At 71.0% G+C, this 55570-nt stretch carries 54 protein-coding genes, 1 pseudogene and 1 riboswitch; of the genes and pseudogenes, 22 read left to right on the top strand and 33 right to left on the bottom strand.

From position 1 onward, the window contains the following. The 7 genes and pseudogenes from GA0115233_RS24895 to GA0115233_RS24865 all read right to left on the bottom strand — a co-directional run. A pseudogene (locus tag GA0115233_RS24895) lies at nucleotides 1–388 on the bottom strand (NAD-dependent epimerase/dehydratase family protein); the annotation flags it as partial. 8 nt (nucleotides 389–396) lie between these two features. Continuing rightward, nucleotides 397–1110: a nucleotidyltransferase family protein gene (locus GA0115233_RS24890; protein WP_093722521.1), complete on the bottom strand. Its 714-nt coding sequence runs from the start codon at nucleotides 1108–1110 to the stop codon at nucleotides 397–399. Nucleotides 1111–1147: 37 nt separating this feature from the next. Further along, nucleotides 1148–2149 carry a GDP-mannose 4,6-dehydratase gene (locus GA0115233_RS24885; RefSeq protein ID WP_093722520.1) on the bottom strand — a complete coding sequence of 334 codons (1002 nt, stop codon included), beginning with the start codon at nucleotides 2147–2149 and terminating at the stop codon, nucleotides 1148–1150. Between the two features lie 40 nt (nucleotides 2150–2189). Continuing rightward, complete coding sequence (locus GA0115233_RS24880; protein ID WP_093722519.1) at nucleotides 2190–3545, bottom strand: hypothetical protein; 1356 nt, start codon at nucleotides 3543–3545, stop codon at nucleotides 2190–2192. Next, nucleotides 3542–5044 (bottom strand): GT4 family glycosyltransferase PelF, encoded by a 1503-nt coding sequence (gene pelF, locus GA0115233_RS24875; RefSeq protein ID WP_255310335.1) that lies wholly within the window; start codon nucleotides 5042–5044, stop codon nucleotides 3542–3544. Before pelF ends, GA0115233_RS24880 begins: the two co-directional genes overlap by 4 nt. Before the next feature lie 83 nt (nucleotides 5045–5127). Beyond that, nucleotides 5128–7242: a hypothetical protein gene (locus GA0115233_RS24870; RefSeq protein WP_093722518.1), complete on the bottom strand. Its 2115-nt coding sequence runs from the start codon at nucleotides 7240–7242 to the stop codon at nucleotides 5128–5130. A gap of 385 nt (nucleotides 7243–7627) precedes the next feature. Continuing rightward, entirely contained in the window at nucleotides 7628–8155 is a 528-nt protein-coding gene (locus tag GA0115233_RS24865) for a hypothetical protein (RefSeq protein WP_093722517.1), read from the bottom strand. Between the two features lie 353 nt (nucleotides 8156–8508). On the opposite strand from GA0115233_RS24865, the gene GA0115233_RS24860 reads away from it, so the two are divergent. Continuing rightward, complete coding sequence (locus GA0115233_RS24860; RefSeq protein ID WP_093722516.1) at nucleotides 8509–10671, top strand: discoidin domain-containing protein; 2163 nt, start codon at nucleotides 8509–8511, stop codon at nucleotides 10669–10671. Nucleotides 10672–10726: 55 nt separating this feature from the next. Here the strand turns inward: GA0115233_RS24860 and GA0115233_RS24855 are convergent, their stop codons facing one another. After that, a complete protein-coding gene (locus GA0115233_RS24855; protein ID WP_093722515.1) occupies nucleotides 10727–12028 on the bottom strand; it encodes an ROK family protein in 1302 nt (433 codons plus the stop codon). Nucleotides 12029–12214: 186 nt separating this feature from the next. Between GA0115233_RS24855 and GA0115233_RS24850 the strand changes: the two genes are divergently transcribed. From GA0115233_RS24850 to GA0115233_RS24835, 4 genes are read left to right on the top strand one after another with little or no spacing between them, the layout of a single operon-like run. Next, the gene (locus GA0115233_RS24850; RefSeq protein ID WP_093722514.1) at nucleotides 12215–13534 is read left to right on the top strand and encodes an extracellular solute-binding protein; all 1320 of its coding nucleotides are present in this window, start codon (nucleotides 12215–12217) and stop codon (nucleotides 13532–13534) included. A gap of 17 nt (nucleotides 13535–13551) precedes the next feature. Continuing rightward, on the top strand, nucleotides 13552–14547 hold the full coding sequence (locus GA0115233_RS24845; RefSeq protein ID WP_093722526.1) for a carbohydrate ABC transporter permease: 996 nt from the start codon (nucleotides 13552–13554) through the stop codon (nucleotides 14545–14547). A 13-nt stretch (nucleotides 14548–14560) separates the two neighbouring features. After that, nucleotides 14561–15400, top strand: coding sequence for a carbohydrate ABC transporter permease (locus tag GA0115233_RS24840; protein WP_093722513.1), 840 nt, complete (start codon nucleotides 14561–14563; stop codon nucleotides 15398–15400). A 29-nt stretch (nucleotides 15401–15429) separates the two neighbouring features. Next, nucleotides 15430–16785, top strand: a complete 1356-nt coding sequence (locus tag GA0115233_RS24835) for a GH1 family beta-glucosidase (RefSeq protein WP_093722512.1) — start codon at nucleotides 15430–15432, stop codon at nucleotides 16783–16785. A 58-nt stretch (nucleotides 16786–16843) separates the two neighbouring features. Here the strand turns inward: GA0115233_RS24835 and GA0115233_RS24830 are convergent, their stop codons facing one another. Next, nucleotides 16844–17452, bottom strand: coding sequence for a lipoprotein (locus tag GA0115233_RS24830; RefSeq protein WP_093722511.1), 609 nt, complete (start codon nucleotides 17450–17452; stop codon nucleotides 16844–16846). A gap of 68 nt (nucleotides 17453–17520) precedes the next feature. Continuing rightward, nucleotides 17521–17862: a helix-turn-helix transcriptional regulator gene (locus GA0115233_RS24825; RefSeq protein WP_093722510.1), complete on the bottom strand. Its 342-nt coding sequence runs from the start codon at nucleotides 17860–17862 to the stop codon at nucleotides 17521–17523. A 142-nt stretch (nucleotides 17863–18004) separates the two neighbouring features. Here GA0115233_RS24825 and GA0115233_RS24820 point away from each other — a divergent pair, with 142 nt between their 5' ends. Continuing rightward, nucleotides 18005–18688 (top strand): ANTAR domain-containing protein, encoded by a 684-nt coding sequence (locus GA0115233_RS24820; protein ID WP_093722525.1) that lies wholly within the window; start codon nucleotides 18005–18007, stop codon nucleotides 18686–18688. Between the two features lie 46 nt (nucleotides 18689–18734). Here GA0115233_RS24820 and GA0115233_RS24815 read toward each other — a convergent pair whose 3' ends face one another. Then, nucleotides 18735–19841 carry an acyltransferase family protein gene (locus GA0115233_RS24815; RefSeq protein WP_255310337.1) on the bottom strand — a complete coding sequence of 369 codons (1107 nt, stop codon included), beginning with the start codon at nucleotides 19839–19841 and terminating at the stop codon, nucleotides 18735–18737. A 321-nt stretch (nucleotides 19842–20162) separates the two neighbouring features. On the opposite strand from GA0115233_RS24815, the gene GA0115233_RS24810 reads away from it, so the two are divergent. Next, on the top strand, nucleotides 20163–20615 hold the full coding sequence (locus tag GA0115233_RS24810) for a flavodoxin family protein (protein ID WP_093722508.1): 453 nt from the start codon (nucleotides 20163–20165) through the stop codon (nucleotides 20613–20615). Nucleotides 20616–20690: 75 nt separating this feature from the next. Here GA0115233_RS24810 and GA0115233_RS24805 read toward each other — a convergent pair whose 3' ends face one another. Continuing rightward, a complete protein-coding gene (locus GA0115233_RS24805; protein WP_093722507.1) occupies nucleotides 20691–22136 on the bottom strand; it encodes a glyceraldehyde-3-phosphate dehydrogenase in 1446 nt (481 codons plus the stop codon). A 121-nt stretch (nucleotides 22137–22257) separates the two neighbouring features. Then, nucleotides 22258–23082 (bottom strand): aldo/keto reductase, encoded by an 825-nt coding sequence (locus GA0115233_RS24800; RefSeq protein WP_093722506.1) that lies wholly within the window; start codon nucleotides 23080–23082, stop codon nucleotides 22258–22260. A 248-nt stretch (nucleotides 23083–23330) separates the two neighbouring features. On the opposite strand from GA0115233_RS24800, the gene GA0115233_RS24795 reads away from it, so the two are divergent. After that, nucleotides 23331–25352, top strand: coding sequence for a DUF1996 domain-containing protein (locus GA0115233_RS24795; protein WP_093722505.1), 2022 nt, complete (start codon nucleotides 23331–23333; stop codon nucleotides 25350–25352). A 68-nt stretch (nucleotides 25353–25420) separates the two neighbouring features. On the opposite strand, the gene GA0115233_RS24790 is transcribed toward GA0115233_RS24795, so the two are convergent. The 5 genes from GA0115233_RS24790 to GA0115233_RS24770 all read right to left on the bottom strand — a co-directional run bounded on the left by GA0115233_RS24790 (nucleotide 25421) and on the right by GA0115233_RS24770 (nucleotide 30648). Continuing rightward, entirely contained in the window at nucleotides 25421–26752 is a 1332-nt protein-coding gene (locus tag GA0115233_RS24790) for an LLM class flavin-dependent oxidoreductase (protein WP_093722504.1), read from the bottom strand. Nucleotides 26753–26795: 43 nt separating this feature from the next. After that, nucleotides 26796–27665, bottom strand: a complete 870-nt coding sequence (locus tag GA0115233_RS24785) for an ABC transporter permease (RefSeq protein WP_093722503.1) — start codon at nucleotides 27663–27665, stop codon at nucleotides 26796–26798. Continuing rightward, on the bottom strand, nucleotides 27662–28480 hold the full coding sequence (locus GA0115233_RS24780; protein ID WP_176711928.1) for an ABC transporter ATP-binding protein: 819 nt from the start codon (nucleotides 28478–28480) through the stop codon (nucleotides 27662–27664). Before GA0115233_RS24780 ends, GA0115233_RS24785 begins: the two co-directional genes overlap by 4 nt. A 5-nt stretch (nucleotides 28481–28485) precedes the next feature. After that, nucleotides 28486–29511: an ABC transporter substrate-binding protein gene (locus tag GA0115233_RS24775; protein WP_093722502.1), complete on the bottom strand. Its 1026-nt coding sequence runs from the start codon at nucleotides 29509–29511 to the stop codon at nucleotides 28486–28488. Between the two features lie 363 nt (nucleotides 29512–29874). After that, complete coding sequence (locus GA0115233_RS24770; protein WP_093722523.1) at nucleotides 29875–30648, bottom strand: sulfite exporter TauE/SafE family protein; 774 nt, start codon at nucleotides 30646–30648, stop codon at nucleotides 29875–29877. Nucleotides 30649–30861: 213 nt separating this feature from the next. Between GA0115233_RS24770 and GA0115233_RS24765 the strand changes: the two genes are divergently transcribed. Further along, nucleotides 30862–31695 (top strand): hypothetical protein, encoded by an 834-nt coding sequence (locus GA0115233_RS24765; protein WP_093722501.1) that lies wholly within the window; start codon nucleotides 30862–30864, stop codon nucleotides 31693–31695. A 21-nt stretch (nucleotides 31696–31716) separates the two neighbouring features. Here the strand turns inward: GA0115233_RS24765 and GA0115233_RS24760 are convergent, their stop codons facing one another. After that, nucleotides 31717–32337, bottom strand: coding sequence for an NADPH-dependent F420 reductase (locus GA0115233_RS24760; protein ID WP_093722500.1), 621 nt, complete (start codon nucleotides 32335–32337; stop codon nucleotides 31717–31719). Nucleotides 32338–32524: 187 nt separating this feature from the next. On the opposite strand from GA0115233_RS24760, the gene GA0115233_RS24755 reads away from it, so the two are divergent. Beyond that, a complete protein-coding gene (locus GA0115233_RS24755; protein ID WP_093722499.1) occupies nucleotides 32525–33052 on the top strand; it encodes a DUF2269 family protein in 528 nt (175 codons plus the stop codon). 47 nt (nucleotides 33053–33099) lie between these two features. Further along, entirely contained in the window at nucleotides 33100–34899 is a 1800-nt protein-coding gene (locus GA0115233_RS24750) for an alpha/beta hydrolase (RefSeq protein ID WP_218063537.1), read from the top strand. Between the two features lie 4 nt (nucleotides 34900–34903). Here the strand turns inward: GA0115233_RS24750 and GA0115233_RS24745 are convergent, their stop codons facing one another. Beyond that, on the bottom strand, nucleotides 34904–35485 hold the full coding sequence (locus tag GA0115233_RS24745) for a sugar O-acetyltransferase (protein ID WP_093722498.1): 582 nt from the start codon (nucleotides 35483–35485) through the stop codon (nucleotides 34904–34906). Nucleotides 35486–35551: 66 nt separating this feature from the next. Here GA0115233_RS24745 and GA0115233_RS24740 point away from each other — a divergent pair, with 66 nt between their 5' ends. Further along, nucleotides 35552–36445, top strand: coding sequence for a hypothetical protein (locus tag GA0115233_RS24740; protein WP_093722497.1), 894 nt, complete (start codon nucleotides 35552–35554; stop codon nucleotides 36443–36445). Here GA0115233_RS24740 and GA0115233_RS24735 read toward each other — a convergent pair. Continuing rightward, on the bottom strand, nucleotides 36415–37149 hold the full coding sequence (locus tag GA0115233_RS24735; RefSeq protein WP_093722496.1) for a D-Ala-D-Ala carboxypeptidase family metallohydrolase: 735 nt from the start codon (nucleotides 37147–37149) through the stop codon (nucleotides 36415–36417). The two genes, GA0115233_RS24740 and GA0115233_RS24735, sit on opposite strands and share 31 nt — an antisense overlap. Nucleotides 37150–37277: 128 nt before the next feature. On the opposite strand from GA0115233_RS24735, the gene GA0115233_RS24730 reads away from it, so the two are divergent. After that, nucleotides 37278–38513, top strand: a complete 1236-nt coding sequence (locus tag GA0115233_RS24730) for an MFS transporter (RefSeq protein WP_093722495.1) — start codon at nucleotides 37278–37280, stop codon at nucleotides 38511–38513. Between the two features lie 8 nt (nucleotides 38514–38521). Here GA0115233_RS24730 and GA0115233_RS24725 read toward each other — a convergent pair whose 3' ends face one another. Both GA0115233_RS24725 and GA0115233_RS24720 read right to left on the bottom strand, forming a co-directional pair. Continuing rightward, nucleotides 38522–39538, bottom strand: a complete 1017-nt coding sequence (locus tag GA0115233_RS24725; RefSeq protein WP_093722494.1) for a zinc-dependent alcohol dehydrogenase — start codon at nucleotides 39536–39538, stop codon at nucleotides 38522–38524. Further along, nucleotides 39531–39974: a tautomerase family protein gene (locus GA0115233_RS24720; protein WP_093722493.1), complete on the bottom strand. Its 444-nt coding sequence runs from the start codon at nucleotides 39972–39974 to the stop codon at nucleotides 39531–39533. Before GA0115233_RS24720 ends, GA0115233_RS24725 begins: the two co-directional genes overlap by 8 nt. Nucleotides 39975–40067: 93 nt before the next feature. On the opposite strand from GA0115233_RS24720, the gene GA0115233_RS24715 reads away from it, so the two are divergent. Continuing rightward, the gene (locus tag GA0115233_RS24715) at nucleotides 40068–40784 is read left to right on the top strand and encodes a Type 1 glutamine amidotransferase-like domain-containing protein (RefSeq protein WP_093722492.1); all 717 of its coding nucleotides are present in this window, start codon (nucleotides 40068–40070) and stop codon (nucleotides 40782–40784) included. Here GA0115233_RS24715 and GA0115233_RS24710 read toward each other — a convergent pair. After that, nucleotides 40770–41906, bottom strand: a complete 1137-nt coding sequence (locus GA0115233_RS24710; protein WP_093722491.1) for a threonine synthase — start codon at nucleotides 41904–41906, stop codon at nucleotides 40770–40772. The two genes, GA0115233_RS24715 and GA0115233_RS24710, sit on opposite strands and share 15 nt — an antisense overlap. Nucleotides 41907–41973: 67 nt before the next feature. After that, nucleotides 41974–42555 (bottom strand): TetR/AcrR family transcriptional regulator, encoded by a 582-nt coding sequence (locus tag GA0115233_RS24705; protein ID WP_093722490.1) that lies wholly within the window; start codon nucleotides 42553–42555, stop codon nucleotides 41974–41976. A 177-nt stretch (nucleotides 42556–42732) separates the two neighbouring features. On the opposite strand from GA0115233_RS24705, the gene GA0115233_RS24700 reads away from it, so the two are divergent. Continuing rightward, nucleotides 42733–43755 (top strand): aldo/keto reductase, encoded by a 1023-nt coding sequence (locus tag GA0115233_RS24700; RefSeq protein ID WP_093722489.1) that lies wholly within the window; start codon nucleotides 42733–42735, stop codon nucleotides 43753–43755. Nucleotides 43756–43886: 131 nt separating this feature from the next. Here the strand turns inward: GA0115233_RS24700 and GA0115233_RS24695 are convergent, their stop codons facing one another. From GA0115233_RS24695 to GA0115233_RS24670, 6 genes are all read right to left on the bottom strand, one after another. Further along, entirely contained in the window at nucleotides 43887–44180 is a 294-nt protein-coding gene (locus GA0115233_RS24695; RefSeq protein ID WP_093722488.1) for a hypothetical protein, read from the bottom strand. Continuing rightward, nucleotides 44173–45015 carry an energy-coupling factor ABC transporter ATP-binding protein gene (locus GA0115233_RS24690; protein ID WP_093722487.1) on the bottom strand — a complete coding sequence of 281 codons (843 nt, stop codon included), beginning with the start codon at nucleotides 45013–45015 and terminating at the stop codon, nucleotides 44173–44175. The genes GA0115233_RS24695 and GA0115233_RS24690 overlap by 8 nt, the downstream gene beginning before the upstream one ends. Next, nucleotides 45012–45761: a cobalt ECF transporter T component CbiQ gene (gene cbiQ / locus GA0115233_RS24685; protein WP_093722486.1), complete on the bottom strand. Its 750-nt coding sequence runs from the start codon at nucleotides 45759–45761 to the stop codon at nucleotides 45012–45014. Before cbiQ ends, GA0115233_RS24690 begins: the two co-directional genes overlap by 4 nt. 7 nt (nucleotides 45762–45768) lie before the next feature. Then, nucleotides 45769–46119 carry an energy-coupling factor ABC transporter substrate-binding protein gene (locus tag GA0115233_RS24680; protein WP_093722485.1) on the bottom strand — a complete coding sequence of 117 codons (351 nt, stop codon included), beginning with the start codon at nucleotides 46117–46119 and terminating at the stop codon, nucleotides 45769–45771. Then, nucleotides 46116–46823, bottom strand: coding sequence for an energy-coupling factor ABC transporter permease (locus GA0115233_RS24675; protein WP_093722484.1), 708 nt, complete (start codon nucleotides 46821–46823; stop codon nucleotides 46116–46118). The genes GA0115233_RS24680 and GA0115233_RS24675 overlap by 4 nt, the downstream gene beginning before the upstream one ends. Before the next feature lie 29 nt (nucleotides 46824–46852). Beyond that, a riboswitch (cobalamin riboswitch) is annotated at nucleotides 46853–47058 on the bottom strand. A gap of 72 nt (nucleotides 47059–47130) precedes the next feature. Continuing rightward, the gene (locus tag GA0115233_RS24670; RefSeq protein ID WP_093722483.1) at nucleotides 47131–48039 is read right to left on the bottom strand and encodes a LysR family transcriptional regulator; all 909 of its coding nucleotides are present in this window, start codon (nucleotides 48037–48039) and stop codon (nucleotides 47131–47133) included. A 395-nt stretch (nucleotides 48040–48434) separates the two neighbouring features. Between GA0115233_RS24670 and GA0115233_RS24665 the strand changes: the two genes are divergently transcribed. From GA0115233_RS24665 to GA0115233_RS24635, 7 genes are all read left to right on the top strand, one after another. Further along, a complete protein-coding gene (locus GA0115233_RS24665; RefSeq protein ID WP_093722482.1) occupies nucleotides 48435–49151 on the top strand; it encodes a FadR/GntR family transcriptional regulator in 717 nt (238 codons plus the stop codon). Further along, entirely contained in the window at nucleotides 49148–50539 is a 1392-nt protein-coding gene (locus GA0115233_RS24660) for a hypothetical protein (RefSeq protein ID WP_093722481.1), read from the top strand. Before GA0115233_RS24665 ends, GA0115233_RS24660 begins: the two co-directional genes overlap by 4 nt. Beyond that, entirely contained in the window at nucleotides 50536–52368 is a 1833-nt protein-coding gene (locus tag GA0115233_RS24655) for a GMC family oxidoreductase (RefSeq protein WP_093722480.1), read from the top strand. The genes GA0115233_RS24660 and GA0115233_RS24655 overlap by 4 nt, the downstream gene beginning before the upstream one ends. 76 nt (nucleotides 52369–52444) lie before the next feature. Continuing rightward, nucleotides 52445–52771 (top strand): hypothetical protein, encoded by a 327-nt coding sequence (locus GA0115233_RS24650; RefSeq protein WP_354432175.1) that lies wholly within the window; start codon nucleotides 52445–52447, stop codon nucleotides 52769–52771. 91 nt (nucleotides 52772–52862) lie between these two features. Continuing rightward, nucleotides 52863–53327, top strand: a complete 465-nt coding sequence (locus tag GA0115233_RS24645) for an SRPBCC family protein (protein ID WP_093722479.1) — start codon at nucleotides 52863–52865, stop codon at nucleotides 53325–53327. Next, nucleotides 53324–53662, top strand: a complete 339-nt coding sequence (locus GA0115233_RS24640; RefSeq protein WP_093722478.1) for an ArsR/SmtB family transcription factor — start codon at nucleotides 53324–53326, stop codon at nucleotides 53660–53662. The genes GA0115233_RS24645 and GA0115233_RS24640 overlap by 4 nt, the downstream gene beginning before the upstream one ends. Before the next feature lie 33 nt (nucleotides 53663–53695). Further along, nucleotides 53696–54136 (top strand): SRPBCC family protein, encoded by a 441-nt coding sequence (locus tag GA0115233_RS24635; protein WP_093722477.1) that lies wholly within the window; start codon nucleotides 53696–53698, stop codon nucleotides 54134–54136. A 61-nt stretch (nucleotides 54137–54197) separates the two neighbouring features. Here GA0115233_RS24635 and GA0115233_RS24630 read toward each other — a convergent pair whose 3' ends face one another. Then, on the bottom strand, nucleotides 54198–54962 hold the full coding sequence (locus GA0115233_RS24630; RefSeq protein WP_093722476.1) for a thioesterase II family protein: 765 nt from the start codon (nucleotides 54960–54962) through the stop codon (nucleotides 54198–54200). Nucleotides 54963–55005: 43 nt separating this feature from the next. Continuing rightward, a complete protein-coding gene (locus GA0115233_RS24625; RefSeq protein ID WP_093722475.1) occupies nucleotides 55006–55203 on the bottom strand; it encodes a ferredoxin in 198 nt (65 codons plus the stop codon). Nucleotides 55204–55570 lie beyond the last annotated feature (367 nt).

Below are 55570 nucleotides of genomic sequence, written 5' to 3'. Positions count from 1 at the left end.
GCCGACCGGGCCGGTCGGCGCCGACTCGGTGACCGCGACGCCGGGCGCGCCGGGCCCGTACTCGGCGGCGGAGCCCAGATGGACCCAGGCGGGCCGCCGGGGCCGCCGTTCGCAGCGCCGCGCAGAGCACGGCCGGGCCGCGGGTGTTGACCTCGGCGAGGGTGACGGGGTCGCCCGCGACGGCGCCGGCGCAGTTGACCACCGCGTCGGGCGCCGCCGACGCCAGGGTCTTCGCCAGGTGCTCGGGGTCGGCCGTGGCGAGGTCGACGTGGTGGTCGGCGTCGCGGGAGCGGCCGCCGCCGAGGACCCGCGCGCCCGGCAGGGCGCGCAGCCGCTCGACGACATGACCGCCCAGATAGCCGGTGAAGCCCAGGACGAGAATGCGCATGACGGGACTCAGGCTCCCTTGAGCAGCAGGTTCTTGCGGCTGGTGAACTCCGCGTTCGCCCGGTCGTAGTCGTCCGGGCGGCCGATGTCCAGCCAGTACCCGTCGAAGTCGTAGGCGTGCGGCGGGCGACCGGAGTTGAGCAGATCCAGGACCAACTCGTCGAAGCCGAGCGGCAGTCCGGGGGTGTAGTCGGCGAGCGTGTCCCGGGACAGGCCGTAGACGCCCATGGAGACCCGGCAGTCCATGCTCGGCTTCTCGGTGAAGGCGACCACCTTGCTGTCGTCGGTGGTCAGCACCCCGAAGTCGATGTGCACCTTGCGCTCGTACGTGGCGATGGTCAGCGGCGCGCCCGACTCGCGGTGCCGGCGCAGTACGTCGCCGTAGTCGAGGTCGGTGAGGATGTCGCCGTTCATCACCAGGAAGTGCTCCGGCAGCCGCTCGCGCAGCGACAGCAGCGGGCCCATCGTGCCGAGGGGGCTCTCCTCGGTGGCGTAGTCGACCTCCATGCCCCACTGCGAGCCGTCGCCGACGAAGGCGCGGATGATCTCCCCGAGGTGGCCGATGGCGAGGGTGCAGTGCGTGAAGCCGGAGGCCGAGAGCTGGCGCAGCACGATCTCCAGGATGGCGTGCTGGTCGCCGATGGGGACGAGCGGCTTGGGCAGGGCCGTGGTGTAGGGCCGCAGCCGGACGCCCTTGCCGCCCGCCAGGATCACTGCGTGCATGGGGACTGCTCCTTCATGGAACGTCGGTGTGGAGGGTTCAGATGTTGTAGATGCCGGTCTTGTAGCGGGCCAGGTTGGCGGGGTCGCGGAAGAACTCGACGGTGCGGGCGAGCCCTTCCTCCAGCGTGTGCGCGGGCTGCCAGCCGGTGGCCGCGGCGAGCCGGGAGGCGTCGGCGACCAGGCGCATCACCTCCGAGGCGGGCGGGCGCAGCCGCTCGGGGTCCTCGCGCACGTCGAGGGCGGTGTCCATCACCTTGCCGATCAGCGCGACCAGGTCGCCGACGGAGATCTCCCCGCCGGTCCCGGCGTTGAAGGTGCGGCCCACGACCTTCTCGGCGGGCGCGGTGCCCACCGCGAGGAAGGCCTGCGCGGTGTCCTTGACGTAGGTGAAGTCCCGGGTGGGCCGCAGGTCGCCGAGGGTGATCGTCCGCTGTCCCGCGGCGACCTGACCGATCACCGTGGGGATCACCGCGCGCATCGACTGCCGGGGGCCGAAGGTGTTGAACGGCCGCAGCGTCACCACGGGCGTCTCGAAGCTGGCGTGGTAGCTGTCGGCCAGCCGGTCCCCGCCCGCCTTCGAAGCGGCGTACGGCGACTGGGTGTTGATGGGGTGGTCCTCGGTGATCGGCACGGTCTGCGCGGTGCCGTAGGTCTCGCTGGTGGAGGTGTGCACCAGCCGGGGCGTGCCCAGGGCGCGCACGGCCTCCAGCACGTTGAGGGTGCCGGTCACGTTCGTGTCCACGTAACTGTGCGGCGCCTGGTAGGAGTACGGGATCGCGATCAGCGCGGCCAGGTGGTACGCGCAGTCGGCGCCCTCCAGCAGGGCGCGCACCGAGCCGGGGTCGCGGACGTCACCGAGGACGATCTCGACGTGCTCCAGCACGTCCGGGGCCAGGGTCTCCAGCCAGCCGAAGGAGGAGAACGAGTTGTACTGGGCCATGGCCCTCACCCGGTGCCCGGAGGCGACGAGGGCCTCGGTGAGGTGCGAGCCGATGAAGCCTTCGGCTCCGGTGACGGCGGCGAGCGGTGCGGAGGTCAACTCAGGGGTCCTTCCCGTTGGTTGGGTGAGCGGCGGTGGCTCAGACGTGCGGGGCGGGACGGCCCAGCGTCCACAGCGCGCAGAGCGCGAGACACAGGGCCGCGCCCCCGTAGGCGAGTGCGAGATGGTCCGGCGCGGTCGCGAAGGCGCAGGCCGCGGCGGTCAGACAGATCGCGGCCGGGGCCCAGGCGGTGCCGAACGCCTGGAGCAGCAGGGCCGTCCACAGCGCGGCCGCGAGCGGCAGCAGCGCCACCGGGTCGCTGCCGGTGAGCAGGGCGGCCGGCAGCAGCGGCAGCAAATAGGCGAGCAGGCACAGGCCGAGCACCCCGGCCGAGCGCCACAGGAACGCGGTGGGTGTGGCGGCGGCGCGCAGGGCACCGACGGACAGCCCCCGGTACCGGTAGAGCAGCCACTCGGCGGGGCCCATGGACAGGGTCAGCGCGATCACCGCGTACGGGTGCTCCCGGCCCTCCAGCATCACCATGACTCCGGCCGCCAGCCCAAACAGGCCGTACGGCAGCGACCGGTGCGCGGGCGGCGGGGGAGCGGCGGGGCCCGGCGGCGCGGTGAGCGCCTTGCGCAGGGCGTGTGCGGTGACGGCGAGGGTGGCGAGCAGGGCCAGCAGCGGCAGCCCGGCGCGCAGTTCGGCGGGCGGGTTCCACCAGGGCAGTGCGGCGGACCCGGCGATCAGCGGGGTGAGCGCGGCCAGCAGCAGCCACTCGGCACCGAGCACCAGCAGCACGCCAGCGGCGGCCAGATAGACCGCCTGCGCCAGGGCCACCAGGGTGACCGGACCGGCCTGTGCGGGCACCGCCGCGCAGGCCGTGGCGAGGACGGCGCCCAGGGGCGCCCCGACGGCCAGCGTACGGCCCGCCGCGCGCCGCCCGGCCGCCATCCGCGCGTGGGCCCGGTGCCCCAGGCCCTGCCCCCATGCCCAGGAGACCAGGCCCGCCACGACCAGCGGCGTGAGGTGCGCCGAGGCCTTCCACAGCGGGGCGGCCAGGAGGTAGGCGAGCCCCGGCAGCGCGAAAAGCAGCCCGCGCAGCAGACAGCGCACATGGTCCGGCCGCCAGGGGTCGGGCAGGGGCGCGGGCTCGGGGAAGGTGCGCGGGACCAGCTCGTAGAGGGCGGAGGCGAGCGAGAAGATGTCGCGGTGCCCGTACCGCTCCTTGACCACGGTGGCCGTCAGGCCCTCCGACTCCAGCAGCGCGGCCACCTCGTAGGGATGGACCGCGGGGCCGATGCGGTCGGCGAGTTCGGCCGCGAGGGTGTCGACCGCGGCGCGGTGCGTGCCGCGGTCCGGGAGCCGCAGGGCGAGGGTGGCGTCGTCGGCGAGCCGCAGCGCCAGGGTGTCGTGCTCCTGGCCGCCGGGCTCCAGGGCTATCGGGCCGCTCATATGGCGAGGCTCCTCGCCGGCTCGGGACGCCACACGGGCTCCGGCGCCGGCACCCCGCCCGTTCTCGGCAGTTCCTGGTAGATGTCGCGGAAGGTGTCGATGGTCCGGCGCAGGGTGAACTGCTCGATCACCCGCAGCCGCGCCCCCTCGCCCATCGCCGCCCGCCGCACCGGGTCGCCGAGCAGCTCCAGCGCGGCGGCGGCCATCGCGGCCGGGTCCCGCGGCGGCACCACGAGCCCCATGTCGCCGACGGCCTCGCGCACCCCGCCCACATCGGTGGACACGGTGGCCCGCCCGCACGACATCGCCTCGATCAGCGTGAACGGAAAGCCCTCGCTGATGCTGGAGAGCATCACGATCGTCCCCGCGGCATAGGCGTCCTTGATGTCGTCCACCCGTCCCTCGAACGTCACGGCGTCCGCGTGCCCCAGCTCGGCGGCCAGCGCCTCGCAGCGCTCCCGGTAGGCCTCGCCACCGCGCGGGGTGCCGCCGAACAACCGCAGCCGTACGTGGGGCAGTTGCGCGCGGACGAGGGCGAAGGCCCGGATGAGCGTCTCCAGGTCCTTGATCGGGTCGACCCGGCCGGCCCAGCTCATGGTGAGGGTCTCCGGTTCCGGCCCGGCGGGCGGGAAGGCCGCCGGGTCGACGCCGTTGTACACGGTCCGGATGGCCTCCGGCGCGGCCCCGCCCTGCTCCTCCCACAGCCGGTTGTAGCGGTTGCCCGGGGTGATCAGGGCCGCCCGGCGGTACGTTTCCTCGGCCAGCAGCCGGAAGAAGCCCAGCACGACGGCCTTCACCGGCCAGCGGTAGGGGGCGGTGCGGTAGCCGAGGTAGCGCTCGCGCAGATAGACGCCGTGCTCGGTGAGCAGCAGCGGAACGCCGTGCCGTTCCCGAGCGGCCAGGCCCGGCAGCACCGCGACACCGCCGCTCACCGCGTGGGTGACCCCGTCGGTGGGCAGCGGGGCGGTCAGCGGGCGCAGGGCGTGCTCCAGCAGCGCGGTGGCGGTGAGCGCGTCGTGCAGCGTGGGGCGGGCCTCGCGGACCTGGAGACCCGGGCGGTTCCACACGGAGGCCAGCACCGACACCGCACGGTCACCGCGCAGAAAAGGGCTGAGCGTGCCCTCCTCCGCGGCCCGCGCCATCGTGTACAGGCCAGGGGCGAAGTCGTCCTCGGCGCAGGGGTCCAGCAGCGCGGTCAGGAACCGCTCGTAGGCGCGGGCGAGTTGACGGCGGGCGCGGCCCTTGGGCGGCTCGCCTTCGGGCGGTGCGCCCCACATCGGTACGGACCGGACCCCGGTGACATGGGAGGGCAGCTCCCACACCACCGGCTCGTGGCCGGTTCCGGTGACGGCGATGACGTCGAAGGCCACGTCGGGCATGCCGGTGACGAGCTGGTCGCACCAGACGCTGACGCCTCCGTGGCTGTGCGGGTAGGTGCCTTCGGTGAGCAGAGTGACGCGCGTCGCGTCCGAGCGGCGCGCGCCGCGGGGATCGTGCATCGATGTGCTCCACGGCCGAGGTGAGAGTGGTCGTGCCGGTCCCGGCCGCACACGGGCGGCCGGGACCTCGGGTCGTGCGCGGCTCAGGCCGTCGAGGGCTCGCGGACCTCCGCCGGGACGCGCGTCTTCGGCGCCGGCTCCGGGACCGCGGCCGGGCCGGTGCCCGGGATCGCGGCGGGGACCGCGGAGGAGGGCAGGCCCAGGGTGAGCGGCGCCCCCGTGGACGGCGTCCACCCGGACCGGGCGCCCGCGTAGGCCTCGCCGAAGGCGGCGCCCGCCAGGGTGGTGCCGGTGGGCATGGTGGCGGCGACCGCGACCCCGTCCGGGGCCTCGACGGTGACCGTGTCACCGATCCGGTAGGCCGTGACCTGCCCGTCGTTCAGCGCGGCCCGCCAGTCGGCGCGGCGCTGGAGCTCGACGCCGATGTCCTTCATGCGCGGGTTCACCACGGGCGTGTCGGCGGTGAACAGGGCCGCGTAGGTGTCCAGGACGCCGTTGAGGACCGGGTAGGCGATACGGTCCTCGGCGAGGTTGGACTGGTGGATGAAGTGCGGGCGCGGGTCGCCGGCGAGGACGTGGCCGAGAGCGGTGCGGATCTCCAGCGGCACGATGTAGTCGGCGTAACCGGTGGCGGTGTCCAGCGGCTCGTCGAGGCAGGTGGAGGTCGCCGGGTTGTCCTCGCAGATGCCGCTGCCGCCCTGGGCGCGGGCGGTGTAGATCCAGTTGTACTCGTCGACCTGCTCGGCGGCCCGGCCCGCGTTGTAGAAGACGTTCATCGGGTAGCGCGGCACGGTGATGGACGGCCCGACCTGGCGCTGCTGCGGTTCGCGGGAGTTGTCCGAGGCGAGCCAGCTGATGTCGGTGTCCGCGAGGGCGAGAGCCAGGTTGGGGTTGTCGGCGGTCTGCTGCGGCAGCACCTTCATGCCCGAGTGCTCACCGGTGACCAACTCGTCGTTGTGCAGGGGCAGTCCGGACTGCTCGCCCCAGACCCGGTTGGTGGCGATCTCGTCGACGATGGCGTTCCGGCTGACCCAGCGCACACTGCCGTCGGCCTCGGTGGCACAGCGCCACGGCACCACGCTGGTGTCCTGCTCGCAGCCGAGGAAGGCGTGCGTGTAGGTGTGGTTGATCCAGCGGAACTCGTCGCGCTCGGCGATGAACTCGTCCGCGAGCGGGTCGGCGCCGCCGTTGTCCTGGCGGTGCTCGACGCTTCCGGCGCCGTTGTAGGCCATGTCCAGGGTGAAGTTCCGGCTCGCCTGCCAGTCGGCGGCGTAGGTGACGTCCTGGGGTGTCATCCGGATCGGGTCAGGTGTGCCCGCGCCGTCGGGACAGTCGACGTCACCGGGGGTGCAGTTCAGCTCGGTGTTCCAGCGGTCGTCGGCGGCGAAGACGTCGTCGACGTGGACGGAGAAGTAATTGCGGGAGGCGCCCAGGTGGATCCCGCCGGTCATCCACTCCACGATCCCGCGGGCCAGCAGCCGGAACTGCTGCTGGTACTGGTTGTACACAAACGTGACGACCAGTTCGCGCCGCCCGTCGTGCCGGTACTCGCCGACGAGGGAGCCGCGCTTGGTGGTCCCCGGTATCGCGGCGTCGACGTAGGTGGTGAAGTCGGCGCCCGTGACGGGCGTGGAGAGGTAGGCGTAACTCTCGCCGACGGTGGGGGAGTTGTCCTCGAAGGGGACCTCGTCCTGGAGGTAGCCGAAGGGACCGGCCTTCCCGGCCGCGGTGACCTTGGCCCGGACCCCGTCGACGCTTCCGGCGTACCCGCCCTCGATGGGGTACTTCAGCCCGGCCTCGGGGCGTGCGTAGGTGTAGGCGTCGACCTGCGGGACGTCGTAGGTGCGCTCGTAGTCGACCAGGGCCGCCATCTCGGGCGATCCGGCGGGGAACGGGTTGTCGCTGGGCAGTACGACCGCCTGGTACTTGGCCCGGGGCCGTCCGTCGACGGTGTCCGCGAGCAGATCGGCGTCGATCACCGGGCGGTCCGCCTCGGTGAGGTCGATCTCGGTGTACGGGGTTCCCGCCACGTCCAGTTCGGCGGCGATCGCGTCCGTCGACGGGCCGCCGTCGCTGACGACCAGGACCCGCAGATCGATGCGGGGCGTGGTGTCGGCGTGTGCCGCTCCGGCGGGCAGGCCGATCGCGGCGATGAGCGCGCCCGCTATCAGCGCGCTGGTGTGAAACTTCCGCTTCATGCGGTTTTGTCCCCTCCCCGGGCAGGGGTGGGCACAGCTCGCACTGAGCGGACACACCCCCTTGCGCGACGCCGTGCCCCCCTCAGTAGCCGGTCGTTCACGCATCCGTCGTGTCACATAGTGGAGTCTCTGTGTAGCTTTCGTGGTCATCTAGCGAAACATGACGGAAAAGCGTAGGTGTCCAACAGGTCGTGATCGACCCGGACTTGTCACGCCAAGGCCGGGCCGAGGGGGTGGTGCGGCCGGGGCGCGAAACGCTTTGTGTGCAGGTCGGGGGCCTGATGAAGGCACCGGCGGGCCGGGTCGGCCCGCCGGTGTTTCTTCCGGAGGTCTGGACCACGCGGGGAAGCAGGCCACAGACCGGTTTCAGGTCAGCCGCGGCTCGTCAGGCGCACAGCACCCGGGTCTCGGGGGTGTAGACCGGACCGCCGCTGACGCTCGTGCTGTCGCTGAACTCGGCGTAGAAGTAGGAGTAGAAGCCGATGTTGCCGTTGCAGCCGGAGTCCTCGGCGATCTGCAGGGTGAGGGTGACGGTGCGGCTCTGGCCGGGCGGGACGGTGGTGCCGTAGTTCGCGCCGAGGTTGGCCGGGCCGGTGCCGGCGCACGGCGTGGCGCCCGCGGCCGTGGCCAGCGAGCAGGAGGTGAAGCTGTACTTCAGGTCGGGGCGCTGCGTGGTGAGCCACGTCGGGTCGATGGTCTGGTAGACGAACCAGATGTCGTACGTGGCGTTGTTGGTGAGAGTCATCGACAGGTTCACCGTGCCGCCCGGCGTGGTCGTCGCGCTGTCGGTGCTGAACGACAGGGCGGCCGGGGCCGGTTCGGCGGCGCTCGCGGAGGGGGCCAGGCCGAACGCGGCGAGCAGCAGAGCCAGGACGGCGGTGAGACCGAGGCGTCTCATCAGAGGTGATCGCATGGCTCGGGAGGCTAGGGGCGCTTCGTCCCGATGTCTGCACCGCCTCGGGCAGGTCGACCGGAAGTGATCGTCGCGTGCAGGACCTGTGACGGCTGTGTGAAGTAGCCCTGGCTGTACGGACGTTGGGGGTGGCGCATCCCGCCCGTTCCGAACGCTATTGGCGCGTATGTGATGTCCCTCGGTTCACATGATCGATCGCTCCTCACTTAATGAAAGGTGAAAGAAAAGTCGTGACGGAGTTATTGACCCGATAGTTGAACGGCGGCAGGGTTCACCGGAGCGCGCGCTCCTTTCCGTTCACCTCACTCGTATCGAGGAGTTCAGCCATGCCCGCAGCAGGCCGACCCGCCGCGATGGCCCCACCCCCAAGACCGGCGCTCCATACCGTGGTTGTGACGGTCGTACTCGCCCTTGCCGCGGCCCTGCTCGCCGTTGTGCCCGCCGCCAGGGCCGAGGCCGCCCCGACCCTGCTCTCGCAGGGCAAGGACGCGACCGCCTCCAGCCAGGAGAACGCCGGCACCCCTGCCGCGGCGGCGGTCGACGGGGACAACGGCACCCGCTGGTCGAGCGAGTTCGCCGACCCGCAGTGGATCAGCGTCGACCTCGGCGCCCCCGCCCAGCTCAGCCGTGTCGAACTGAGCTGGGAGACCGCCCACGCGAGCGCCTACCGCATCGAGATCTCCCAGAACGGCGACGACTGGACCACGGCCTACTCCACCACCACCTCCGGCGGTGGCAACGAGACGCTGGACATCTCCGGCACCGCCCGGCACGTCCGCGTGTACGGCACCGCCCGCGCCACCGGATGGGGCTACTCGCTCTGGGAGTTCAAGGTCTACGGCACCCAGGGCGACGACCCCACCGTTCCCGGCGGCGGTGACCTCGGCCCGAACGTCCATGTGTTCGACCCGTCGACCCCCGGCATCCAGGCCGAGCTGGACGAGGTGTTCGAACAGCAGGAGGACGCCCAATTCGGCAACGGCCGGCACGCGTTGCTCTTCAAGCCGGGCACCTACAACAACCTCAACGCGCAGATCGGCTTCTACACCCAGATCGCCGGTCTCGGCCTGAAGCCCGACGACACCCTGATCAACGGTGACATCACCGTCGACGCGGGCTGGTTCAACGGCAATGCCACGCAGAACTTCTGGCGAGCGGCCGAGAACCTCGCGGTCAACCCCGTGAACGGCACCGACCGCTGGGCCGTCTCGCAGGCCGCCTCCTTCCGCCGTATGCACGTCAGGGGCGGGCTCAACCTCTCACCCACCGGCTACGGTTGGGCCAGCGGCGGCTACATCGCCGACTCCAAGATCGACGGCGAGGTCGGCAACTACTCGCAGCAGCAGTGGTACACCCGCGACAGCTCCATCGGAGGCTGGTCCAACTCGGTCTGGAACCAGGTTTTCTCGGGCACCACCGGCGCCCCGGCCACCGCCTTCCCGGAGCCGAAGTACACCACCCTGGAGCACACCCCGGTCTCCCGGGAGAAGCCGTTCCTCTACCTCGACGGCAACGACTACAAGGTGTTCGTGCCCGCGCTGCGCACCAACGCACGGGGCACCACGTGGGAGAACGGCACCCCGGCGGGCCGCTCCCTGCCGCTCAGTGACTTCTACGTGGTCAAGCCCGGCGCCACCGCGGCCACCATCAACCAGGCGCTGAGCCAGGGCCTGCACCTGCTGTTCACGCCCGGCGTGTACCACGTCGACCAGACCATCCAGGTCAACCGCCCCGACACGGTCGTCCTGGGCCTCGGCCTCGCCACGATCATCCCGGACAACGGGGTCACCGCGATGCGCGTCGCCGACGTCGACGGCGTCCGGCTGGCCGGCTTCCTGATCGACGCCGGTCCGGTCAACTCGCCCACCCTGCTGGAGGTCGGCCCGCAGAACGCGAGCGCGGACCACGCCGGCAACCCGACCACCGTGCAGGACGTGTACATCCGCATCGGCGGCGCGGGCCCCGGCAAGGCGACCACCAGCATGGTCATCAACAACGACGACACGATCATCGACCACACCTGGGTGTGGCGCGCCGACCACGGCGAGGGCGTCGGCTGGGAGACCAACCGTGCCGACTACGGCGTCCGGGTCAACGGCGACGACGTGCTGGCGACCGGACTGTTCGTCGAGCACTTCAACAAGTACGACGTCGAGTGGTACGGCGAGCGCGGCCGGACGATCTTCTTCCAGAACGAGAAGGCGTACGACGCGCCCAACCAGGCCGCCATCCAGAACGGCTCCACCAAGGGCTACGCGGCCTACCGGGTCGACGACTCCGTCAACACCCACGAGGGCTGGGGCCTGGGCAGCTACTGCTACTACAACGTCGACCCGAGCATCCGGCAGGACCACGGGTTCAAGGCGCCGGTGAAGCCGGGGGTGAAGTTCCACAGCCTGCTGGTGGTCTCCCTCGGCGGCAACGGCCACTACGAGCACGTCATCAACAACACGGGAGACTCCACGGAACCGGCGGGCAGCTCCACCGTCCCGTCCACCGTGACCAGCTTCCCGTAAACAGACACCTCCGGGCCCGGCGCGAGCACGCGCCGGGCCCGGAGGCCACCACGTCTCACTGCGCGGCGCGGTCCTGGAGGTTGGCCTGCCAGGCCGGATTCGGCTCCTTCGGCTCCGCCTCCACGGGCCGCCCGCCCCGGGCGAAGAAGTCCGCGAGCGGCAGGATCGCCGCGCCCACCGTCACCGCGTCCGGGCCCAGCGTGCCCAGGTCGATCCGGACGTGCCCGGCCGGGTACCGCAGCGAGTAGGCGGTCGCGTGGGCCCGTACGGAGTCCAGGAAGCGGCGGCCCAGCTGGAGCCCCGCCCAGCCGCCGACCAGGATGCGCTCGGGCTGGAAGAGGTTGATCAGGTCGGAGAAGCCCGCCCCCAGGTACTCGGCGGTCTCCTCCAGGATCGCCAGCGCCGTCCCGTCCGCCTCGCCCTCCGCCGGATAGGCGGCGGCGAGCATCGCGGTCAGCGCCGTCTCCTCGTCCACGTCCGCGGGCGGGTGCCCTCCCGCCTCCGCCCACCGCTCCAGCAGCGCCTCCGCGCCCGCGTACGCCTCCAGACAGCCCTGGGCGCCGCAGCGGCAGCGCCGCCCGCGTACCCGGACCGTCAGATGGCCCCACTCCACGGCCCGCCCCGGCCCCATGTCGGCGGAGACCACACAGGCGCCCACACCGGAGCCGAAGAGCACCACTGCCGCGCTCTGCGCGCCGCGTCCGGCGCCGAACCACATCTCCGCCTGGCCGAGCGTCTTGGCGCCGTTGTCGACGTAGTACGGCACGGTCTCCGGCAGCAGCCCCGACTCCCGCAGGTACCGCTCCAGCGGCACCGCGTCCCAGCCGATGGTCTGCCCGTGCACGATGGCGCCGTCCTCGGGCGTGCGCGCCACTATGCCCGGAACGCCGATGCCCACCCCGATCAGGTCCCGCGCCGCCGTCCCGGAGCGCTCCAGCACCTCGGCGATACCCTCGCGCAGGTGGCGCACGATGACATCGACGTCGTAGCGGTCCACGCGCCGTCCGCCGGTCGCCAGCGGCCGCTCCACCCGCGCCAGCTCGGTGAGCGCCAGGTCGAACAGCTCCACGCGCACCCGGGTCTCGCCCACGTCGATGCCGATCATGTACCCGCTGCGCGGGCTGACCCGCAGCAGGGTGCGCGGGCGGCCGCCGACCGAGTCGACGCTGCCGGCCTCCTCGACCAGCCCCTCCGCCATCAGTTCCGCGACGACATTGCTCACCGAGCCGGAGCTGAGCCCGGTGGCGGGCCCGAGTGTGAACCGGCTGAGCGGTCCGTCGAAGTACAGCCGTTGCAGCACTGCGGTGCGGTTCTCCCGCCGCAGGTCACGTACCGTACGGCCGCTGCGCACTGTCACCTCTGCTCCTCGTCTCGTCGCAATCCGCCGCGACCTACCTGGGTCGGGGCTCTTGACGCGATCTTAGCTTGACGCTTAACTCACGTCCTAAATTAAGCCGTGGGGGTACGGGACCGGCACGCGGGGCGCTGCTCCGGATCCCTCCGCGGACGACAGTCGCTCCTTCCCGGAAGGCCTACTGAAGTCATGCGCAGAAGCAGAGTCGCATCCATCGCAGCCGTAACCCTCTCGCTCGTCCTCGCCTCGGCTGCCTGCGGCGGCGGGTCGACCGGCTCGGAGGGCGGCTCCAACGAGCAGCCCAAGACCCTCACGTACTGGGCCTCCAACCAGGGCGCCAGCCTGGAGGTCGACAAGAAGGTCCTCCAGCCCGAGCTCGACAAGTTCGAGAAGGAGACCGGCATCAAGGTCAAGCTGGAGGTCGTGCCCTGGTCGGACCTGCTCAACCGTATCCTCACCGCCACCACCTCCGGCCAGGGTCCGGACGTGCTGAACATAGGCAACACCTGGAGCGCCTCCCTCCAGGCCACCGGCGCCCTGCTGCCGTGGGACGCGAAGAACTTCGAGGCCATCGGCGGCAAGGACCGCTTCGTGGACTCCGCGCTCGGCTCCACCGGCACCCAGGGACAGGACCCGGCCGCCGTCCCGCTGTACTCCATGGCCTACGCCCTCTACTACAACAAGAAGATGTTCGCCGACGCGGGCATCGAGAAGCCCCCGGCCACCTGGTCGGAGCTGACCGACGTCGGCGAGAAGCTCTCGAAGAACGGCAAGTGGGCGCTCGGCGCGGAGGGTTCGAACCTCTCCAACAACATCCACCAGGTGTTCGTCCTCGGCAAGCAGCACGGCGCCGACTTCTTCACCCCCGACGGCAAGGCCGACTTCACCTCCGACGGCGCGGTCGCCGCCGTGAAGCAGTACGTCGACTTCATGGCCAAGGACAAGATCATCGCCCCGGGCAACGCCGAGTACGCCCAGAACCAGTCACTGAGCGACTTCGCCAAGGACAAGACGGCGATGGTGCTCTGGCAGACCGCCTCGGCCACGTTCAAGTCCCTCGGCATGAACGAGGACGAGTGGGGAGTCGCCCCCGCCCCCGTCCAGTCCGGCACCCCCGGCACGGGCACGAACACCAACTCCATGGTCGCCGGCATCAACATGGCCGTCTTCAAGAACACCAAGAACATCGACGGCGCCAAGAAGTTCGTGAAGTTCATGACCAGCGACGAGGAGCAGAAGATCCTCAACAGCGCCTACGGCTCCATCCCGCCGGTCAAGTCCGCCCAGGAGGACCCCGCCTTCGACTCCCCGGCGCTCAAGGTCCTGCGCGACACCCTCGCCACCAGCGCCACCGCACTGCCCCAGGTCCCCGAGGAGTCGCAGTTCGAGACCGTCGTGGGCACCGCCGTGAAGGAACTGTTCGCCGACGCCGCCGCCGGACGCAAGGTCACCACCGAATCAGTGCGGGCCAAGCTGGAGAAGGCCGAGCAGCAGATGTCCACCTCGTGACGACGGACTCCACCACCATGACCACCACCGCTGCCTACGGCACGGTCGAGCGGACCGCTCAGAAGCAGGACCCCGGTGCGGCGCCCAAGAAGCGCCGCCCCGGGTGGCTGCGCCGCGTGTCCCTGCCGTACCTGCTCCTCCTGCCCGCCCTCCTCCTCGAACTCCTCGTCCACCTGGTGCCGATGGTCATCGGCATCGTGGTCAGCTTCCGGGAGCTCACCCAGTTCTACATCCGGGACTGGACCACCGCGCCCTGGAACGGCCTGGGCAACTACGAGATCGCCGTCGACTTCGACGCCCCCGTCGGCGAGGCCCTGCTCAAGTCGTTCTTCACGACCTGTCTGTTCACCGTGCTCTCGGTCGGCCTGTGCTGGCTGCTCGGCGCCGCCGCGGCGATCTTCCTCCAGGAGTCCTTCCGCGGCCGGGGCCTGCTGCGCACCATCTTCCTGGTCCCGTACGCGCTGCCCGTCTACGCCGCCGTCATCACCTGGGCGTTCATGTTCCAGCGCGACAACGGCCTGGTGAACCACGTCATCCACGACCAGCTCGGGCTGACCGATTCACCGCCCTTCTGGCTCATCGGCGACAACGCCTTCTTCACCCTGCTGATCGTCTCGGTGTGGAAGGGCTGGCCGTTCGCCTTCCTCATCATCATGGCCGGGCTGCAGAACATCCCGCGCGAGATGTACGAGGCCGCCGCCCTCGACGGCGCCGGGATCTGGCAGCAGATCCGCCGGATCACCATGCCGTCGCTGCGCCCGGTCAACCAGGTGCTCGTGCTGGTGCTGTTCCTGTGGACGTTCAACGACTTCAACACGCCGTTCGTGCTGTTCGGCAAGGCGGCGCCGGAGTCGGCGGACCTGATCTCGCTGCACATCTACCAGTCGTCGTTCCAGACCTGGAACTTCGGCACCGGCTCCGCCATGTCGGTGCTCCTCCTGCTGTTCCTGCTCCTGGTGACCGGCGTCTACCTCGCGCTCACCTCCCGCGGAAGGAAGGCCACCGATGGCTGAGCCCCGTTCACCGATGGCCGCCCCGCAGTCCTTCCTGTGGAGCCGGCGAATCTTCCTCACCCTGCTGACGGGCTTCGTACTGCTGCCCGTCTACGTGATGATCTCCAGCTCGCTGAAGCCCCTTGAGGACGTGTCGGGCAAGTTCACCTGGCTGCCCTCCGGGCTCACCGTCCGGCCGTACTTCGACATCTGGGAGACCGTCCCGCTCGCCGACTACTTCGTCAACTCGCTGATCGTGGCGGGCGCGGCGACCGTCTGCTCGGTGACCATCGCCGTCTTCGCGGCATACGCGGTCAGCCGCTACAACTTCCGCGGCAAGCGCGTCTTCACGGTCACCGTGCTGTCCACCCAGATGTTCCCGGGCATCCTGTTCCTGCTGCCGCTGTTCCTCATCTACGTCAACATCGGCAACGCCACCGGCATCGCCCTGTTCGGCTCCCGCGGCGGCCTGATCATCACGTATCTGACCTTCTCGCTGCCGTTCTCCATCTGGATGCTGATCGGGTACTTCGACTCGGTGCCCAGGGACCTGGACGAGGCGGCGAAGGTCGACGGCTGCGGGCCGCTCGGCGCGCTGTTCCGGGTCGTGGTGCCCGCCGCGATCCCCGGCATCGTCGCCGTCGCCGTCTACGCCTTCATGACCGCCTGGGGAGAAGTCCTCTTCGCCTCCGTCATGACCAACGACACCACCCGCACCCTGGCCGTCGGGCTCCAGGGCTACTCCACCCAGAACGACGTGTACTGGAACCAGATCATGGCCGCCTCACTCGTCGTCAGCCTGCCCGTCGTCGCCGGGTTCCTGCTGCTCCAGCGCTATCTCGTCGCCGGACTGACAGCGGGAGCAGTCAAGTGACCGTCCGCCCCGATCCCGAAAGGTTCTCTGTGCCCGAGCCGATAGACCTCGCCGCCTTCCCCGACGACTTCAGCTGGGGCACGGCCACCTCCGCCTACCAGATCGAGGGCGCCGCCACCGAGGACGGCCGGTCGCCGTCCATCTGGGATACCTTCTCCCACACCCCGGGGAAGATCGACAACGGCGACCACGGCGACGAGGCGTGCGACCACTACCACCGCTGGCCCGAGGACGTGGCGCTGATGTCCCGGCTGGGCGTCGACACCTACCGCATGTCCATCGCCTGGCCCCGCGTGGTCCCCGGCGGCGACGGGCCCGTCAACGCGGCCGGCCTGGACTTCTACGACCGGCTCGTGGACGCCCTCCTCGCGGCGGGCATCACCCCCAACATCACCCTCTACCACTGGGACCTGCCGCAGGTGCTCCAGGACCGCGGCGGCTGGACCGTGCGGGAGACCGCCGAGCACCTCGCCGCCTACGCCTCCGCCGTGGCCGGACGGCTCGGCGACCGCGTCACCCGCTGGGCCACCCTCAACGAGCCCCTGTGCTCGGCGTGGATCGGCCACCTGGAGGGCAGGATGGCCCCCGGCCTCACCGACCTCACCGCGGCGGTACGGGCCTCCTACCATCTGCTGCTCGGCCACGGCCTGGCCACCCAGGCCGTCCGCGCCGCCGTCCCCGGCGCCCAAATCGGCCTGGTCACCAACCACTCCACCGTCGAGGCGGCCTCCACCCGCCCCGAGGACCTCGCCGCCGCCACCCGCATGGACGGCCACAGCAACCGCTGGTGGCTGGACCCCGTCTACGGCCGCGGCTTCCCCGCCGACATGCGCGAGCTGTACGGCGTCGAACTCCCCGAGCGGCCCGGCGACCTGGAGACCATCGCGGCGCCCCTGGACTGGCACGGCCTGAACTACTACTTCCCGGTGACCGTCACCGACGACCCCGACGGCCCGGTGCCGTACGCCCGTGAGGTGCGGCTGCCCGACGTGCCGCGCACCGGCATGGACTGGCAGATCGACGCCGACGGCCTGGAGGCCCTGCTGCTGCGGCTCACCGAGGACTACGGGGTGGGCGAGCTGTACGTCACCGAGAACGGCTCCGCCTTCACCGACACGGTCGCCCCGGACGGCAGCGTGCACGACCCCGAGCGCACCCGGTACCTGGAGCAGCACATCGCCGCCTGCGCCCGAGCCCTGCGCAAGGGTGCCCCGCTGGCCGGGTACTACGCCTGGTCCCTGCTGGACAACTTCGAGTGGGCCTACGGCTACGACAAGCGCTTCGGCCTGGTCCACGTCGACTACGCCACCCAGCGGCGCACCCTGAAGTCCAGCGGCATGCGCTACGCGGACATCATCCGCGTCCACCGCCAGTCCCGCGGCTGAACCGGCCCGGCCCGGCGTCCTCCACCCGAGCGGGGGAGCGCGCCGGGCCTGGCTGTTCCTACTCGGCCCTGCTCGTGTGCAGGGTCTTCCTGGCCAGTTCCAGCGCCGGGAGCATGGCCCTGTGCTCCCCGGAGTCCAGGCCGCCGAGGTGCAGGACGACCGGCCCCTCGTTGGTGGTCACGGCGAGGGCGCGTTCCTGCTTGGCCTCGTCCAGGAGCTCGCTCGTATAGGTGTAGGTGACCTCGGCGCCGTCGAGCCCGTTCGCCGTGAAGGAGCCGTACTTCTCCTTGCTCACCCCGTCCTGACCGGCCACGAACGACTCCAGGACGCCACGGGCGTCGGTGTCACCGGGCTTCCCGGTCCAGGCCCGCAGGAAGCCGATGTTCCCGGCCGGCTTGGCGTCGATCTCGCAGACGAGGGTGACCGGTCCCTGGCGCATGACGAAGTCGGGGTCGCTGGTGTCGACGGCCTCGGCCTTCCAGTCCTCGGCGATGTCGAAGGTGACCGGCAGCTCGCACGCGGAGCTTTTGCCCCCGATCGTCCGGCCGCTTTCGGCCACCTCGGCGTCGCTCTTCACGGCGCCTTTCGCGTCGCCGTCCTCGGCCTCGGCCGAGCACCCCGTCACCAGCGCGACCAGCACAGCCGCGCACACCGCCCGACGGCTCACGTCGTTCTCCCCTCACCCGTTCGGCGGCACAGAGTAACCGAGGGCAGGGGGAGAGCGATCAAGCGGTGCTACTCGCCGATGCTGGATGCCGGAGCCTCCTTGACCCGCGCGGCGTCGTCCTGGGCGAGGAGCGACAGCAGCGAGGCGATGGTCAGCCCGGCTTCCGCCGGGTGGCGAAGGATCTTGCCGGGTTCGATCCGGTAGGTGTTGGTGCGCCCTGCCCGTGTGTGGGACAGGTATCCGGCGCTTTCCAGGTCGGCGATGATCTTCTGCACGGCACGCTCGGTGAGTCTGCAGCGTGCGGCGATGTCACGGATCCGCGCGTTGCGGTCGTCGGCGATGGCGGCCAGGACACGGGCGTGGTTCGTCAGGAACGTCCACCCCGTGTGCGGCTCGTATAGTCCCTCCATGGGTCGATTCTACGGTTGATCGTTCGCGTATTCCAAGACACGTAACAAAAACATGAAGAAGATTTCGTGTATCTCTTGACGGGTGATTGCTGATGCGGTGACGCTGGAGGCAGTCCTGAAGGGGTGACCGATGGAGGCGGTCATGACGGAGGCGGCATCCACAGTGCGGTCGTCGTGCGCAGCGGACATCGGTGTCCAGCCCGACGGAGACCGGATGACGGTGATCGTGCGGGGGGAACTGGACCTTGAGGGGGCCCCCGAACTGGAACGCGTGTTGCGCGCCGCCCTCGGGCGGTCGGTGCGGGGCGTGGACCTGGACCTCAGCGGAGTGGAGTTCTGGGACTGCTCCGCGCTGAACATCTTGCTCGGACTGCGCGAGCGCGCCCTCCGTGACGGGAAGGCGCTGCTCGTCAGGTCGGCCGGCCCCGTGGCCGAACGACTGCTCAACCTGACCGGCACCTACTCCCTGTTCGCCCCTGCGGACGAGGACGACGAATCAGTACCTTCCGCTCCGGACGAGATCGAGGACGAGAGCATGCTGCAAGACCTGCGGATCGAGGTTGTCCAGCTACGACGGGCCATGCAGACCCGTCCCACCATCGACCTGGCGCGGGGCATTCTGATGGCGTCCTTCGGCCTGCGCCCGGAGGACGCCTGGGAGGTGCTGGTCATGGCCTCCCAGAACACCAACACCAAGCTCCACAACCTCGCCAGTGACCTGGTGGGCACGGTGAGCGGCGAGGCGCTGAACGAGTCGGTGCAGAAGCAGCTGTCGGCGGCGGTGGCCAAGGTCACCAGCGAGCGGGCCGAGATGTGCGCGAACTGATGAGGGCGACCGCCCGGCCGCAGGGGGCCGGGCGGTCGGCCGTGGGTCAGCGGGCCCGCGCCTCGGCCACCGGATCGGGCCGGAACGCCCACGCCATCCTCGGCTCCATGACCCCCCGGAAGACCCGCCGCACCGGTGCCGTGCACAGCACCGTCACCATGACACCCGCGACGAGCGTCACGACGATCTCCCCGAGCGGCTCGTGCGTCCAGTCCAGGTGGGACCAGTGGTACTTGTTGGCGGCCTGGATGACGAATCCGTGCAGCAGATAGCCGTACAGGGTGCCCGCGCCCAGGGACGTGAACCAGGTGCGGCGGCCCGGTACGAGCGCCAGGAAGCACGCCACCAGGACCGTCGAGCAGCCGAACAGGACCAGCGTCATCAGCGGGCCGTACCAGGCGGGCGCCGCCAGGTCCTCGGCGGTGGTGCGGTGGAAGAACCACGCGTAGTTCATCCGGGGCACCGCCCAGTACGCGACCACGGTCGCGCCGAGGAGCGCCGGCACCGCCGCCCGCCGCACCGCGGGGCGGCGCACCAGCGCGAAGTGCTCGGGCTTCAGCAGCAGACCGAGGACGAAGTAGGGCAGGAACTGCAGGGCGCGCTGGAGGTCGAGGTCCTTGCCGATGCTCGGGGTCAGTGTCGCCAGCATCGCGATGGCCAGGGCCAGGGGGAGCGGCCAGCGGACGATCCGCCAGACGGGTGTCGTCAGCCGCCAGATGAACAGAGCGGCCAGGAACCAGGTCAGATACAGCGGGTCCAGCAGGCTGATGTCGCGCCCGGGTTCGTTGTCCGTCCAGCGTGTGAAGTAGGTGTAGGCCACCTCGAACACGACATAGGGGACGGCGACTCCGGTCAGCAGCCGCTTCAGCCGGCTCGGCGTGGCGTCGAAGGTCCGTGAGAAGTAGCCGGAGATCACGATGAACGCCGGCATGTGGAACGCGTACACCAGCATGTACAGCGCGGTGACCGCCCGGCTCTCGTCCCTGAGGGGTTCCCACGCGTGGCCGATCGCCACCAGGACGATGGCCAAGTACTTGGCGTTGTCGAAGAACGCGTCGCGTTCCTTGACCGACCGGGCAGTCTGCGCGGGCGCGGAGGCGGTGCCGTCGTGTGCGCCGGGCGGCGGTGCCTTCGGCTGTCCGAGTGTGCGCAGCGCGAGCGTTTGCTGATCGAGACCTTCTCGATGGAACCCGGACAGAGCGGAACACCTCTTACTGGAGTTGGCTGTATGACCCATGTGCCGACTCGGGTCACCGTAGTCACGCATCCTCAGCCGCGTAAACCCGAACGGTCCTGATGTGACCGCCGTATCTCCCGTGGCCGGTTCGCGCGGGGCGGGTACCACGTATCGCGGCTTCTGAACACACCGCACGTCGGCGGAGAATCAGCAGGGAAACGCCAGATGTCGGGCGCAAACGGACGTAATGGCTCCCGACTTGCAGGAGTGCGGGGAGCGGGGGCAGGGTTCGGTCGTGTGGCAACTCTGCTGATCGTGCACCACACGCCCTCGCCGAACTGTCAGGCGCTGTTCGAAGCCGTGCTCTCCGGGGCGACCGCCCCCGAGATCGAGGGCGTCTCGGTGGTACGCCGGGCGGCGCTGGCCGCGACGGTGTCCGACGTCCTCGACGCCGATGCCTTCCTTCTCGGCACCCCGGCCAACCTCGGCTATATGTCCGGTGCCCTGAAGCACTTCTTCGACACCGTCTACTACCCCTGCCTGGACGCCACCCGCGGACGGCCCTTCGGCTACTACGTGCACGGCGGCAGCGACGTCACCGGCGCGCTCCGCTCCATCGAGACGGTCACCACGGGACTGGGCTGGCGCCGCGCGGCGGAACCCGTGACCGTGACCGGCGAACCGGGCAAGGCGGACATCGAGGCGTGCTGGGAGCTGGGGGCCACGCTGGCCGCCGGACTGATGGACTGACGGGGGAGCCCCGTAAACGCCTCACGGCGGTGCCGGAGAACCGGCACCGCCGTGAGCGGGATCAGGTGAGCGGGATCAGACCGCGGTCGCGGGGTACGTCGGGTACTCCACGCCCGAGACGTGCTGGACGACCCGGATGACCTGGCAGGAGTAGCCGAACTCGTTGTCGTACCAGAGGTAGAGGATCGCGTTGTCGCCGTCCACCTTGGTGGCGCCCGCGTCGACGATCGAGGCGTGCCGCGAGCCGACGAAGTCCATGGAGACGGCGTCGGGGGCGGTGGTGAAGTCGATCTGGCGCTTCAGCGGCGAGTGCAGCGAGACGTCGCGCAGGTAGTCGAGGACCTCCTCGCGGGTGGTCTCCCGGGCCAGGCGCAGGTTCAGGATGGCGATCGAGACGTCCGGGACGGGGACGCGGATCGAGCTGCCGGTGATCGGGGCCTTGAGGTCCGGCAGCGCCTTGGCCACGGCCGACGCGGCACCGGTCTCGGTGATCACCATGTTCAGCGGCGCGCTGCGGCCCCGGCGGTCCGCCTTGTGGTAATTGTCCAGAAGGTTCTGGTCGTTGGTGAACGAGTGGACCGTCTCCACGTGGCCGCGCAGCACGCCGTACTCGTCGTCCATCGCCTTCAGCGGCGGGACGATCGCGTTGGTGGTGCAGGAGGCGCAGGACAGGATCTGCTCGTCCGGCTTGATCGTGTCGTGGTTGACGCCGTGCACGATGTTCGGGACGTCGCCCTTGCCGGGCGCGGTCAGCACGACCTTGTCGATACCCGGGCGCAGGTGCTGCGAGAGGCCCTCGCGGTCCCGCCACTTGCCGGTGTTGTCGATGAGGATGGCGTCCTTGATGCCGTACTCGGTGTAGTCCACCTCGGACGGGTCGCTCGCGTAGATCACCTTGATCGCGTTGCCGTTGGCGAGGATCGTGGAGGACTCCTCGTCCACGGTGATCGTGCCCTGGAACTGGCCGTGGATGGAGTCGCGGCGCAGCAGTGAGGCGCGCTTGACCAGGTCCTGCTCGCCACCGCCCCGCACGACGATGGCACGCAGTCGCAGGCCGTTGCCCGAGCCCGCCTTCTCGATCAGCAGCCGCGCCACCAGGCGGCCGATGCGGCCGAAGCCGTACAGCACGACGTCGCGGCCGCCATCGCGCTCGATCTTGTTGGCGCCGGTGGCCCCGGCGACCGCCTCCGCGGTGAACTCGGCCACCGACAGACCGCGGTCGTCGGTCTTGTACGTGGCGGCCAGCATGCCGATGTCGATCTGGGACGGGCCGAGGTCGAGGGTGGTGAGCGCCTGAAGGAAGGGCAGCGTCTCGGTGACCGACAGTTCCTCGCCCGCGATCTGCCGTGCGAACCGGTGCGTCTTCAGGATGCTGACCACCGACTTGTTCACCAAGGAGCGGCTGTGCAGCAGGACCGTCACGTCCCGCTCCCGGTGCAGCTTCCCGATGATCGGGATCATCGACTCCGCGATCTCCTCGCGGTTCTTCCAGTTGGTGAACGAGTCGTCGTTGACAGTCACAGGAGTCTCTTTCGAGCTAGAGGGTGCTCATATGCTAACCCGCCTGTTCGAGGGGTCGGCACGGGGGTCCCTCCGCCCGCGCGGGCGGCCACGCGCGGGGGCGTGGCCGCCCAACTCCGGCTCAGTTGAGGGTGTCCGGGTCCGGGCCGGTGCGCAGGCCGCGGTCCAGGGCGGCGATCGCGGCCATCTCCTCCTCGGAGAGTGTGAAATCGAACACGTCGAGGTTCTCCCGAATGCGCTGCGGGGTCACCGACTTGGGGATCACGACGTTGCCGAGCTGCAGGTGCCAGCGCAGCACGACCTGGGCGGGGGACTTCCCGTGCCGCCCGGCGATCGTGACGATCGCCTCGTCCTTCAGTACCGCGCCCTGGGCCAGCGGGCTCCACGCCTCGGTGGCGATGCCCAGCTCGGCGTGGAGGGCGCGCAGTTCGGCCTGCTGGAGGCCGGGATGCAGCTCGATCTGGTTGACGGCCGGCACGATCGAGGCGCCGTCGGTCAGGCGCCGCAGATGGTCGGGCTGGAAGTTGGACACCCCGGCGGCCCGGACCCTGCCGTCGGCCACCAGGCGCTCGATCGCCTTCCAGGACTCGCGGTACAGGTCGCGGGCCGGGGTCGGCCAGTGGATGAGGTACAGGTCGACGTAGTCCAGGCCCAGGGCGGCCAGGCTGGCGTCGAACGCCCTGAGGGTGGCGTCGTGGCCCTGGTCGGCGTTCCACAGCTTGGTCGTGACGAACAGGTCCTCGCGGGCGATCCCGGAGTCGGCCAGCGCCTTGCCGGTACCCGCCTCGTTGCCGTAGATCGCGGCGGTGTCGACGGATCGGTAACCGGCCCGGAGGGCCTCGGTGACGGCGGCGGTGGTCTCGGCGTCAGGGACCTGGAAGACGCCGAAGCCGAGCTGGGGGATCTCGACGCCGTTGTTGAGGGTGACGGTGGGGACCGTGGTCATGGTGGTGCTTCCTCGGGGGGTGGGAGATGCTTGATTGCGCCTGGCGCTTATAGGCGACAACAATAGTTGCTTACGCGGGCTAAATGCAAGTGGGGGTGTTCTGGGAGGGGAGATCGACCGGGATGTCCCGGTTCTCTGAAAGGTTGATAAGAAATTGGGGCGCGGTTGAACGCGGTGGGCCCGTGATGCGTATGGGGGCGAGGGATTTGTATGTCCGCTCGCTCGCCCCCGAACGTAGGAGTACTGCCTTGACACGCAATACGCGCAGGCGCCCGACCGGCCCACGACGCGCGACCTTTGCCGCTTTCGCGCTGATCCTGGGTGGCGGCGGGCTGATGGCCACCAATATCTACGCCTCCGCCACCGGAGGCGGTGAAGCCGCCCAGAAGGCGGGGGCCACCATCGACTGCCCCGATGTGGGTGCCGAGTTGACCCAGGTCCCGGACGAGTCCAGAGCCGAGGTCGACAAGGAACTCGCCGCCCTGGACGGCCAGATAGCAGAGGCGTACCAGCAACTCCAGGCAGCCACGCAGGAACAGAAGCAGGACTCCGGCTTCACCGACAGCTCCATCATGAAGCCGCTGGAGGAGAAGCGCGTCGCCACCATCGAGAACATCGCGGTGGCGATCGGCAACGCGGGCGAGCGCCCCGACGGCCTCGAAGCGCTGGCGGGCTGTGAACTGACCGTCCAGGAGCAGCCGCAGGCCGGCCAGGCCGGAAACGGCCCCGTGGCCGAGGACTTCGTCGACATCAACAGCGTCGAGCCCAATGTGCAGGAGCCGCCCGCCGGACAGAACGCCTCCACCGGCACCTTCACCACCAGCTGCGGTGTCAACGAGAACGGCCTGTTCAACTCGGACAACATCATCGTCGCGCCGGGTGTCACCAACGCCGCCCACCACTTCCACGACTACATCGGCAACCAGGCCAACGACGCCTTCGCCAGCGACGAGGACCTGGCCAACGCCGACACCAGCTGCGAGAACCAGGGCGACAAGTCCACCTACTACTGGCCCGTGCTGCGTCTGCAGAACGGCACCCAGGAGAAGGACGCCAACTCGCCCGGCGGCGGCATCGAGGGCAACGCCGGTGAGATCATCACGGCCAAGGAGGTCACGCTGACCTTCCAGGGCAGCCCCCAGAGCGACGTGACGGCCATGCCGCGCCTGCTGCGCATCATCACCGGCGACGCCAAGGCGTTCGTCAACGGCCCCGCCAACGCCAACGCCTCCTGGAGCTGCACCGGCTTCGAGGACCGGCAGCTGAAGGACAAGTACCCGCTGTGCCCCCAGGGCAGTGACGTGGTGCGCACCTTCAAGTTCCAGAGCTGCTGGGACGGCCGCAACATCGACAGCGCCAACCACCGCACCCACGTGGCGTTCGCCGCCGCCGACGGTTCCTGCCCCGGCGGCTTCAAGGCCATCCCGCAGCTGGTCCAGCGCATCGTCTACGACGTGGACGCGCCGAGCCTCGACGACGGCGGCCAGACGACCCCGCTGTTCGCCGTGGACTCCTTCCCCGAGCAGCTGCACAAGCCGGTCACGGACCACGGTGACTTCATCAACGTCTTCGACGAGGCGCTGATGAACGAGATGGTCAAGTGCATCAACGAGGGCCGCCAGTGCGACGCCGGCGCCCTGCCGGAGCAGCCCCAGCAGCCGGGCGACGGCAACGGCGGTAACGACGACGGTGGCCAGAACGGCGGCGACGAGGGCAACAACGGCGGTAACGACAACGGCGGTCAGGACGGCGGTCAGAACAACGACGGCGGCCAGAACGACGGCGGTCAGAACAACGACGGCGGCCAGAACGACGGCGGTCAGGACGGCGGTCAGAACAACGACGGCGGCCAGAACGACGGCGGTCAGAACAACGACGGCGGTCAGAACAACGGCGGCGGTCAGGACGGCGGTCAGAACAACGACGGCGGCCAGAACAACGGTGGTCAGACGGAGCCCGCGACCGAGGCCCCGGCGGACGACCAGCCGACCGACGACGCCACCGTCGACCAGCCGAAGATCGGCGGCACCCCGTCCGCGACCCGCGACGCCGAGGAGACCCCGGCCGAGGAGGTCGGTGAGCCCACTGCCTCGCCGACCCAGTCGCAGGCTCCGGTCGGCGCCGACCAGTCGCAGAACAACAACACCGGCACGCAGACGGTGGGCGGCAGCCTCGCCGACACCGGTGCCAAGCTGTGGCCCGCGGCCGCCGGTGCGGTTCTCGTCCTGTGCGGCATCGTGCTGCTGCGCCAGATGAGGCGCCGCGCCTGAGCAGGACCCACTGAAACACAGGTCGGCCTCCCGTCACGGACGGGAGGCCGACCTGTGTGCTGCGGGACCTACGCCGAGGTCAGCCGGTTGGCGGGGCGGCGAAGGCCGTAGTGCTCGCGCAGGGTGCGGCCGGTGTACTCGGTGCGGAACAGGCCGCGCTGCTGGAGGATCGGCACCACGTGGTCGACGAAGTTCTCCAGGCCGCCCGGCAGATGGGGCGGCATGATGTTGAAGCCGTCGGCGCCGCCCTCGGTGAACCACTCCTCCAGGTGGTCGGCCACCTGCTCGGGCGTACCGGCGAACACATGGTGGCCGCGTCCGGCACCGAGGCGGGCGATCAGCTCGCGCAGGGTGAGGTTGTCCCGTCGGGCCAGCTCGGCGACGAGCGTGAAGCGGCTCTTGTTGCCGTTGATGTCCCGTTCCTCGGGCAGTTCGGGCAGCGGCCCGTCCAGCGGCAGCCCCGTCAGATCGGTGCCGAGCATCCCGGAGAGCTGGGCGAGCCCGTACTCGGGGACCTGAAGTTCTGTCAGCTCCTGTTCCAGGGCGCGTGCCTCGGCCTCGGAGGAGCCGATGACCGGCGCGATACCGGGCAGGACGAGCAACTGGTCCTCGGTGCGGTCGTAGCGGGCCAGCCGGGACTTGAGGTCCTTGTAGAAGGCCTGGGCGTCCGCGAGGGTCTGCTGGGCGGTGAAGACGGCCTCGGCGTACTGGGCGGCGAACTCCTTGCCGTTCTCCGACGAACCGGCCTGCACCAGCAGGGGATACCCCTGCGGGGAGCGCGGCACGTTCAGCGGACCCTGAACGCCGAAGTACTCACCCCGGTGCTCGATCTCGCGCACCTTGTCGGTGTCGGCGTACACCCCGCGCTCCCGGTCGAGCAGGATCGCGTCGTCCTCCCAGCTGTCCCACAGCTTGGTGGCCACCTCGACGAACTCCCGGGCCCGCTCGTAGCGCAGCCGGTGTTCCAGGTGGGTGTCCTGGCCGAAGTTGCGGGCCTCCTGCACGGTGCCGGAGGTGACGATGTTCCAGCCCGCCCGGCCCTCGCTGATGTGGTCGAGGGAGGCGAACTTGCGGGCGGTGTGGAAGGGCTCGTTGAAGGTGGTGGAGACGGTGGCGATCAGTCCGATCCGCTCGGTGACCGCCGCCAGCGCGGACAGCAGGGTCAGCGGCTCGAAGCCGCCGAGCGCGTTGTGGCGCGCGTTGCCCCACAGGGCGAGGCCGTCGGCCAGGAACACCGAGTCCAGCAGGCCGCGTTCGGCGGTCTGCGCGAGCTGTTGGAAGTAGCGCCGGTCGACGATTCGGTCGGGCTCGGTGCGAGGGTGCCGCCAGGCGGCGTCGTGGTGTCCGGCGTTCAGCAGGAAGGCGTTGAGGTGGAGCTGACGGGGGCGGGACGCGGTCATGGAGTTCCTCTGGAGCTGTGACGAAGGGGATGGAAGAGGGTGGTCAGGCGCCGGTGGGCACGCGCCAGGAGCTGAGGCGGCGTTCCACGCTCACCAGGAGCTGGTTGAAGGCGACACCGATCGCGGAGATCGTGATGATGCCCGCGTACATCTGCGGGATCGCGAAGTTGTACTGAGAGGCGTTGATCAGATAGCCCAGGCCCGCCTTGGCGCCGATCATCTCGGCGGCGACCAGCACCAGGATCGACACCGCTCCGGCCAGCCGGATACCGGTGAACATCACCGGCACCGAGGCCGGCAGGATGACCTTCTGGAACAGCCGGGGCGCGGACAGGTCCATCGACCGGGCGAGCTTGAGCAGGGTCGGATCGACGTTGCGGACCGCGCTGATCGTGTTGAGCAGGATCGGCCAGGTGCACGCGTACACCACGATGGAGATCTTCGAGGTCTCGCCGATCCCCAGTAGGAGCACGAACACCGGCAGCAGGGCCAGCGCCGCGGTGTTGCGGAACACCTCAAGCAGCGGTCCCAGCAGGTCGGCGACCGGCCGGTACCAGCCGATCAGCAGCCCCAGCGGTACGGCGACGGCCACCGCGATCCCGAAGCCGCTGAACGAACGGACCAGACTGGCCTGTGTGTTGTCGGCGAGCTGACCGTCCTCGGCCAGCCCCCACCAGGCCTCGGCGACCTCGCTGAACGGTGGCAGGAAGGTCCGGTCGACCAGGCCGAGCCGTGGCGCGCTCTCCCACAGGAGCAGCAGCGCCGCGATGGCAGCGGACTTGGTCACCACGGTCAGCAGCAACCGTCCCGCCCGGCGGGCCCGGCCGGTGGACACCGGCGTGGGTTCGGGGGCCTTGACGACCAGGGCTTCCCGGACCGCCTCGGCCGGTGTCTCGGTAGTGGTGGTGCTCATACGGCTGCCGCCTCCTTCTCCAACTGCTGGGCCCTGGCCACCTCGTCGTGCAGCAGCGACCAGATCTCGTGCCGGTGCCGCGCGAACTCGGGGCTGGAGCGCAGGTCGTCCGTCGCCGTACGGGAACCGAGCGAGACCGGCACGATCCGCTTGATGCGGCCCGGCCTGGACGTCATGACGGCGACGCGCTGCCCCAGGTAGACGGCCTCGTCGATGCCGTGGGTGATGAACACGACGGTCTTGCCGGTGCGCTGCCACACGCTGAGCAGCTCGTCCTGGAGCGACTCCCGCGTCTGCGCGTCGAGCGCCGCGAACGGCTCGTCCATCAGCAGCACTTGGGGGTCGTAGGCGAGACTGCGGGCGATGGCGACGCGCTGGCGCATTCCGCCGGACAGTTCGTGCGGATGCCGGTCCTCGAACCCGGTCAGGCCCACCAGGTCCAGGAACTCCCGTGCCCGGGCGGCCCGTTGGCGCCGCGGGACCCCGGTGGCCTCCAGGCCGAACTCGACGTTGCCCTGCGCGGTGCGCCAGGGCAGCAGCGCGTACTGCTGGAAGACGATGCCCCGGTCCAGGCCGGGCCCGGTGACCGGCGTACCGTCGAGCAGAATGCGGCCCGAGGTGGGCTGTGTCAGACCCCCGAGCAGATCCAGCAGGGTCGACTTCCCGCATCCGCTGGGGCCGACGAGGACCACGAACTCCCCGTCCGCGATCTCCAGGTCGATACCGTCGAGGGCGGTGAACCGGCTGCTCTGCCGCTTCCCCGAGCGGTCCTTGACGGTGAATTCCTTCCGTACGTTCTCGAAGACGATCGTCATGGCAGTCAGCTCCGGCCGGTCGCGTCGTTGAATTCGTTGGTGTAGAGGTCCGCCAGGGTGACCCGGCCCTTGTCGATGTCGCCGCGCTCGGACAGCCAGTCGATCCAGAGCTTGAACTCCTTGTCGGTGATCCGGCCCGCCTTCTCGCCGACGCCGAAGGAACGCCAGTACTTCAGGGACTCGGTGTCCTCGTTGCGCTCGCGCCGCTTCACGATGTCCGTCATCCGGGCGATGACCTCCTCGTGCGGAGTGGAGCGCGACCACTCGATCGCCTTGCCGACGGCGGTGACGAAGGTGCGGACGGTCTCGGGGTTCTGCTCGATGAAGCGCTCCGTCATCACGTACGTGCCGGCGCTGAACGCGCCGAGCAGCTCGTAGTCGGTGAACAGCGGCCGGATGCCGCCGGTGGCCAGCGCCTTGTCGCGCAGCACGCCGCTGAGGACGGCCACGTCGATCTGCTTCTGGCGCAGTGACTGCTCGGTGTTGACCGGGGGCACCACCAGCGGTTCGACCTTGTCGATGTCGGACGGGGAGAGCCCCTCGCGCTGCAGGTGGATGTCGAGCATGGCCTCGGCGTGGGCGCCGAGGGTGTTCATCCCGACCTTTTTGCCGATCAGGTCCCGCGCCGAGCGGATCGGGCTGTCCTCAAGGACGTAGTAGCCGCTGTAGGCGTCCTTGTCCGAGCCGTAGTAGCTGATGACCGCCTTGATGGGGGCGTTGTTCGCGGCGAGTTTGACCACCGCGCCGTTGAAGGCGCCGCCGAAGTCGACCTGGCCGGTCGCCGCGGACTGGATGTCCTGCGGACCGCTGATCGTATTGCCGACCCACTCCAGCTTGACGTCCTCCAAGTAGCCGAGATCCTCGGCGAGTTCGGGCAGCGTCACCTGGCCCGCCCAGCCCTGGTACTTGAGCGTCTTCGTCCCGCCCTTCCCGGCACTGGCACCGGACGCGGCCGTGCCGCAGCTGACGGCCACTGCCGAGAGACCGAGCAGAGTGAGGAACTGTCGTCGGGTCGATGCCGTGGTGGCCATGAAGAGGTCCTGTTCACAGAAGCGGGGCGGGGAAGTACGGACGTCGAGCGGCGCGGGGCATGCCGAAGGAGGGCATGCTCCGTGGAGCTCTACGGGTGTGAGGTCACCGGCGTCGTCCGGAGCGCCGGGCAGGAAGGGAGCGAGGAGGAACCGCGCCGGTCAGCGGCGGCGACAGCCGGTGGCACACAGGGCGCTGCACTGACGTCGCGGTTCGACGATCAGGCGCGCGGCGGGGGTCTCGTTCTTGCTCACGGACATGACACTCGCAGCGAAATCCGGCCAGGTCAACGCCGCGAGAGGCCTCGAAGCATTTCTCCACAGTGGGACATGCGCACGAAGCGCGGAGTTCACAGTTCCGGGGTTTCAGCGCACCGACTGCACGGCGTAGAGCGCCCCGACAGCGAGGGCCAGGGAGCCGAGCAGGAGCCGCAACGCCGTCTCGGGCACGCGGGGTTGGAGCCGCGCCCCGAGGTAGCCGCCGATGAGTCCGCCCAGTCCGCAGGCGATTCCCAGGCCCCAGTCGGGGGCGACGGTGCCGGACTCGGCGAGCGAGAGCAGGGCGAAGGCCGTGGCACCGGCCACGGAGGTGACGAAGGTGGCGGCGAGGGCGGCGGGTGCCACCTTGGTGACCGGCATGCCCCGGCCGACCAGGATCGGGCCGAGGATCGACCCGCCACCGATGCCGTAGATGCCGCCGACGACACCGACGGCCAGGGCCAGCGAGCTCAGGGCCCGAGGGGACGGTTCCGTGCCCGAGGTGCGTTCGGCGGGGCGGAGGGTGCGCAGGACGAGCCATGCGCCGAGCGGCATCAGCAGGGCCGCCACCAGCACTCGGAAGACCGTGGCGCCGGGCAGGGCGAAGACCCGGATCACGGCACCGATCAGCACACCGGGCAGGGTTCCGGCCACCAGGCGCCGGGTCAGCGAGCCGCGCAGGAGGCCCGCCCTGCCGTACCGCAGCAGGGCACCGGGACCGGCGACCACGTTGTAGAGGAGGTTGGTGGGGGTGACCGCCGGGCTGGGCACGCCGAGGACGCTGAGCTGCACGGGCAGCAGGAAGACGGCGCCCGACACTCCGACGGGTGCGGTCACCACCGCGATGAGCAGGCCCGCGGCCAGCCCGGTCGCCCAGTTCACCAGGTCCACAGGCGCGACCCTACGTCCCCGGCACGCGGCGCACTCCCAGGGGTCGGTGAAGGACCGACGGGCGAGTCCTGCCAGGAGGGGACCGAGGTGCTGCACTCGAACGTGCGTTCAGGCGGCGGGATCGGGGTGGACCCCTCCGACGAGCACACCCACATGCCCCCTCCTACGCTCGAAGAGTCAGCGCGCCCGTCGACAGGAGCCCCCGTGGACATCGACACGGTCGCCGATGAGCTGTACGCGCTGCGGCCGGAGGAGTTCACCGCGGCGCGCAACGCCCGTACGGCCGAGGCCCGCACCGCCGGGGACCGCGCGCTCGCGGACCGGATCGGCAAGCTGCGCCGCCCCAGCCTCGCGGCCTGGGTGAGCAACCTCCTGGTCCGGGAACGCCCCGAGGAGACCGAGGCCCTGCTCCGGCTCGGCGAGGCCCTCCGCCGGGCCCACCGGGATCTGGACGGCGCCCGGCTGCGCGAACTGACCGGACAGCAGCGGACGTTGATCAGGGCGGTCACCCGTGAGGCGAGGGAACTGGCCGCGCAGGCGGGCCATCCGGTCGGCGACGACGTCGGCCGCGAGGTCGAGGGCACCCTGCACGCCGTACTGGCCGATGCCGATGCGGCGGCGGAATGGGCCACCGGGCGGCTGGTGAAGCCGCTGGAGGGGACGGTCGGATTTCCCGACGTGAGCCCGAGCGCGACCGTCCGCAAACCCGCGCCCCGTCCCGGAAAGCGTGAAGACGCCGCGGAAGCGGCCCGGCTCCGGAAGGACGCCGAGGCGGCCCGGCGCGAGCTGCGGGCACGGGAGAAGGAGGCCTCCGCGGCCGAGAAGGAGGCGGCGGAGCAGCGTCGGCGCGCCGAGCAACTCAAGGAACGTGTCGCTGAGTTGACCGAGGAGCTGAGCCGCGCCAAGGCCGAGCAGCGGGAGGCGGCCGAGGAGGAGCGCCGGGCGCGGGAGGAACTGCGGGCGGCGGAACGGCGGGTGCGGGAGGCCGGACGCCGGGCGGAGAAGGCCGCCACCCGGCTGGCGGAGCGTCAGGGGTGAACGGCTTCCCCGCGCCCCGGCCTACGCCTTGGCGACCACCTGGATGTTGAACGTGTGCGAGCCCAGCCCGTTCGCGATGCCCATGAACAGGAAGGCGAAGTGCTCCTGCCCCCGGGCGCTCGTGATGCCGCCGATGTCAAGCTGGGACTCCGGGGGCCAGCCGAGGTCGGTGAGCAGCTCGCCTGTCGCCCGCTTGGCCTCCGCGTCGTCGCCCGAGAGGAAGACGGTGCTCGGTCCGGCCAGGCCCTGCGGGGAGGTCATCGCCGTGGCGTCCATGGTGCACAGCGTCTTGACGACGGGGGTGTCGGGGAAGGCCGCCTGGATCTGCTCCCCGAGGCTGCTGTTGGGGTGCGACAGCTCGCTGTAGTCGTCGGACATACCCACGCCCACGTCGATCAGCAGAGTGCCGGCCAGGGCGGGGGCGCCGATGGAGCGCAGCAGCTCGACGGAGACGTTCCCCGGGGTGGCGTTCACCAGGACCTCCGCGTGTGCGGCGGTCTCGTCCAGGCCCGCCACGGGAAGCCCGAGGTCCTTGCGCTCGTCCGGGTGGCGGGAGCCGAGGAGTACGTCGTGTCCCGCGGCCTCCCACCCGTGGGCCAGTGCGCGGGCGACATTGCCGGTGCCAAGAAGTCCTATACGCATGCCATGACGCTAACCGTGGCGGCCGTCGCGCCCATCGGGCCGCGGGCCCAGGTCCCGGGGCACCAAAGTCGTAGTCCCCTGGTCCGCGGGTAGCAGACTCCGGCCGGGTGCGTACGCCGCCGCGAGTACACGAGGTTGCTCCCGCCGTCAGACGTCCTGCGGGCGTCCGCTCGCCAGTCTGGACCGCATGAAACTCAGCCGCCCCGCACGCCGGGCCACTCTCGTCGTCCATGTCGTCGCCTCCGCCTCCTGGCTCGGGCTCACGCTCGGTCTGCTCGCCCTGGGCACGACCGCGGCGAGCACCGGCTCGCCGGTGACGGTGGAGGCATCGGTACGGGCCATGAAGCTGTTCGCCGACTGGCTCCTGCTCCCCGTGGCGTTCCTGACCCTCCTCAGCGGACTGCTGCTCGCCCTGGGCACGCAGTGGGGGCTGGCCCGGCACCGCTGGGTCTGCACCAAGTTCTGGCTCACCCTGGTCACCACGGCCGCCACCGCCTTCGCGCTGCGCCCCGGCGTGAACGAGGCGGTCAGCGCCGTTTCGGCGGGCGGACCCCTGCCCGACGCGGGTGAGGTGCTGTTCGGCCCGATCGTGTCCCTGACCGCGTACGTCTTCATGACCGTGATCTCGATCCTCAAGCCCTGGGGCCAGACCCGCCGCGGACGGAGGCTGCGCGCCGCCGCCGCGGGCCGTGACCGCGTCCGCCAGGCGGCCTGACTGGCGGCGCCACCACCTCCGGGGGACGATTTGACCCGGAGGACGCCATGAGCGACCAGCCTTCGCAGCCCCCACCGACAGCGCAGCCCGCGCAGGACGAGCCCGCGCAGGGCGAACCCGCGCAGGGCGAACCCGCGCAGGCCGAGCCCACGCAGGGCGAACCCGCGCAGGCCGAGCCCACGCAGGGCGAACCCGCGCAGGACGAGCCCACGCCACCACCGGCCCGATGGCGTGGGCAGCTGCGTGTCACGCTCCCCGGCTGCTGGGGCGCGCTCCTGCTGGCCTGCCTGTCCTTCACCCCGTCGCTCCTCCCGCGCGGAGGCGTGCTGCAAGGCCTCATCTGCGGCATCTCCGCGGCCATCGGCTACGGCCTCGGCGTCCTCGCCGCCGTCGTCTGGCGCGCCTTCGCCGACCGTGACCCGCGTCCGCCGCGCCGCTGGTCGTGGCCGGTGTTCTGGATCGGCGGGACGGTCCTGTTCGGCGTCGCGTTCGGGCTCGGCCAGTACTGGCAGCACGAGATCCGTGACCTCATGGGCGTACGGGAGTACAACGTCCTCCAGGCGGTCCTCTCACCCCTGATCGCCCTGCTGGTCCTCGCCCTGCTCCTGCTCCTCGGACGCGGCGTGCGCGCTGTGTACCGCTGGGTGTCGCGTCAGCTGATGCGCTGGATCGGCGAGCGGGCCGCCAAGGCGGTGGGCTGGCTCCTCGTGGCGGCCACGTCCTGGCTGCTGATCAGCGGACTCCTCCTGGAAGGCCTGGTCGGCGCCGCCAACGAGGCCTTCTCGCTGCGGGACACCGAGACCCCGGAGGGCATCCGGCAGCCCACCACCAGCACCCGCTCGGGCGGCCCCGGCTCCCTGGTCCCCTGGGACTCCCTGGGCCGGGAAGGACGGGTCTTCATCGGCTCGGGCCCCTCCGCCGCCGACATCACCCGCTTCAGCGGCGAACCCGCGCGGGAACCGGTGCGCGCCTACGCCGGCCTGGACACGGCCGACGACACCGAGGAGCGCGCCGCGCGCGCCGTCGCCGACCTGCGCCGTGCCGGAGGCTTCGAGCGCGCGAACCTCCTGGTGGCCACCACCACGGGCAGCGGCTGGGTCGACCCGGCCAACGTGGACACCTTCGAGTACCTCACCGGCGGCGACTCCGCGGCCGTCGCGCTGCAGTACTCGTTCCTGCCGTCCTGGCTGTCCTATCTGGTCGACCAGTCCAAGGCGCGCGCGGCGGGCCGCGAACTGTTCGACGCCGTCTACGACACCTGGTCCAAGCTGCCCGCCGACGAACGCCCCCGGCTCTACGTCACCGGCGAGAGCCTCGGCTCCTTCGGCGGTGAGACGGCCTTCAGCGGCGAGTACGACCTCAGCAACCGCACCTCCGGCACCCTCTTCTCGGGCCCGCCCAACTTCAACACCCTCTACCGGGAGTTCACCGACCACCGGCAGTCCGGCACCCCGGAGGTGCAGCCCGTCTTCAAGGACGGCAGGACCGTGCGCTTCGCCAGCAACGCCCGCGAGCCGATCCCGCCGACGGACGAACCCTGGGACAGCAACCGGGTCCTGTACCTGCTGCACGCCTCCGATCCGATCGTGTGGTGGGGCCCGCACCTGATCCTCGACGAGCCGGACTGGATCGGCGAGGCGCCCGGCCGTGACGTACTGGAGGACATGTTCTGGGTGCCGTTCGTGACCTTCTGGCAGGTCACCGCCGACCTGCCGTTCGCCACCGAGGTCCCGTCCGGGCACGGCCACCGGTACCGCGGCGAGTACGTGGACGCCTGGAACGCCGTACTGCGCCCGCCCGACGTAACGGAGACGGATCTCGCCCGCCTCCGGGAGATCATCGGGTAGCGCCTCACAGGGTGCGGACGACGCGGGCGGGACTGCCGACGGCGACCACACCGGCCGGCACGTCCTTCGTCACCACCGAACCGGCACCGATCACCGAGTCGTCGCCGATCCTGACCCCGGGCAGCACGATGGCCCCGCCGCCGAGCCACACATTGTCACCGATGCCGATCGGCCGCGCCGCCTCCAGCTTGTCGCGCCGGGGCTGGGGCTCCAACGGATGTGTGGGGGTGAGGAGTTGGACGTTGGGACCGATCTGGCAGTCCTCGCCGATGGTGATCGCGGCGACGTCCAGCGCGGTGAGGTTGAAGTTGACGAACGTGCGCGCGCCGATGGTGATGTTGCTGCCGTAGTCGACGAACAACGGCGGCCGCACGTGCGCCTGTTCCCCCAGGGAGCCGAGCAGCTCGGCGAGGATCTCGTGGGCCTTGCCGGGGTCCTCGGGGTAGGCGGCCAGGAAGCGGGCCGAGAGTCGCGCGGCTCGCTGCTGCCGGTGCGCGATCTCGGGGTCGTCGGCGATGTAGAGATCACCGGCCCGCATGCGTTCGAGGTTGGTCCGAGGATCGTCCGCGAAGTAATCCGTCGCCATGTGTACGACCGTACTCTTCGCGCCTTGGCTTGACCTTGCCGCAACGGCAACGTTTCTACTGGCCGCATGCGAAGGGGAACGTGGTTGCTGAGGAAGGCGGTGCGCTGGTCGTCGGCGGCGCTGGTGCCGGGGGAACTGGTGCTGATCGTGTGCGTGGCCGGGGGAGTGACGGTCCCACCGGTGGCGCGGACGGTGACCCGGTCGGCGGCGCTGCTCCTGCTGATCGCGGCGGGCGCCCTGCTGTTCCTCGACCACCGCCGCCATCGCGGCGGCGGGCTGGACCGTCGTACGGCCCTCCGCGCGGCGATCGCCGACACCGTTCCGGCACCCGTGCGCAGACTGGCCGCCCACGAGGTGTTCCTCTCCACCAGCTTCCTGCGCTGGACGACCCGCCGCGGCCCGCACGGAGTGCGCGAAGGGGATACGGCGGTCCCGTACGCACCCGGTCAGTCGGCGACGATGTTCGGCTTCTTCTTCGTCTGCGTCGTGGAGACCGTGGCCCTGGCCTTTCTGATCCCCTGGCCGGTGGTGCACGCGGTGACGCTGGTCCTCGACATCTGGGGCTGCTACTTCGTCCTCGCCCTGCACGCCTCCTGCGTGGTCCGCCCGCATGTCATCGGCCCCGACGGCTCGCTGCGGCTGCGTTACGGCGCCCTCCTGGACATCCGGGTCCCGGCCGACCGCATCGCGTCCGTCCGCCTGGACCGCAGGTTCCCGGAGGGCAAGCTCGGCGCCGTGGACGCCGACGGCGTGGCGGATCTCGCCGTGGCGGGCCAGACCACGGTCACGGTCGAACTCACCGAGCCCGTCACGTACGTCCGCGCCCTGGGCAAGCCTGCCGAGGCCCGTGTCCTCCGCTTCTACGCGGAGGACGCGGGCGGCGCGGTGGCGGCGCTGAGGGAGGTCCTGAGGGAGGCCCAACAGCGCCGTCAGATGCCGCAGTTGGGGGCGGACCAGTAGGGGGACGGGTCGAAGGCGACGTGAGTGTGGTCGTTGTGGCCGGGGTAGCCCGGGCCGAGGATCTCCGAGAATCCGTGCGTCCGGGCCTGCTGGGCGAGCCGGCAGAAGGACGGGGAACCGGTGAGGTCGGCGGCGTCGCCGTACAGGTGGCGGCTGGTGGCCGACCCGCCGACGGCTCGGTTGCAGGCGTAGGAGCGGAAGCCGCTGGAGACGTTGATCGGGACGTCACCGAGGGCGTGCCGCATGGCCTCCAGCTTCCACATCGTCTTCAGCGCGTTGGCCTTGGCGGTCGCGGCCGACACGGCTCCGCCGGACCAGTCGGAGTTGCAGCGGTTGAGCTCGCCGTAGCTGAAGTGGGCCGGGGTGCAGTCCGGGTCCTGGAGGGCGTAGATCTTGCTGAAGGTCTGCGGCCCCGCGACCCCGTCCGCCGACAGTCCGTACGCGGCCTGGAACTTCTTCACGGCGGCGGCCGTGCGGGCGCCGTACTGGCCGTCGTAGGAGAGCCGTTCACCCGAGGTGACCCAGCCCGCCACCCGGATCTGCAACTGCGTGACATCGCTGCCGGAGGAGCCCTGGGACAGGGTGCGGCTCCAGGTGTAGCACTCGTCGGCGTGCGCGGTACCGGCGGTGGCGCCGACCCCGAACGCCAGACCTGCCGTGATCATGACAAAAGAGAGGATCGAACGTGCCGTCCGTCTGAACATTCGGTCTCCAGTCCGTCGATTGCCCTTGAATGCAGTCAGACTGAAGGCCCGCGCTACGCGCGTCAACAGAGCGCCTGTGGCGGACTGGTGAAGGTCCGTCCGCCGGACGCCCTGTTACCATCCCGACCGTGCCCCGCCTGACGGACGTCCCCGGCTACCCCCTCTTCTGGACCGCCTCGGCCGTGTCGGCGTTCGGGGTGCAGATATCGGGGCTCGCCCTGCAGATCCTCACGGCGGTGACGCTGAGCGCCTCGGCAACCGAGGTGGGGGTGGTGAGCGCCGCACGGTGGCTGCCGTATCTGCTCTTCGGGCTGCTCGCCGGGGTGCTCGTGGACCGGTACCGGCGCAAACCGATGATGGTCGGTACGGATCTGGCGCGGGCGGTGGTGCTGGCGGCCGTACCGCTCCTGTACGCACTTGATCAGCTCGGCATCGCCGCGCTGTGCCTCCTTGTCTTCGCGGTGGGGCTGCTGAGCCTGCTGTTCGAGGCGGCCGGCCAGTCGTACGTCCCGCAGCTGGTGCCGAAGGAGCTGCTCAACGCGGGGTACGCGCGGACCGAGCAGGCCAGTGCGGTGGCCGGGTCGACCGGGCCGCTGATCGCCGGGGTGCTGATCAAGTACGTGGGCGCGCCACTGGCGGTACTGGTCGACGCGCTCACCTATCTCGTCTCCGGGCTGTTGCTCGCCGCCGTCAAGGCGCCGGACCCCGAGCCGGAGCGCGCGGAGCGCAGAGGGGTGGGGCGAGAGCTGCGCGAAGGGGTCGCCTGGGTGTACCGGCACCGGGTCCTGGCGCCTGTCGCCCTCACCTCGCACGCGATGCTGCTGTTCAACACCGTGGTCAGCACCGTGTTCGTGGTCTTCGCGCTGCGGGAGCTGCGGATCGGTGACTTCGGTCTCGGTGTGACCTACGCCTGTGCGGGGGTGGGCGCGGTGCTCGGGGGTGCGGTGTCGGGGCGGGTGCTGGCTCGGTTCGACGTGGGTGTCACGTTGATCGTGTTCAGGGTGGTGGCGGCTGGGGGCTGGCTGCCCGTCGTCCTGGCCGACGAGGGCAGTTGGGCGGTTCCCGCTGTGGCGCTGGCCTTCTTCCTGGTGTCCATGGCCATCGGGGTCGAGAGTCCGGTGGAGATGAGTTACCGCCAGCAGGTCACACCGGAGGGGCTGCGGGGGCGGATGAACGCCACGATCCGGTCCTTCAACTGGGGGATGGTGGCGGTGGGTGCGCCGCTCGGGGGAGTGCTCGCCGATCAGGTGGGCTATCGGTTCGCCCTGTGGGTCGGGCTGACGGGGGCCTTGGCGCAGGCGGGGGCGCTGGCGGTGTCGCGGGTGCGGGAGGCGCGGGGCGCTGACGCGGCTGCCGGTGCGTGAGGGCGTGATCAGGTCTCGGAGCGGACGAAGACCGGCTTGAGGAGTTTGCGCGGCAGGGCGTTCGGTAGATCCTCCCAGTCGATGACGTCGGAGACCACCTTCTCCGGGTTGACCTTGCCGGACGCGGCGAGGGCGAGCGCGTCGGGGATGTGGGCGCGGACGTTGTCGCGGGCGATGCGCAGGGTGACGCCCGTGAGGTACATGTCGAGCAGGGGCAGTTCGCCGGGCCGGAAGTGGTTGCCCGCGCTTTCACAGATCCCTTCCGGGGAGAGGCACCTGACGGCCAGGGCGAGTTGGTCGACGCGTCCGGTCGCCTCGACGGCGATGTCGAAGCCGTCCTTGTGCGCGGCCGGTTCGATGGCCTCGGCGGTGATCGCGCCGAAGTCCTCGGCGAGCGCCCGGTGTTGCGGGTCGGGGTCGACGTAGAGAACGTCCGAGGCGCCCAGTGCGCGGGCGATGTCGCACACGTACAGGCCGATACTGCCCCGGGCGACGACCAGCACCCGCGCTCCGGGGCGCGACGTGAGGTGCGGAGCGACCAGGCGCCAGGCGAGGGACCAGTTGTCGCTGGCGGAGGCCATGGCGACGGGGTCGAGACCGGCGGGGAGCTTGACGAGCATGGCGTCGGCGTACGGGACACGGACCAGGTCGGAGAAGAGCCCGCCCCAACTGCCGCCGATCGGGGCGCCGTACATCGCCATGTACGGCACGCTCGCGCAGTGCGCGGTCAGGCCCCGTCGGCAGCGGTCACAGGTGCCGCAGCTGATGGACCAGGGCACGACGACCAGATCGCCGGGCGCGACGGCGGTGACGGCGGTGCCGGTCCCGACGACTCGGGCGACGCACTCGTGGCCGAGCGCGAAGGGCGGTTCGATGAAGCCGTGGCCGGCCAGGATGGAGGAGTCCACGTCGCAGGGCGTGGCGGCGACGGGCGCGACGATCGCCTCCTGGTCGGAACGGAGTTCGGGGTCGGGGGCCTCGCGCCATTCGACGGTCCGGCGGGCGACGTAGGTGAGCTCACGCATGGGTGGCCTGCTCCTTGGTCGCGTCCTGTGCGAGGGCCACGAGGTCCGCGTACCGGATGACGGCCCCGCCCGCACCCCAGGTGCCGTCCGGCTGCTCGTGCACCAGCACCCACACCCGCAGCGCCTCCTCTTCCCCGAGCCCGGCGGCGTGCAGTACGACCCGCGTCGCGTCCTTCACGAGCCCGGCCTTGCGCCGCTCGGACAGCGCGCCCTGCGGGACAGTGGCCTCCACGAGGAACCTCGGAGCCGCGTCTTCCGCGGTGACCTGGGCGCCTTCGCGCAACTCGGCGAGAAAGCTCCACGCCTGCGCCCGGAAGAAGGCGGTGTCCGGTGCGCCCTCCCACTTCAACAGCGCGCGGGCCAAGTCCTGTTGGACAGTCCGGCGGCCTTCGTCGGTCAAAGAACCTGCGGGCACGGTGAGCCGAATCATCGGCATGAGGCATACCTCTCTGGCAGGGGTGCCTATAACGAGTGTTATAGAGCGAGTGTCACGGTAGACTATGACGGTCGTTATAGCCAGGGGGTGGGGATGACGGAACCGGAAGCGGGCATCGTGCTGCTCGGGGGAGGGTTCTCCATGGACGAGGACGGCCTGCTGGACGACTGGTTGCTGAGCCGCGTGACCAGCCCGCGCCCGAAGATCTGCTTCGTCCCCACGGCCAGCGGCGACGCTCCCGCGTACATCGACCGCTTCCTGGCCGCCTTCGGTCCCCGCGCCTGCGACCCGTCCGTTCTGCGGCTCTTCCAGCGCGAACTCGACGACGACGCCCTCCGCGGCCACCTGCTGGCCCAGGACATCGTGTACGTCGGTGGGGGCAACACCGCCAACTTGCTGGCCATTTGGCGCACCCACGGCGTCGACCGGCTGCTGCGCGAGGCCCACGGCCGGGGCACGCTGCTCTGCGGCATCAGTGCCGGTGCCAACTGCTGGGCCGAGGCCTCCCACACCGATTCCTTCGGCCCGCTGACCTTCCTGCCGGACGGGCTCGGGTTGCTCCCCGGATCGGTCTGCCCGCACTACGACAGCGAGCCGGGCCGCCGTGAGGGGTATCGGCAGGCCGTGGCCAGTGGCGCGCTGCCTGCCGGGTGGGCCCTGGAGGACGGCGTGGCGGTGCACTTCAGGAGTGGGCGGCTGGAAGCCGCCGTTGCGCGGAGTGCGGATGTCCGGCTGTATCGGGTGGAGCCCGCGGGGGACGGCGGTGTCACCGAGACCGGCGTGGCCTGCAGGGTGCTACTTGGCCAGTAGTCGGCTCAACGTCTGCGCCGCCTTCAGGCCCGAGCCCGTCAGGACCAGTACCACCGTGTCGGACTCCGTGACCTGGCCCGCCTCCCGGAACTGGCGCAGTGCCGGGAGGACTTGGGCGCTGGTGGGCTCGACGAAGAGGCCGGTTCGGGCCAGTTCGGTCACCGCCGGGAGGAGGTCGGTCTCCGCCACGGACGTGGCCGCGCCGCCGCTGTCGCGGATCGCGCGCAGGACCTCGCGGTCGCGTACCGGCTGGGCGATGGCCGTGCCCTCGGCGAGCGTCGTCGGCCAGGTGCGGGCGTCGACCTCGTCGGCGCCCGAGGTCAGGGCCCGCACCAGCGGGCAGCAGTGTTCGGGCTGGCTGATCAGGATGCGTGGCACGCGGTCGATCTCGCCGGCGCGGCGCAGCTCGGCGAAGCCCAGGGCGCAGCCCAGGACCAGGCTCCCGGCCCCGGCGGGGACCAGGACCGCGGAGGGGGCGGTGAAGCCCAGGTCCTCCCAGATCTCGTAGGCGATCAGCTTGACGCCCTGGAGGAACTGGGGGTGCCAGTTGTGGCTGGCGTAGAAGACGGAGCCGGAGCGGCGTACCGCCTCGTCGGCGACGTCCTGGCGGCTGCCGGGGACCAGGTCCACCCCGGCTCCGTGCAGTCGGCTCTGCACGATCTTGGAGGGGGAGGTGGCGGCCGGGGCGATGATCCGCGCCTCCAGGCCCGCGGCGGCGCAGTACGCGGCGATGGAGGAGCCGCCGTTGCCGCTGGAGTCCTCCAGCAGGCGGCGGATGCCCTGGGCGCGCAGGGCCGAGATCAGGACGGAGCTGCCGCGGTCCTTGAAGCTGCCGGTGGGGTTCATGGACTCGGGCTTCACGGTCACGTGGAGTCCGGCGAGTGTGCGCGGGAGGAGAGGGGTGCGGCCCTCGCCCAGGGACACCGGGTCGATCTCCGGCAGGGGGAGGGCGGCGCGGTAGCGCCACTGCGAGTTGACCGAGGTGTCGATCGCGTCGCGGGTGATGCCCGGCAGCGGCTGCGTCATCAGAGGTGAGCCGTCGTCGCCGCGCCAGCGGGGCTCGTCGCAGGGGTAGCGGCGGCCGCCGCGGTCGACGAGGTGGGGGACGGTGTCGGCGGCCATGTGCGCGGTCCTCTTCCTGCCCCGCCCCGGCGGCGGCGACGGACGGTCGTGGGACCCGAATTCTAGATCAGCTCGCCGCGCGGAGCCCGGCCACGAACACGCCCACCACCTTGCGCGCGTCGTAGTCGGTGCTGTTCTCCGCGCCGATGCACAAGTTCCCCACGCCCCGCATGAGTTCGATCGCGGCGATGTCGGAGCGGACCTGCCCGGCCGCCGCCGCGGCCCGGAGAAGCTCGGTGCACACAGGCACCAGGCGGTCCAGGAAGTAGGCGTGCAGCGTCTCGAAGCCGGCCTCGTCGGAGCGCAGCGCGGCGGCCAGGCCGTGCTTGGTGACCAGGAAGTCCACGAACCGGTCGATCCACTGCCCGAGCGCGTCGTACGGGGTCGGGCAGGCCGCCAGCAATTCCTGGCCCGCCGCCGCGCACGCCTCCACCTGGTGCCGGTAGACCGCGATGATCAGGTCCGCCCGGGTGGGGAAGTGGCGGTAGATCGTGGCCGTACCCACGCCGGCCGCGGCCGCGATGTCCCGCACCGGCGCGTCCACGCCGGAGGCCACGAAGACCGCGGCGGCGGCGTCGAGCAGTGTCTGCTCGTTGCGCCGGGCATCCGCCCTCCTGGGCCGGGCGGTCCGCCCCGCTCCCTCACTCATCACGCCACTCCACATCCGTCCCCGGCCGCCATTGCTAAACGGGACACTGTTCCGTATCGTCAAAACGGGACGCGGTTCCGTTTGGCCATGATGCCAGAGCGGAGGACCGCTCACCAAGCCGTGCCCTGCTCACCTCACCCCTTCGCCCTTATCTCCCGCCCTGGAGGCGACACCGTCATGCAGTACCGCACGCTCGGCCGCACCGGAGTCAAGGTCAGCACCCTCGCCCTCGGCGCCATGAACTTCGGCCGGATCGGAAACACCACCCAGGACGAGGCGACCGCCCTCGTCGACGCCGCCCTGGAAGCCGGGATCAACCTCGTCGACACCGCCGACTGGTACAGCTCCGGCCAGTCGGAGGAGATGGTCGGCAAGGCGATCGCCGGACGCCGCGACGACATCGTCCTCGCCACCAAGGCCACCATGCCGATGAGCGACGAGCCCAACCACCAGGGCAGCAGCCGCCGTTGGCTGACCACCGCCCTCGACGACAGCCTGCGCCGCCTCGGCGTCGACCACGTCGACCTCTACCAGATCCACCGCTGGGACCCCAGCACCAGCGACGAGGAGACCCTCTCCGCCCTCACCGACCTCCAACGCGCCGGAAAGATCCGCTACTTCGGCTCCTCCACCTTCCCCGCACACCGAATCGTGCAGGCCCAGTGGGCCGCCCGCGAACACCGCCTGAGCCGCTACGTCACCGAGCAGCCCGGCTACTCCGTCCTGCAGCGCGGCATCGAGGCCCATGTCCTGCCCGTCACCGAGGAGTACGGCCTCGGCGTGCTGGTGTGGAGCCCGCTGGCCTCCGGCTGGCTGTCCGGCGCCGTCCGCGCGGGCCGCGACATCACCACCAGCCGCTCCAGGATGCTCCCGGAGCGCTTCGACCTCTCCCGCCCCGTCAACCGCGCCCGGCTGGACGCCGTCGAACGCCTCGCCGCCATCGCCGACCAGGCCGGACTCACCATGATCCAGCTCGCCCTAGGCTTCGTCACCGCTCACCCCGCCGTCACCACGGCCCTCATCGGCCCGCGCACGCTGGACCACCTGCACGCCCAGCTCGCCGCCGCCGACACCGTGCTCCCGTCCGACGTCCTCGACGCCATCGACACCGTCGTCGCACCCGGCACCGACCTCGCCCCCGACGAGCGGCACGACACCCCGCCCTCCCTGCTTGACCCGACCCTGCGCCGCCGCCACTGAAGGGACACCGACATCCTCCGGTTCACGGCGGTGGGGACGCACCGCAGGCCCTCGAAGCCCTCCTCGATCCAGTTGCCGACGACCCCGGCCCAGGTCGCCCGCTGGGCCGTCGAGGAGTTGATCGGGCCCCCTCAGCGGGCTGACCGGCGGCGTCCGTCGCCCTCGCGGGTGGTCCGTACCCGCCCGGTCGCCTCGTCGACCACGGCGCACACCGCGCAGCCGGTGCCCGCGCAGACGTGCACGGCGCCCACCTCGCCCAGCACCCGGCGGAGTTCCTCCACGGTGCCCGACAGCACCCGCACGCGGGTGTTCCGACCACTCACCTGGCGGTGGGCGGCCGACAGGCCGACGAACTCCTCGCCGGACACGGCGATGAGCTCCTGCCCGTCCACCTCGACCGGACGACCCCGGGGGGTGTCAGCCATCGGCCGGTGCCGCCGCGACCAGTGCGGCAAGCTCCTCCGGCGTACGCGGGCCGACGGCAGACCCGTTCAACAGGCCCTGCGCCCGCAGCAGTTCGGCCGCCGCCACACCCCACGGCAGGCGAAGTCCCGCCTGCGCCAGCAGATCGGTGCGGGCCAGCGTCTCGGGTGCCGGGCCGGTGCGTACGCCTCCTGGGGTGAGCAGGGCCGCGTCGTCGGCCCAGCGCAGGGCGAGGTCGACGTCGTGGGTGGCCATGACGACCGTGGTGCCGGCGGCGCGCAGGCGGTCGAGGGTGGCGAGGAGGCGTTCCTGTCCGTCCGGGTCCAGGCCCGCGGTCGGCTCGTCGAGGATCAGCACGCGCGGCCGCATCGCCACGGCACCGGCGATCGCGGCCCGCTTGCGCTGGCCGTAGGAGAGCAGATGCGTGGGCCGCTCGGCGAGCGCCGTGATGTCCAGCGCGGCGAGCGCCTCCTCGACCCGCGTGCGCACTTCGGCGTCGGCCAGGCCGAGGTTGAGCGGGCCGAACGACACATCCTGCCCGACCGAGGCCGCGAAGAGCTGGTCGTCGGGGTCCTGCACCACCAGCTGCACGGTCGTCCGCAACCGGGTCAGCCCCTTGCGGTCGTACGACACCGGCCGCCCCTCGACGGTCAGTCGGCCCTCGCGCGGCCGAAGCCCCCCGCTCAGCAGCCGCATCAGCGTGGTCTTGCCGCTGCCGTTGCGGCCGAGCAGAGCCAGCGACTTGCCCTCGCGCACCGCGAAGTCCAGCCCGTCCAGTACGGTCGGCCCTTCCTCGTAGGCGTAGGACGCGCCTTCGAGGGCCACCAGCTCGGTCATGACAGGGGACCTTCCAGTACGAGGGTGAGGGCGACCAGCGTCAGCAGAAGCGCGCAACTCGCCACCGTGAAACGGACCGAGACCCGGGCCTCGGGCACCAGCACGCGCAGCGTGCCGTCGTAGCCGCGCCCGGCGAGCCCGGCCTGGAGCCGCGAGGCCCGGTCGAAGGCCCGCACGAACGCGGTGGCCCCGAGCCCGCCCAGGGACCGCCAGCTCGCGGCCCGCGTGGTGTGCCCGAGCCGCGCCGCCTGCGCCTCGCGGACCCGGCGCATCGAGTCCAGCAGCAGGAAGCTCATCCGGTACGTCACCAGCGCCACGTCCACCACGGCCGCGGGCACCCCCGCCTTCACCAGCCGCGGCAACAGGTCCGACATCGGCGTGGTGAACGCGAACAGCAGCACGCCCAGCGAGGCCGCCGAGGTGCGCAGCAGCAACTCCCCGGCCCGTACGGCGCCGTCGTCGGCGTACGACACGAAATCCTCGGGCCCGCCCACCTGCACCAGCAGGGTGACCGCGCCGGTGACGCAGAAGCCGAGCGGCACCCGGTAGGCCCGCCACAGTTTCCGGCCGGGCACACCCGCCGGACCCAGCAGGACCGTCAGAGCGGTCACCAGGACCAGCGCGGCACCCGGCCAGGGCGGCAGCGAGATCGCGAGCACGGTCAGGCCCAGCCCGAGCACGGCCTTGTCCACGGGATGGCGGCGGCGCCAGCGGCTGCTGTGCGCCGCCGCGTCGATCGGCAGCACGGGGCGGTCAGCCCGCGTCGCCGTCGGACTCCTCGGCGCCGCCCACTCGCTCCAGGGCCCGCTGCTCGCCCTGCCTGCGGCCGCGCCGCAGGCCGAAGTAGTAGGCGAGGACACCGGCCCCGAGGGCGGCCTGGAGGGAGAACAGCGCCGACTCGATCTCGCCGGACGGCGGTTCGTACAGCGGTGAGAACCACGGCTCGTAGTCCGGTTCGATCTCGGTGATCGCGGTCTCGGCCTCGCCGTCGGCGCCGGTGAACGGCTCCTCCTTGTGGTCGCCCATCCCGAACACCAGCGGTGCGACCGCGAGCAGGGCGACGGCGAGCAGGAGCAGCAGATTGATCCTTGTGTTGCGGCTCATCGGGCCACCGCCTCCGTCGACTTGTTCCGCGCCCGCCCGCCGCCGGAGAGCAGCACCCCGAGCCGGGTCAGCTCACCTTTGCTGGACTGCACCAGCAGCCGCATCACCAGCACTGTGAGGAGTCCCTCGCTCACCGCGAGCGGGATCTGGGTGACGGCGAAGATGGAGCCGAACTTGCCGAGCGCGCCCAGGATTCCGCTGCCCGGGTCGGGGAACGCGAGCGCGAGCTGGACGCTGGTGACGCAGTACGTGGACAGGTCGGCGACGAAGGCACCGCAGAACACGGCGACCATCAGCGGGACGTCGTAGCGCCGCAGCAGCTTGTAGACGGCGTATCCGGCCCAGGGGCCGACGACCGCCATCGAGAACACGTTGGCGCCGAGCGTGGTCAGGCCGCCGTGCGCGAGCAGCAGGGCCTGGAAGAGCAGGGTGATGGTGCCCAGCACCGCCATGATCGGCGGGCGGAACAGGATCGCGCCCAGCCCGGTGCCCGTGGGGTGGGAGCAACTCCCGGTGACGGACGGAAGTTTGAGCGCGGACAGGACGAAGGTGAAGGCTCCGGAGGCGCCGAGCAGCAGGGTGCTCTCGGGATGTTCCTTGACCTCACGGGTGAGGGAGCGGACTCCGTGGACGACGAACGGCGCGGACGCGACACCCCAGGCGACCGCGTGCGCCGGTGGCAGAAAACCCTCGGCTATGTGCATGGCGCAGCAGACCCTCTCCAGCACCTCGTGGATGGTTGACGTGCCCTGGCCGGTCTCCTGGCTGACGGGTGACACCGCCCGACTCCGCCTTCCCGGGTCACTAGGACCCAGTGGCTGCCCGCGAGGGCCGGAGCCGGACTTCCCGATCACAGTGGCGAGGGCCGCACCGGTTTCGCACCGGATTTCCCGTTCACCAAGGCCTGGTGACAGTAATGCCTGATCAGCTCGGCTGACAAGCGCGCCTCGGGGGCGCAAGGACGGCGCACGCGGGCTCACTCGCGCGGAGCACGCACCGTGTCCGGTGTGCTCACCGGGTTGCTTGCGACTGCGGACTGACGGTCGCCAGGAGGTGGGCGACCAGGGGGTTACGGTCGGACTTGCGCCAGGCCACAGCGACCCGCGTCCGCTCCGCGCCGGGTTCGATCGCGCGGAAGGCGACGCCCTTGAGGCGGATGCGCCGGATGCTCGCCGGTGCCAGCGAGACGCCGAGCCCGGTCTCCACCAGGGCGCACACGGTCTGCCACTCCACGGCGTCCTGGACGACGTCCGGTACGAACCCCGCCCCGGCGCACAGGGCGAGGATCCGGTCGTACAGCCCCGGTCCGGCCTCCCGGGGCAGCAGGACGAACGGCGCCTCGGCGAGGTCGGCGAGTCGAACGGTCCGTCCGGCGGCCAGCGGGTGCCCGTGCGACAGGACCGCGACGAAGGGTTCGGTGAGCACGGTGCGGAAGTCCAGCTCCCGGTCGGCCTCCTCGGGCTCGCGCAGCAGCCCGATGTCGACGGTCCGCTCCCGCAGTGCGGTGAGCTGCGGAGCGGTCGTCATCTCCCGGATCTCCAGCCGCACTTCGGGGAACCGCTGGCGGAAGTCGCGCAGCAGACCGGGCAGCACGGTCAGGGCGAGCGAGGCGGCGAACCCGATCCGCAGCCGTCCGGTACGGCCGCTGCCGACCGCGCGGGCGGCGGCCAGTCCGTCGGCGAGGTCGCTCAGGGCCCGGCGCGCGACGGGCAGCAGCTCGTGCCCGACCGGGGTGAGCGCGACGCGCCCCGGCTCGCGGGTGAACAGCGCATGGCCGACCTTGTCCTCCAGGCGGCGGATCTGCTGGCTCAGCGGCGGCTGCGCGATGCCCAGGCGGGCGGCGGCGCGTCCGAAGTGCAGCTCCTCGGCGAGGACGACGAAGGCGTGCAGCTGGGGGAGGGGCAGTTCGGGGCGCTCCATGGTCCTCTCTCCCTGTGTCTCCATACGCACGGAGATATCGGCTCGTGATGCCGACAGCACTAGACATATCACCCCGGAACTGTGCCTGTCCGACCCCCGTATGAAGATCGAGATCGAGGTGTACGCACGGCGCCGTGCGGATGCGGTATAGTCGATCTTGCGCTGGTCACCCCAACTCCGGGGAACCGGTGATGCGTTGGTGGTCCAAGGAAAGACGCCCCGCTTCCTGCGGGGAGATGCAGGTGCAAGGCCTGCCCGGCGCTCCGGATGATGGCCCGCCCCGAACCCCGGGGCGGGCCATTTGCGTTGCCTCATGCGAACCGACTTGTTGACGCCCTGTCTACGTAGTGGTTGAGTGGCTGAGCCACTGGACCACTGCACTGCTGGGAGTCGGGATGGGCGCATTGCCGCGCGAGAGCACGGTCGACGTACTGGAGAAGAGGCTGCGGGAGGACATCCTCGGCGGCCGTCGGCCTGCCGGGAGCTATCTGCCGCCCGAGCGGGAGCTGGCGGACGAGTTCGGGGTCAACCGCACCACGCTCAAGCACGCGTTCGGACGGCTCGTGCAGTCCGGACTGCTGGAGACCAAGCACGGCGTCGGCACCCGCGTCCGGGACTTCCTGCGCCACGGCGGCGCGGACCTGCTGCCCATGCTCGTGGGGCACAGCCCGGACTGGATCGGCGAGATCTTCGAAGTGCGGCGCAGTATCGGTGAGTTGATCGCCGAGCGGGCCGCCGCCCGGGCCACCCCGGCGCAGACCGCCGAACTGCGCCGCCTGCTGGCCGCCGTCGGCGAAGCGGAGGGCGGCGAGGGGGCCCAGCTGGCGGACGCCGAGGTGCACCGGGCACTGGCCCGCGCCACCGGCAACCGGGTGTACGTCCTGCTCACCAACACCCTCTTCAACGCCTACCTGCCGGTCCGGGCGGCACTGGCCGGACCCTTCGCCGACGCGCGCACCGCCCACGACCGGCTGGCCCCGGTGGTGGCGGCGGTGGCCGCACACGACGAGGCGGCGGCCCGCGCCGCGGCCGGCGTCTACCTGTCGACCACGGAACGCATCATGCTCGACGACCTCGCCCGCGCCCGCCGACGCCGCGACGGTGTCCGATGACCGCCCGGGTGACCACGTTCACCGAGACGATGCTGGGCCGGGTCCGCCTGGCCGACGAGGACCGCGACCGCCCGATGCGACTGGACCTCGTGGTGCGCACGGAGTCCGTGCTGCTGCCCCACCGCACGACGCGGGCCCGGGTGACGGGCCGGGTCCGTATCGCGGGCCGGGCCGACGACGCCGAAGCCGTCGGCGAGTTGGAGATATCACCGCTCGCCCGCCGCCGTATCCGCTACCGGATCAGCTTCACCCTGGACGGCCGCCGCCTCGCCCTCGACGGCTGGAAGTCCCTCACCCCCGCACGGCCCGTCGCCTCGATGACCGTCCTGCCCGTCACCCTGTACGAGGACGGCGAGCCGGTGGGTGAGGGCCGACTGCGCTTCCCCCTCACCACCGGCCTCGCCCCCTTCCTGGCGAGCTTCCGCTTCCCTCGCGCGACCGAGGGCACAGGGGACCTCGCCCCGCGGTGGAACGGCGAACCAGGCCGCACCGAGGTCTGGTACACGACCCTCACCGATCCGGCGACCGGCACCGGAATCTGGCTGCACCACGAAGTCGTGGCCCCCACCGACGGCTCCCGCGCCTACGCGCACGGCTGGGTGGCCCGCTTCCCCAAGGACGGGCCGGTCGAGCACGCCCGCTTCGGGCCCGTGCCGTGGACCGGCCAGGGAGCGGGGTACACGACCGATGGAATCCTCGCCCAGCCCGGCCTGCTGACCGGCTCGGCGGGCCCGTTCGCCTGGGAACTCACCGAGACCCCGCAGGCCCCGCCCCTGCACACCTTCCCCCGCTGGTCCTGGCGCCGCCCCCTGCTGCCGGCCAGTCAGATGCTCCCCGCGGCCCGCTGCGTCTACAACGGCACGCTCCGCCACAGCGAGTGGGGCGAGCTCCGGCTGGAGCAGGCCGTCGGCGCGAGCGCCCGGATCTACGGCCACGGCAACGCCCGGCGCTGGGCCTGGCTCCACGCCGACCTGGGCGGCGGCGACGTACTGGAGATCGTCGCCGCCGTGTCCGTGCGCCCCGGCCTGAACCGGCTGCCTCCCCTGGTCTTCCTCCGCCTGCTGCACAACGGGCGCACCTGGCCCCGCCGTTCGGAACGCGCCGCCGTGGGGTGGGCGGGCCTCGGCCGGTTCCGTGCGGAACTCGGGCTGCCCGAGTGGCGGGTGACGGGACGGGTGGGCAGGCGCCGTGTCCGGGTGGCGGTGACTCAGCCGCCCGAGCGGACGCTGGCCCTGGACTACACCGACCCCGACGGATCGGGCGCGGTCTGCCGCAACAGCGAGACCGCGGACGCGGTGGTGACGCTGGAGAAGTGGCGGGGCAGATGGCGACAGGAGGCCGAGTGGCGGCTGTCCGGCACCGCACACGCGGAGGTGGGCACCCGATGAACCCCACCGTCGCCGCCGTGGCCGCGGCCCTGATCGCCGAGGACGGCACGGCACCGTGGGCGGGGCGTCTGCGGGGGCTGCTCGACTCGCTGCCCGCACCCGCCCGCGCCGGGATCCGCGGTGCGGCCCACGCGATCGACGTCTGTGCCGTGGCCCGCACCGGCAAACGCCTCGGCGCACTCGACAACGCCCAGCGCGAGCGTCTGATGGCACAACTCGGTGCCAGCAAAGCCCTGTTGCCCCTGCTGGAGGCCGTCAAGGTACCGGTGCTGCTGGCGGCCGGGACCGAACGCGCCCTGCACCGGCCCGCGTTGCCGCGACGGCCCGCCCCGGACGACCCCCTGCTGGACCTGACCCCCTCCCGTGACTGGCCGAGCCGCTCGACCGCCGACGCCGTCGTCATCGGCTCGGGCGCGGGCGGCGCCATCGCCGCCCGTACCCTGGCCCGCGCCGGCCTGAGCGTGGTCGTACTGGAGGAGGGCGAGCACCACTCCACCGCTTCCTTCGGGCAGCGGGCACCCCTGGACCGGTTCACCGACCTCTACCGGGACGGCGGCGCCACCATCGCGCTCGGCAGTCCGCCGCTGGTGCTGCCGGTGGGGCGGGCCGTCGGCGGGACCACGGTGGTCAACTCCGGTACCTGCTACCGCACTCCGGACCACGTGGTCGCCCGCTGGCGGACCCGGTACGGATTCGCCGCCACCGAGGGCTTCGCCGACGCCCTGGACGAGGTCGAACGCACGCTGCGCGTGGCGCGCCAGCCGACGGACGTGCTCGGCACCAACGGACACCTCGCCCTCGCCGGGGCGGCGAAGCTGGGCTGGCAGGCGGCGCCCCTGCGCCGGAACGCCCCCGGCTGCCGGGGCTCCTGCCAGTGCGTGGTCGGCTGCCCCTCGGGCGCCAAGCAGAGCGTGCAGCTCTCCGTGCTGCCCGCCGCCTGCGCGTCCGGCGCCCGCATCGTCACCGGGGCACGGGTCCGCCGTGTGCTCACCGACCCCGACCGGCCGGGCGGCCCCCGGGCCGCGGGCGTGGTGGCGAGCCGGCCGGACGGCAGCGAACTGGAGATCCTCAGCCCCGTGGTGGTGGTCGCGGCGGGCGCCCTCCAGACACCGCAACTGCTGCGCCGCTCCGGGCTGGGCGGCCACCCGATGCTGGGCCGCAACCTCAGCGTGCACCCGGCGCTGAGCGTCGCGGGCCGGTTCGGTGACCCGGTCGCCGACGGCCGGGCGGTGCTCCAGAGCGTCGGCGTGGAGGAACTGCACTCCGAGGGCATCCTGATCGAGGCCACGGCCGCGCCCCCGGGCATGACCTCCTTCGTCCTCCCCGGCGTCGGCCGCACCCTCCGCCGCGAGCTGGAGAGCGCCGACCACCTCGCCACCCTCGGCGCCATGATCGCCGACGAACCCTCGGGCCGGGTGCTGGGCCGCGAGCACACCCTGCTCCGCTACGACCTGTCACGGCGGGACGCCTCCCGCCTGCTGCGTGCCCAACTGGCCATGGGGGAGCTGCTGTTCGCGGCCGGGGCCGAGGAGGTCCTCACCGGCGTCCCGCACGCCCCGCGCGCCCGCACGCCGCGGGAACTGCGGGAACTGCTGAGAAAGGTCCGGGCCCGCCACCTCCACGTGTCCGCCTTCCACCCCACCGGCACGGCCGCCGCCGGATCGGCGCCCGAGTCCGCGCCGACGGACCCGGCCGGACACCTGCGCGGAATCCAGGGCGTCCTGATCGCCGACGGCTCCGTCCTGCCGAGCTGCCCGGAGGTGAATCCCCAGGTCAGCATCATGGCGGCGGCGCTCGCCATCACGGAGCGGTGGGTGGCGCGGAGGTGAGAGGGGGCCGTTGTCACAGGGGTCGGCAAGAATGCGGCACAGCATGATCAACACCGGGCCCTCGACGGGGTGAACGGTGTCCCGTCCTCTGCCCGGAAAGGTCGTGCCGATGCCGTACACCTCCCGTCCGCGACGGCCCGCGACCCCGCTCGCCGGGCCCGCCGCCGATGTGCTGCGCATCGTCTCCGACCCGCGGACCCCGGTCTTCGTCACGGCCCACGCGGGCGGACGGCCCCGGTACGGGTACTGGCGGGCGGCCGGTGGCTGCTACGTCGCCCTGCCGACCGACGTGTGCGAGGAACTGCGGTCGGCGGGGCGGATCACGCTGGGGAACCCGGTGCACGATCCGGGGAAGACCACGTACCGGGTCGGCCCCGCCGCCGCGCGGGCGAAGGCAGCCTGAGACCCCAGAAATGCAACCATTGGTTGCGCATCACCTCCCGGTGCCCTAGCGTGAAACGCAACCAAAGGTTGCACATAGCTGGGAGTGCCCCATGGAGTACGGCAGCATCGAGCGGGAGATCCATATCGCCGCCGCACCGGAAGTGGTCTACGAGGTCGTCAGCCGGCCCGAGCACATGCGGGAGTGGTGGCCGGACGAGGCCGACCTCGACCCGGTGCCCGGCGGCACCGGAGCCATCACCTTCGGCGACAAGTCCGACCCGGAGGCCAAGGTCGTCCCGGTCACGGTCGTGGAGGCCGACCCGCCCCGCCGCTTCTCCTTCCGATGGGTGTACGACGAGGACCGGACGGCGGCGCCGGACAACTCCCTCCTGGTGACCTTCGAACTGATCCCCTCCGGCACCGGCACGCTGCTGCGCTTCAGTGAGACCGGCTTCCGGGAGAAGGGTTGGGAGGCCGCCGTACTGGAGGAGCAGTACCGCGACCACGTCACCGGCTGGAACTACTTCCTGCCCCGGCTCGTCGAGTACGCCGCCCGGGTGGTGTCGACGCGATGAGCGTCACCGTCGACGACGAACTCTGGTCCGCGGTCGGCGACCCGACCCGGCGGCGGATGCTCGACGTACTGCTGGCCGACGGCGGTGGCACGCCGACCAGTCTGAGCGGGCAGCTCCCGGTCACCCGGCAGGCCGTCACCAAGCACCTCGGAGTGCTCCACCGGGTCGGCCTGGTGCACGTCACACCGGCCGGACGCGAGCGCCGCTACGAGGTCGACGAGGCGCAACTCGCCCGCGCGGTGGCCCAGTTGTCGGCCGTCGGGGCCATGTGGGACGCCAGGTTGCAGCGCATCAAGCGGATCGCCGAGGCGATCCAGCGCGAGCGCGAGGAATGACACCGCACACACGACAGGAAACGAGGCAGTGAGATGGTTGACATCCTGCACCGGGTCGGCGCGCTGGCGTCGCCCGAAAAGGTCTACGAGGCCCTGACGACCGTCGACGGGCTCGCGGGCTGGTGGACCGAGGACACCGACGGGGACAGCGACGTCGGGGGAGTGATCCGGTTCCGCTTCCTGCCCGGCGGCTTCGACATGAAGGTGCTGGAGGCGAAGCCGGCCGAACTCGTGCTCTGGGAAGTCGTCGACGGACCCGAGGAGTGGATCGGGACGCGGGTGCGTTTCGAACTGAAACGGCAGGGCGATTTCACGATCGTGCTGTTCCGGCACGAGGGCTGGAAGGAGCAGGTGGAATTCATGTACCACTGCTCCACCAAGTGGGCCGTCTATCTGATGAGCCTGAAGAAACTGGCCGAGACCGGCAAGGGAGATCCCTCACCGCGCGACGTGCAGATCAGCGACTGGCACTGAGCCGCGCACAAGGTCCCGCCCGCCGTCCGGGCGCGGCCTTGTGGTGTGACCGGGTGAGTCCTCAGGACGCCGCCGTGTCCCGTGCGACCGCCCTCGGCAGGGCGGCGGAGATCTCCGACATGATCGCCGGGGCGGTGGTGTGGAGGAAGAAGTGGCCGCCGGTGAGCATGCGCAGCCGGGAGCCCGCGCTGCTCTGGCGCCGCCAGCCGGGCAACCGGGCCGGGGTGACCAGGGTGTCCGCGGTGCCGCCGAACACCGTCAGGGGCACCGGCAACGGGGGTTCCTCCTGGTACTCGTAGCTCTCCAGCACGGAGAAGTCGGCGCGCAGGACGGGCAGCACCAGATCCATCAACTCGGGGTCGTCCAGCACCTCCTGAGGGGTTCCGCCCAGCTCGCGCAGGCGCTGCCGGACGCGTTCGTCCGGCGCGCCCTCCAGGGGCGGGAACTCGTGGGGTGTGTCGGGCGCGGAGCGGCCGGAGACGAACAGATGGGCGGGGAGCGGGCGGCCGCGGCGGCGCAGGGTCCTGGTCAGTTCGAAGGCCAGCAGACCACCCATGCTGTGCCCGAAGATCGCGTACGGCCGCTCCAGATACGGCTCGACCGCCCCCGCCAGCCCGTCCACCAGTGGACGGAGCCTGCTGACCGGCGGCTCGCTGAACCGGCTGCCCCGGCCCGGCAGTTCCAGCGGGCAGACCTGGATGTGCGGGGGCGCGAGCGCGTGCCACTCGCGGTACGCCGCGGCGGCACCGCCCGCGTAAGGGAGGCAGAACAGCCGGAATGAGGCTTGCTCTCGCGGCGCCCAGCGGCCGAACCACGGGTTGTTCACGGCGGGTTGCTCCTTCAACGAGGGTGGTCCGGGACGCGGGCGGTCAGCTCTCGCGCAGGGTCAGGGCACGGGACGGGCAGCGGCTCACCGCGCCCTGGACCGCTGCGACGCGGGCGGCCGGCGGTTCGGGGCTGAGCACCACCACGGTGCCGTCGGCTTCGGACTGGTCGAACAGATCGGGTGCGGTCAGCGCACACATGCCCGAGCCGATGCAGACCTCGGGATCGGCCTCGATACGCATGCTCGTCCTCGCTCCAGACGGAAAGGGCCGCAAAGTTACCGGGGGTTACGAACCGGATCGCGTGCGCGGAATCCTCCGTGCACGCGCCATCTGGTTCAGGGCTCAAATGGCTGGACGTGTGCTGGCCCCACATTCCAGGAATGGGTTCCGTGCAGTCAAGGGCCGCTCGCGTGTCGACTCGCGGCGCCCTGAAGAGGGGTGCGGAGGTGAACCGACCGCCATTATTCGGCCACTTGTGGGTGACGACTCGGCAACCTTGGCGAGGCATCCGCTACTTGAGAGTGCCCAGTGAGTTGGACGCGCGTAGATTCCGAATTCTTTGCCTCCGCTGTGACCCTTGACACCCACCTCCGGAACGGCCGATATT

This window comes from Streptomyces sp. DI166, from assembly GCF_900091315.1.
GTDB lineage: Bacteria > Actinomycetota > Actinomycetes > Streptomycetales > Streptomycetaceae > Streptomyces > Streptomyces fuscus.
Note: the sequence above shows the minus strand (reverse complement) of the source record. Positions and strands in the feature narration are given on the sequence as shown.

Bases quoted from the DNA above. Each gene is read 5' to 3' on its own strand.
- GA0115233_RS24890 (WP_093722521.1), bottom strand. From the start codon at position 1,110: ATGCACGCAGTGATCCTGGCGGGCGGCAAGGGCGTCCGGCTGCGGCCC.
- GA0115233_RS24880 (WP_093722519.1), bottom strand. From the start codon at position 3,545: ATGAGCGGCCCGATAGCCCTGGAGCCCGGCGGCCAGGAGCACGACACC.
- pelF (WP_255310335.1), bottom strand. From the start codon at position 5,044: ATGCACGATCCCCGCGGCGCGCGCCGCTCGGACGCGACGCGCGTCACT.
- GA0115233_RS24870 (WP_093722518.1), bottom strand. From the start codon at position 7,242: ATGAAGCGGAAGTTTCACACCAGCGCGCTGATAGCGGGCGCGCTCATC.
- GA0115233_RS24865 (WP_093722517.1), bottom strand. From the start codon at position 8,155: ATGCGATCACCTCTGATGAGACGCCTCGGTCTCACCGCCGTCCTGGCT.
- GA0115233_RS24860 (WP_093722516.1), top strand. From the start codon at position 8,509: ATGGCCCCACCCCCAAGACCGGCGCTCCATACCGTGGTTGTGACGGTC.
- GA0115233_RS24850 (WP_093722514.1), top strand. From the start codon at position 12,215: ATGCGCAGAAGCAGAGTCGCATCCATCGCAGCCGTAACCCTCTCGCTC.
- GA0115233_RS24845 (WP_093722526.1), top strand. From the start codon at position 13,552: ATGACCACCACCGCTGCCTACGGCACGGTCGAGCGGACCGCTCAGAAG.
- GA0115233_RS24840 (WP_093722513.1), top strand. From the start codon at position 14,561: ATGGCCGCCCCGCAGTCCTTCCTGTGGAGCCGGCGAATCTTCCTCACC.
- GA0115233_RS24825 (WP_093722510.1), bottom strand. From the start codon at position 17,862: ATGGAGGGACTATACGAGCCGCACACGGGGTGGACGTTCCTGACGAAC.
- GA0115233_RS24820 (WP_093722525.1), top strand. From the start codon at position 18,005: ATGACGGAGGCGGCATCCACAGTGCGGTCGTCGTGCGCAGCGGACATC.
- GA0115233_RS24800 (WP_093722506.1), bottom strand. From the start codon at position 23,082: ATGACCACGGTCCCCACCGTCACCCTCAACAACGGCGTCGAGATCCCC.
- GA0115233_RS24790 (WP_093722504.1), bottom strand. From the start codon at position 26,752: ATGACCGCGTCCCGCCCCCGTCAGCTCCACCTCAACGCCTTCCTGCTG.
- GA0115233_RS24785 (WP_093722503.1), bottom strand. From the start codon at position 27,665: ATGAGCACCACCACTACCGAGACACCGGCCGAGGCGGTCCGGGAAGCC.
- GA0115233_RS24780 (WP_176711928.1), bottom strand. From the start codon at position 28,480: ATGACGATCGTCTTCGAGAACGTACGGAAGGAATTCACCGTCAAGGAC.
- GA0115233_RS24775 (WP_093722502.1), bottom strand. From the start codon at position 29,511: ATGGCCACCACGGCATCGACCCGACGACAGTTCCTCACTCTGCTCGGT.
- GA0115233_RS24760 (WP_093722500.1), bottom strand. From the start codon at position 32,337: ATGCGTATAGGACTTCTTGGCACCGGCAATGTCGCCCGCGCACTGGCC.
- GA0115233_RS24755 (WP_093722499.1), top strand. From the start codon at position 32,525: ATGAAACTCAGCCGCCCCGCACGCCGGGCCACTCTCGTCGTCCATGTC.
- GA0115233_RS24750 (WP_218063537.1), top strand. From the start codon at position 33,100: ATGAGCGACCAGCCTTCGCAGCCCCCACCGACAGCGCAGCCCGCGCAG.
- GA0115233_RS24745 (WP_093722498.1), bottom strand. From the start codon at position 35,485: ATGGCGACGGATTACTTCGCGGACGATCCTCGGACCAACCTCGAACGC.
- GA0115233_RS24740 (WP_093722497.1), top strand. From the start codon at position 35,552: ATGCGAAGGGGAACGTGGTTGCTGAGGAAGGCGGTGCGCTGGTCGTCG.
- GA0115233_RS24735 (WP_093722496.1), bottom strand. From the start codon at position 37,149: ATGTTCAGACGGACGGCACGTTCGATCCTCTCTTTTGTCATGATCACG.
- GA0115233_RS24725 (WP_093722494.1), bottom strand. From the start codon at position 39,538: ATGCGTGAGCTCACCTACGTCGCCCGCCGGACCGTCGAATGGCGCGAG.
- GA0115233_RS24720 (WP_093722493.1), bottom strand. From the start codon at position 39,974: ATGCCGATGATTCGGCTCACCGTGCCCGCAGGTTCTTTGACCGACGAA.
- GA0115233_RS24715 (WP_093722492.1), top strand. From the start codon at position 40,068: ATGACGGAACCGGAAGCGGGCATCGTGCTGCTCGGGGGAGGGTTCTCC.
- GA0115233_RS24710 (WP_093722491.1), bottom strand. From the start codon at position 41,906: ATGGCCGCCGACACCGTCCCCCACCTCGTCGACCGCGGCGGCCGCCGC.
- GA0115233_RS24705 (WP_093722490.1), bottom strand. From the start codon at position 42,555: ATGAGTGAGGGAGCGGGGCGGACCGCCCGGCCCAGGAGGGCGGATGCC.
- GA0115233_RS24700 (WP_093722489.1), top strand. From the start codon at position 42,733: ATGCAGTACCGCACGCTCGGCCGCACCGGAGTCAAGGTCAGCACCCTC.
- GA0115233_RS24695 (WP_093722488.1), bottom strand. From the start codon at position 44,180: ATGGCTGACACCCCCCGGGGTCGTCCGGTCGAGGTGGACGGGCAGGAG.
- GA0115233_RS24690 (WP_093722487.1), bottom strand. From the start codon at position 45,015: ATGACCGAGCTGGTGGCCCTCGAAGGCGCGTCCTACGCCTACGAGGAA.
- GA0115233_RS24680 (WP_093722485.1), bottom strand. From the start codon at position 46,119: ATGAGCCGCAACACAAGGATCAATCTGCTGCTCCTGCTCGCCGTCGCC.
- GA0115233_RS24675 (WP_093722484.1), bottom strand. From the start codon at position 46,823: ATGCACATAGCCGAGGGTTTTCTGCCACCGGCGCACGCGGTCGCCTGG.
- GA0115233_RS24670 (WP_093722483.1), bottom strand. From the start codon at position 48,039: ATGGAGCGCCCCGAACTGCCCCTCCCCCAGCTGCACGCCTTCGTCGTC.
- GA0115233_RS24665 (WP_093722482.1), top strand. From the start codon at position 48,435: ATGGGCGCATTGCCGCGCGAGAGCACGGTCGACGTACTGGAGAAGAGG.
- GA0115233_RS24660 (WP_093722481.1), top strand. From the start codon at position 49,148: ATGACCGCCCGGGTGACCACGTTCACCGAGACGATGCTGGGCCGGGTC.
- GA0115233_RS24655 (WP_093722480.1), top strand. From the start codon at position 50,536: ATGAACCCCACCGTCGCCGCCGTGGCCGCGGCCCTGATCGCCGAGGAC.
- GA0115233_RS24645 (WP_093722479.1), top strand. From the start codon at position 52,863: ATGGAGTACGGCAGCATCGAGCGGGAGATCCATATCGCCGCCGCACCG.
- GA0115233_RS24640 (WP_093722478.1), top strand. From the start codon at position 53,324: ATGAGCGTCACCGTCGACGACGAACTCTGGTCCGCGGTCGGCGACCCG.
- GA0115233_RS24635 (WP_093722477.1), top strand. From the start codon at position 53,696: ATGGTTGACATCCTGCACCGGGTCGGCGCGCTGGCGTCGCCCGAAAAG.
- GA0115233_RS24625 (WP_093722475.1), bottom strand. From the start codon at position 55,203: ATGCGTATCGAGGCCGATCCCGAGGTCTGCATCGGCTCGGGCATGTGT.